Origin of the sequence: Bradyrhizobium sp. 186 (assembly GCF_023101685.1) — a bacterium.
Lineage (GTDB): Bacteria > Pseudomonadota > Alphaproteobacteria > Rhizobiales > Xanthobacteraceae > Bradyrhizobium.
This window is the reverse complement of sequence record NZ_CP082164.1, coordinates 10354503-10409942: the sequence shown is the minus strand read 5'-3', so window position 1 is coordinate 10409942 and position 55440 is coordinate 10354503. Positions and strand designations below refer to the sequence as shown.

57 protein-coding genes (2 of these 57 running past the window's edge) are annotated in these 55440 nt (G+C 64.7%); 30 read left to right on the top strand and 27 right to left on the bottom strand.

Annotation, left to right across the window (positions count from 1 at the left end):
* The 3 genes from mnmE to hemJ form a co-directional block, all read right to left on the bottom strand.
* A protein-coding gene (gene mnmE / locus IVB18_RS49765; RefSeq protein ID WP_247987319.1) for a tRNA uridine-5-carboxymethylaminomethyl(34) synthesis GTPase MnmE crosses the window boundary here: on the bottom strand, positions 1-1177 show its 5' portion. Its footprint begins 149 nt before the window's first position; only the first 1177 of its 1326 coding nucleotides appear in the window; the start codon lies at positions 1175-1177; its stop codon lies off the left edge, out of view.
* 311 nt (positions 1178-1488) lie between these two features.
* Positions 1489-2754 carry a transcription termination factor Rho gene (gene rho, locus IVB18_RS49760; RefSeq protein ID WP_247987318.1) on the bottom strand — a complete coding sequence of 422 codons (1266 nt, stop codon included), beginning with the start codon at positions 2752-2754 and terminating at the stop codon, positions 1489-1491.
* Positions 2755-3001: 247 nt separating this feature from the next.
* A complete protein-coding gene (gene hemJ, locus IVB18_RS49755; protein WP_247987317.1) occupies positions 3002-3424 on the bottom strand; it encodes a protoporphyrinogen oxidase HemJ in 423 nt (140 codons plus the stop codon).
* Positions 3425-3886: 462 nt separating this feature from the next.
* On the opposite strand from hemJ, the gene IVB18_RS49750 reads away from it, so the two are divergent.
* The 4 genes from IVB18_RS49750 to dnaQ are packed head-to-tail and all read left to right on the top strand — an operon-like array spanning position 3887 to position 6711.
* Positions 3887-4726 (top strand): pyruvate, water dikinase regulatory protein, encoded by an 840-nt coding sequence (locus tag IVB18_RS49750; protein WP_247987316.1) that lies wholly within the window; start codon positions 3887-3889, stop codon positions 4724-4726.
* Between the two features lie 8 nt (positions 4727-4734).
* Positions 4735-5343 (top strand): Maf family nucleotide pyrophosphatase, encoded by a 609-nt coding sequence (locus tag IVB18_RS49745; protein WP_247987315.1) that lies wholly within the window; start codon positions 4735-4737, stop codon positions 5341-5343.
* A 23-nt stretch (positions 5344-5366) separates the two neighbouring features.
* Positions 5367-5966, top strand: a complete 600-nt coding sequence (gene coaE, locus IVB18_RS49740) for a dephospho-CoA kinase (RefSeq protein WP_247991922.1) — start codon at positions 5367-5369, stop codon at positions 5964-5966.
* A 28-nt stretch (positions 5967-5994) separates the two neighbouring features.
* Entirely contained in the window at positions 5995-6711 is a 717-nt protein-coding gene (gene dnaQ, locus IVB18_RS49735; RefSeq protein ID WP_247987314.1) for a DNA polymerase III subunit epsilon, read from the top strand.
* On the opposite strand, the gene secB is transcribed toward dnaQ, so the two are convergent.
* Positions 6708-7190, bottom strand: coding sequence for a protein-export chaperone SecB (gene secB, locus IVB18_RS49730; RefSeq protein WP_247987313.1), 483 nt, complete (start codon positions 7188-7190; stop codon positions 6708-6710). The genes dnaQ and secB overlap by 4 nt on opposite strands.
* A 416-nt stretch (positions 7191-7606) precedes the next feature.
* Here secB and IVB18_RS49725 point away from each other — a divergent pair, with 416 nt between their 5' ends.
* Genes IVB18_RS49725 through IVB18_RS49715 form a run of 3 tightly spaced genes read left to right on the top strand, consistent with a single transcriptional unit; the run spans position 7607 to position 10420 of the window.
* The gene (locus IVB18_RS49725; RefSeq protein ID WP_247987312.1) at positions 7607-8311 is read left to right on the top strand and encodes a Tim44/TimA family putative adaptor protein; all 705 of its coding nucleotides are present in this window, start codon (positions 7607-7609) and stop codon (positions 8309-8311) included.
* Complete coding sequence (locus tag IVB18_RS49720) at positions 8289-9833, top strand: MltA domain-containing protein (protein ID WP_247987311.1); 1545 nt, start codon at positions 8289-8291, stop codon at positions 9831-9833. Before IVB18_RS49725 ends, IVB18_RS49720 begins: the two co-directional genes overlap by 23 nt.
* Entirely contained in the window at positions 9830-10420 is a 591-nt protein-coding gene (locus IVB18_RS49715) for a Smr/MutS family protein (RefSeq protein WP_247987310.1), read from the top strand. The genes IVB18_RS49720 and IVB18_RS49715 overlap by 4 nt, the downstream gene beginning before the upstream one ends.
* A 186-nt stretch (positions 10421-10606) precedes the next feature.
* Here IVB18_RS49715 and IVB18_RS49710 read toward each other — a convergent pair whose 3' ends face one another.
* The 5 genes from IVB18_RS49710 to hslV all read right to left on the bottom strand — a co-directional run bounded on the left by IVB18_RS49710 (position 10607) and on the right by hslV (position 15151).
* A complete protein-coding gene (locus tag IVB18_RS49710) occupies positions 10607-11749 on the bottom strand; it encodes a hypothetical protein (RefSeq protein WP_247987309.1) in 1143 nt (380 codons plus the stop codon).
* A gap of 200 nt (positions 11750-11949) precedes the next feature.
* A complete protein-coding gene (gene hslU / locus IVB18_RS49705; protein WP_247987308.1) occupies positions 11950-13254 on the bottom strand; it encodes an ATP-dependent protease ATPase subunit HslU in 1305 nt (434 codons plus the stop codon).
* 53 nt (positions 13255-13307) lie between these two features.
* Positions 13308-13919: a DUF2585 domain-containing protein gene (locus tag IVB18_RS49700; RefSeq protein WP_256477136.1), complete on the bottom strand. Its 612-nt coding sequence runs from the start codon at positions 13917-13919 to the stop codon at positions 13308-13310.
* A gap of 2 nt (positions 13920-13921) precedes the next feature.
* Positions 13922-14407: a GNAT family N-acetyltransferase gene (locus tag IVB18_RS49695; RefSeq protein WP_247987307.1), complete on the bottom strand. Its 486-nt coding sequence runs from the start codon at positions 14405-14407 to the stop codon at positions 13922-13924.
* Between the two features lie 183 nt (positions 14408-14590).
* Positions 14591-15151: an ATP-dependent protease subunit HslV gene (hslV, locus tag IVB18_RS49690; RefSeq protein ID WP_247987306.1), complete on the bottom strand. Its 561-nt coding sequence runs from the start codon at positions 15149-15151 to the stop codon at positions 14591-14593.
* A 192-nt stretch (positions 15152-15343) separates the two neighbouring features.
* Between hslV and hisB the strand changes: the two genes are divergently transcribed.
* From hisB to coaA, 7 genes are all read left to right on the top strand, one after another.
* Positions 15344-15937, top strand: coding sequence for an imidazoleglycerol-phosphate dehydratase HisB (hisB, locus tag IVB18_RS49685; protein WP_045004645.1), 594 nt, complete (start codon positions 15344-15346; stop codon positions 15935-15937).
* A gap of 64 nt (positions 15938-16001) precedes the next feature.
* On the top strand, positions 16002-16532 hold the full coding sequence (locus IVB18_RS49680) for a DUF2628 domain-containing protein (RefSeq protein WP_247987305.1): 531 nt from the start codon (positions 16002-16004) through the stop codon (positions 16530-16532).
* Positions 16529-17179 carry an imidazole glycerol phosphate synthase subunit HisH gene (hisH, locus tag IVB18_RS49675; RefSeq protein WP_247987304.1) on the top strand — a complete coding sequence of 217 codons (651 nt, stop codon included), beginning with the start codon at positions 16529-16531 and terminating at the stop codon, positions 17177-17179. Before IVB18_RS49680 ends, hisH begins: the two co-directional genes overlap by 4 nt.
* Before the next feature lie 172 nt (positions 17180-17351).
* A complete protein-coding gene (hisA, locus tag IVB18_RS49670; RefSeq protein WP_247987303.1) occupies positions 17352-18086 on the top strand; it encodes a 1-(5-phosphoribosyl)-5-[(5-phosphoribosylamino)methylideneamino]imidazole-4-carboxamide isomerase in 735 nt (244 codons plus the stop codon).
* Positions 18087-18096: 10 nt separating this feature from the next.
* Positions 18097-18873: an imidazole glycerol phosphate synthase subunit HisF gene (gene hisF / locus IVB18_RS49665; protein WP_247987302.1), complete on the top strand. Its 777-nt coding sequence runs from the start codon at positions 18097-18099 to the stop codon at positions 18871-18873.
* Between the two features lie 77 nt (positions 18874-18950).
* Positions 18951-19277, top strand: a complete 327-nt coding sequence (locus IVB18_RS49660; protein ID WP_247987301.1) for a phosphoribosyl-ATP diphosphatase — start codon at positions 18951-18953, stop codon at positions 19275-19277.
* An 82-nt stretch (positions 19278-19359) separates the two neighbouring features.
* Positions 19360-20316 (top strand): type I pantothenate kinase, encoded by a 957-nt coding sequence (gene coaA / locus IVB18_RS49655; protein WP_247987300.1) that lies wholly within the window; start codon positions 19360-19362, stop codon positions 20314-20316.
* A 179-nt stretch (positions 20317-20495) separates the two neighbouring features.
* On the opposite strand, the gene IVB18_RS49650 is transcribed toward coaA, so the two are convergent.
* The 3 genes from IVB18_RS49650 to IVB18_RS49640 form a co-directional block, all read right to left on the bottom strand.
* Positions 20496-22721, bottom strand: a complete 2226-nt coding sequence (locus IVB18_RS49650) for an ATP-binding protein (protein ID WP_247987299.1) — start codon at positions 22719-22721, stop codon at positions 20496-20498.
* 125 nt (positions 22722-22846) lie between these two features.
* Positions 22847-23314, bottom strand: coding sequence for a hypothetical protein (locus IVB18_RS49645; RefSeq protein ID WP_247987298.1), 468 nt, complete (start codon positions 23312-23314; stop codon positions 22847-22849).
* Between the two features lie 110 nt (positions 23315-23424).
* On the bottom strand, positions 23425-24963 hold the full coding sequence (locus tag IVB18_RS49640; protein ID WP_247987297.1) for a YifB family Mg chelatase-like AAA ATPase: 1539 nt from the start codon (positions 24961-24963) through the stop codon (positions 23425-23427).
* A 226-nt stretch (positions 24964-25189) separates the two neighbouring features.
* Here IVB18_RS49640 and IVB18_RS49635 point away from each other — a divergent pair, with 226 nt between their 5' ends.
* Together IVB18_RS49635 and IVB18_RS49630 are read left to right on the top strand one after the other, a co-directional pair.
* Positions 25190-25435, top strand: coding sequence for a PilZ domain-containing protein (locus IVB18_RS49635; RefSeq protein ID WP_247987296.1), 246 nt, complete (start codon positions 25190-25192; stop codon positions 25433-25435).
* A 136-nt stretch (positions 25436-25571) separates the two neighbouring features.
* Entirely contained in the window at positions 25572-26348 is a 777-nt protein-coding gene (locus tag IVB18_RS49630; protein WP_247987295.1) for a tetratricopeptide repeat protein, read from the top strand.
* A 141-nt stretch (positions 26349-26489) separates the two neighbouring features.
* Here the strand turns inward: IVB18_RS49630 and IVB18_RS49625 are convergent, their stop codons facing one another.
* From IVB18_RS49625 to rsmI, 7 genes are all read right to left on the bottom strand, one after another.
* Positions 26490-27779, bottom strand: coding sequence for an AAA family ATPase (locus IVB18_RS49625; protein ID WP_247987294.1), 1290 nt, complete (start codon positions 27777-27779; stop codon positions 26490-26492).
* Entirely contained in the window at positions 27776-28510 is a 735-nt protein-coding gene (locus IVB18_RS49620; protein WP_247987293.1) for a CpaD family pilus assembly protein, read from the bottom strand. Before IVB18_RS49620 ends, IVB18_RS49625 begins: the two co-directional genes overlap by 4 nt.
* A gap of 56 nt (positions 28511-28566) precedes the next feature.
* The gene (locus tag IVB18_RS49615; protein WP_247987292.1) at positions 28567-30081 is read right to left on the bottom strand and encodes a type II and III secretion system protein family protein; all 1515 of its coding nucleotides are present in this window, start codon (positions 30079-30081) and stop codon (positions 28567-28569) included.
* Positions 30082-30095: 14 nt separating this feature from the next.
* Positions 30096-30911 (bottom strand): Flp pilus assembly protein CpaB, encoded by an 816-nt coding sequence (gene cpaB / locus IVB18_RS49610; RefSeq protein WP_247987291.1) that lies wholly within the window; start codon positions 30909-30911, stop codon positions 30096-30098.
* Positions 30912-31275: 364 nt separating this feature from the next.
* The gene (gshB, locus tag IVB18_RS49605; RefSeq protein ID WP_247987290.1) at positions 31276-32220 is read right to left on the bottom strand and encodes a glutathione synthase; all 945 of its coding nucleotides are present in this window, start codon (positions 32218-32220) and stop codon (positions 31276-31278) included.
* Positions 32221-32230: 10 nt separating this feature from the next.
* Complete coding sequence (locus IVB18_RS49600; RefSeq protein WP_247987289.1) at positions 32231-32638, bottom strand: YraN family protein; 408 nt, start codon at positions 32636-32638, stop codon at positions 32231-32233.
* Positions 32625-33575, bottom strand: coding sequence for a 16S rRNA (cytidine(1402)-2'-O)-methyltransferase (rsmI, locus tag IVB18_RS49595; protein WP_247987288.1), 951 nt, complete (start codon positions 33573-33575; stop codon positions 32625-32627). Before rsmI ends, IVB18_RS49600 begins: the two co-directional genes overlap by 14 nt.
* Before the next feature lie 353 nt (positions 33576-33928).
* On the opposite strand from rsmI, the gene IVB18_RS49590 reads away from it, so the two are divergent.
* Positions 33929-35179: a penicillin-binding protein activator gene (locus IVB18_RS49590; RefSeq protein ID WP_247987287.1), complete on the top strand. Its 1251-nt coding sequence runs from the start codon at positions 33929-33931 to the stop codon at positions 35177-35179.
* A 150-nt stretch (positions 35180-35329) separates the two neighbouring features.
* Here IVB18_RS49590 and hemW read toward each other — a convergent pair whose 3' ends face one another.
* From hemW to rph, 3 genes are read right to left on the bottom strand one after another with little or no spacing between them, the layout of a single operon-like run.
* Positions 35330-36484 carry a radical SAM family heme chaperone HemW gene (gene hemW, locus IVB18_RS49585; RefSeq protein WP_247987286.1) on the bottom strand — a complete coding sequence of 385 codons (1155 nt, stop codon included), beginning with the start codon at positions 36482-36484 and terminating at the stop codon, positions 35330-35332.
* The gene (gene rdgB / locus IVB18_RS49580; protein WP_247987285.1) at positions 36471-37106 is read right to left on the bottom strand and encodes an RdgB/HAM1 family non-canonical purine NTP pyrophosphatase; all 636 of its coding nucleotides are present in this window, start codon (positions 37104-37106) and stop codon (positions 36471-36473) included. Before rdgB ends, hemW begins: the two co-directional genes overlap by 14 nt.
* Positions 37107-37116: 10 nt before the next feature.
* Positions 37117-37830: a ribonuclease PH gene (rph, locus tag IVB18_RS49575; RefSeq protein ID WP_247987284.1), complete on the bottom strand. Its 714-nt coding sequence runs from the start codon at positions 37828-37830 to the stop codon at positions 37117-37119.
* Positions 37831-38003: 173 nt separating this feature from the next.
* On the opposite strand from rph, the gene hrcA reads away from it, so the two are divergent.
* Positions 38004-39092 (top strand): heat-inducible transcriptional repressor HrcA, encoded by a 1089-nt coding sequence (gene hrcA / locus IVB18_RS49570; RefSeq protein ID WP_247987283.1) that lies wholly within the window; start codon positions 38004-38006, stop codon positions 39090-39092.
* A gap of 93 nt (positions 39093-39185) precedes the next feature.
* Positions 39186-39791 (top strand): nucleotide exchange factor GrpE, encoded by a 606-nt coding sequence (grpE, locus tag IVB18_RS49565; RefSeq protein WP_247987282.1) that lies wholly within the window; start codon positions 39186-39188, stop codon positions 39789-39791.
* A gap of 121 nt (positions 39792-39912) precedes the next feature.
* On the opposite strand, the gene pncA is transcribed toward grpE, so the two are convergent.
* Complete coding sequence (gene pncA, locus IVB18_RS49560) at positions 39913-40635, bottom strand: bifunctional nicotinamidase/pyrazinamidase (RefSeq protein WP_247987281.1); 723 nt, start codon at positions 40633-40635, stop codon at positions 39913-39915.
* A 265-nt stretch (positions 40636-40900) separates the two neighbouring features.
* A complete protein-coding gene (locus tag IVB18_RS49555) occupies positions 40901-41842 on the bottom strand; it encodes a hypothetical protein (RefSeq protein ID WP_247987280.1) in 942 nt (313 codons plus the stop codon).
* 387 nt (positions 41843-42229) lie between these two features.
* Here IVB18_RS49555 and dnaK point away from each other — a divergent pair, with 387 nt between their 5' ends.
* The 8 genes from dnaK (at position 42230) to IVB18_RS49515 (ending at position 49496) form a co-directional block, all read left to right on the top strand.
* Positions 42230-44131 carry a molecular chaperone DnaK gene (dnaK, locus tag IVB18_RS49550; protein WP_247987279.1) on the top strand — a complete coding sequence of 634 codons (1902 nt, stop codon included), beginning with the start codon at positions 42230-42232 and terminating at the stop codon, positions 44129-44131.
* Between the two features lie 244 nt (positions 44132-44375).
* Positions 44376-45503 (top strand): molecular chaperone DnaJ, encoded by a 1128-nt coding sequence (gene dnaJ / locus IVB18_RS49545; protein WP_247987278.1) that lies wholly within the window; start codon positions 44376-44378, stop codon positions 45501-45503.
* A gap of 88 nt (positions 45504-45591) precedes the next feature.
* A complete protein-coding gene (locus IVB18_RS49540; RefSeq protein ID WP_007598495.1) occupies positions 45592-46191 on the top strand; it encodes an rRNA adenine N-6-methyltransferase family protein in 600 nt (199 codons plus the stop codon).
* A 57-nt stretch (positions 46192-46248) separates the two neighbouring features.
* Positions 46249-46827, top strand: coding sequence for an NAD(P)H-dependent oxidoreductase (locus IVB18_RS49535; RefSeq protein WP_247987277.1), 579 nt, complete (start codon positions 46249-46251; stop codon positions 46825-46827).
* 6 nt (positions 46828-46833) lie between these two features.
* The gene (pyrF, locus tag IVB18_RS49530) at positions 46834-47544 is read left to right on the top strand and encodes an orotidine-5'-phosphate decarboxylase (protein ID WP_247987276.1); all 711 of its coding nucleotides are present in this window, start codon (positions 46834-46836) and stop codon (positions 47542-47544) included.
* Between the two features lie 18 nt (positions 47545-47562).
* Positions 47563-47862, top strand: a complete 300-nt coding sequence (locus tag IVB18_RS49525) for a DUF1330 domain-containing protein (protein WP_247987275.1) — start codon at positions 47563-47565, stop codon at positions 47860-47862.
* Positions 47863-48037: 175 nt separating this feature from the next.
* Positions 48038-48853 (top strand): 4-hydroxy-tetrahydrodipicolinate reductase, encoded by an 816-nt coding sequence (gene dapB, locus IVB18_RS49520; RefSeq protein ID WP_247987274.1) that lies wholly within the window; start codon positions 48038-48040, stop codon positions 48851-48853.
* A 19-nt stretch (positions 48854-48872) separates the two neighbouring features.
* Positions 48873-49496, top strand: coding sequence for a 2,3-bisphosphoglycerate-dependent phosphoglycerate mutase (locus IVB18_RS49515; RefSeq protein WP_247987273.1), 624 nt, complete (start codon positions 48873-48875; stop codon positions 49494-49496).
* A 170-nt stretch (positions 49497-49666) separates the two neighbouring features.
* On the opposite strand, the gene IVB18_RS49510 is transcribed toward IVB18_RS49515, so the two are convergent.
* Together IVB18_RS49510 and IVB18_RS49505 are read right to left on the bottom strand one after the other, a co-directional pair.
* Positions 49667-50563: a bifunctional helix-turn-helix domain-containing protein/methylated-DNA--[protein]-cysteine S-methyltransferase gene (locus tag IVB18_RS49510; RefSeq protein ID WP_247987272.1), complete on the bottom strand. Its 897-nt coding sequence runs from the start codon at positions 50561-50563 to the stop codon at positions 49667-49669.
* 55 nt (positions 50564-50618) lie between these two features.
* Complete coding sequence (locus tag IVB18_RS49505) at positions 50619-51152, bottom strand: DUF2244 domain-containing protein (RefSeq protein WP_247987271.1); 534 nt, start codon at positions 51150-51152, stop codon at positions 50619-50621.
* A 22-nt stretch (positions 51153-51174) separates the two neighbouring features.
* On the opposite strand from IVB18_RS49505, the gene nth reads away from it, so the two are divergent.
* From nth to IVB18_RS49490, 3 genes are all read left to right on the top strand, one after another.
* Positions 51175-51927, top strand: a complete 753-nt coding sequence (nth, locus tag IVB18_RS49500; protein ID WP_247987270.1) for an endonuclease III — start codon at positions 51175-51177, stop codon at positions 51925-51927.
* Between the two features lie 102 nt (positions 51928-52029).
* Positions 52030-53175, top strand: coding sequence for an HlyD family secretion protein (locus tag IVB18_RS49495; protein ID WP_247987269.1), 1146 nt, complete (start codon positions 52030-52032; stop codon positions 53173-53175).
* The gene (locus IVB18_RS49490; RefSeq protein WP_247987268.1) at positions 53162-54790 is read left to right on the top strand and encodes an MFS transporter; all 1629 of its coding nucleotides are present in this window, start codon (positions 53162-53164) and stop codon (positions 54788-54790) included. The genes IVB18_RS49495 and IVB18_RS49490 overlap by 14 nt, the downstream gene beginning before the upstream one ends.
* 6 nt (positions 54791-54796) lie before the next feature.
* Here IVB18_RS49490 and IVB18_RS49485 read toward each other — a convergent pair whose 3' ends face one another.
* On the bottom strand, positions 54797-55440 hold the 3' portion of the coding sequence (locus IVB18_RS49485; protein ID WP_247987267.1) for a sulfate transporter family protein. It continues 97 nt past the right edge of the window; 644 of the gene's 741 nt are visible here — the last part of the coding sequence; its start codon lies beyond the right edge, outside the window; the stop codon is at positions 54797-54799.

Sequence of the window (55440 nt, the reverse complement as noted above, 5' to 3'; positions counted from 1 at the left end):
GCAAGCTGTCTGAGGCCCGAACTAGCAGATCCCGTTGGCGCGCCCGGGTGACCAATACACCCTCGCTGGTCCCGAAGAACTCCGCGGCAAATCCAACCAGCGCATTGATCAGCTCCGGCAGCCCGTCGCCCCGCCGCGCCGAAATGGCGAAAGCCGTGTCGGCCGCGGCGATCGCGACACCTGCCTCGAGGTCGATCTTGTTGCGGAGCGTCCAGACCGGTGCGGTCCCCGGCAGCCGCTCTTCCGTCCCCGCATCGGGACCCGTCAGCCAAAGCACGAGGTCCGCGTCCGCGGCGCGCGCTTTGGCCCGGCGCACGCCCTCCTGCTCGACTGGATCATGCGTCTCGCGAATGCCGGCGGTGTCGATCACCGTGACGGGATAGCCATCGAGATCGAGCTGCACCTCGATCACATCGCGCGTGGTGCCGGCATGTGGCGAGACGATCGCGACGTCGCGCCGCGCGAGCTGATTCATCAGTGTCGACTTGCCGACGTTCGGCGGTCCGGCGATTGCGACGATCAGGCCATCGCGCAGGCGTTCAGCATGCCCCTGTGCCGCAAGCACTTCTGCGATTTCGCCATGCAGCGCATTGATCGCCTTCACCGCCGGCACCATCAGCTCGGCCGGCACGTCGCCTTCATCAGAAAAATCGATGCCCGCCTCGATCAGCGCGGAAGCCTCAATGATCCGCTCGCGCCAGTCGCGCGCGCGGTTGCCCAGCAGGCCCTGCAACTGGCGCAGTGCCTGACGGCGCTGGCGGTCGGTGTCGGCATGGATGAGATCGTCCAGGCCCTCGGCCTCGGTGAGATCGAGCTTGCCGTTCTCGAAGGCGCGCCGCGTGAACTCGCCGGGCTCCGCCGCCCGCGTATTCGGAATCACGGAAATCGCGTCGAGGAGTGCCGACAGCACCGCGCGGCCGCCGTGGACGTGAAATTCGGCGACGTCCTCGCCGGTCGCGCTGGCCGGCCCTGGAAACCAGAGCACGACCGCATCATCGATCGGCTGGCCGGTCGCGTCACGGAGCAGCCGCCGGCTCGCCAGCCTTGGCGCCGGCAGCTTGCCAGCAAGTGTCGTCAGTGCCGGCCCGGCTTGCGGTCCGGAGACCCGCACCACGGCAATCGCGCTCGGCGGCCGGCCGGACGACAGCGCAAAGATGGTCTGGTCTCGCGGATGCATGGCTTATTTGTCCGGCTGCTCGGGAAAAGGCAAACATCCGTTTTGAGTAATGTACGGCTCGCCTTGCAGCACCGTGGTTCGCAATAAATGTCCTATATTGCGACGCAACATAGACCGCAGCGTCGTGCTGCAAGAATTCCCTGCCTCAGCCTGCGGTGCTTGGCCATTTTCTTATATTCCATTGCTAAATCAATGGTTTATCTAGACACGACCCCGATTCTCAGGCCCGTTAATGCTGCACTTTCACTCGCAGCAAAGCCGCACAAAAAAGGGCGCCCGAAGGCGCCCTTTGATCCCTTGCTGCACCACACTTAGGTGTTCATCGAGTCGAAGAACTCGGAATTGCTCTTGGTCGAGCGCAGCTTGTCGAGCAGGAAGTCGATTCCGTCCATCGTACCCATCGGGTTCAGGATGCGGCGGAGCACGTACATCTTCTTCAGGACCAGCGTGTCGGTGATCAGCTCCTCCTTGCGGGTGCCGGAGCGCGAAATGTCGATCGCCGGGAAGGTCCGCTTGTCCGAAACCTTGCGGTCCAGGATCAGCTCGGAGTTACCGGTGCCCTTGAACTCTTCGAAGATGACTTCGTCCATACGGCTGCCGGTATCGACCAGCGCGGTCGCGATGATGGTCAGCGAGCCGCCCTCCTCGATGTTGCGGGCGGCGCCGAAGAAGCGCTTCGGGCGCTGGAGTGCGTTGGCGTCGACACCGCCGGTCAAGACCTTGCCGGATGACGGCACCACGGTGTTGTAAGCGCGGCCGAGGCGCGTGATCGAATCGAGCAGGATGACGACGTCGCGGCCATGCTCGACCAGGCGCTTGGCCTTCTCGATCACCATCTCCGCGACCTGGACGTGGCGCACCGCCGGCTCGTCGAAGGTCGAGGAGACAACCTCGCCCTTCACCGAGCGCTGCATGTCCGTGACTTCTTCCGGACGTTCGTCGATCAAGAGCACGATCAGATAGCACTCGGGATGATTATGCGCGATCGAATGCGCGATGTTCTGCATCAGCACCGTTTTACCGGTGCGCGGCGGCGCGACGATCAGTGCGCGCTGGCCCTTGCCGATCGGCGCGACGATGTCGATCACCCGTGCAGAAAGGTCTTTCCGCGTCGGGTCGTCGATTTCCATGCGGAAACGCTGATTCGGAAACAGCGGCGTGAGGTTGTCGAAATTGACCTTGTGCTTGGCCTTTTCCGGGTCCTCGAAATTGAGCGTGTTGACCTTCAGCAGCGCAAAATAGCGCTCGCCCTCTTTCGGGCTGCGGATATGGCCTTCGATGGTGTCGCCAGTGCGCAGGCCGAAGCGGCGGATCTGCGAGGGCGAAACGTAGATATCGTCCGGGCCCGGCAGATAATTGGCGTCCGGCGAGCGCAGGAAGCCGAAGCCGTCGGAGAGCACCTCGACGACGCCCTCGCCGACGATATCGGTTTCCGCGAGCGCAAGCTGCTTGAGGATGGCGAACAGCAGCTCCTGCTTGCGCATGGTGCTGGCATTCTCGACCCCGTTCTCTTCCGCGAACGAGACGAGCTCGGCCGGAGTGTTCGACTTGAGGTCCTGGAGTTTAATTTCCCGCATTGGGGTGGTCCTGTGGGGTAACCTTGGGAGGGGGTGCGAGGAGGCTCTGAGATGCGGACGCGAGAAGGTAAGGTCCGCAGGTCTGGCAAGGTGAGTGCCGGTGAGGCTTCAAACCTGATGCGGTGTCCGGCCTCTGGAAAGCTCAGACACAACCACATCCGCCTGCGTTGGGTGGGATAGGGCTAATATAGAAAATCGCTCCTCACTCCGCAAGCCGAAGCGCTGAGCGATCAATCACGAACGCTGCCTAGAACGGCTTCACGATCACCATGATCACGATAAAAATCATCAGGACAGTCGGCACCTCATTGATAAGACGATAGAATTTCTGGCTCCGCGGACGCCGGTCGGCAGCGAAATCTTTCAGCCAGCGCGAAAAAAAGCCGTGGACCGCGGACAGCGCCAGGACCAGTGCCAGTTTTACGTGCAGCCAGCCGGACGCAAACCAATGGCCGGACCAGGCGAGATAGAGCCCGGCGAGCCAGGTGACGATCATCGCCGGGTTGATGATGGTCTTGAGCAGCCGGCGTTCCATGACCTTGAACGTCTCCGACTGCTTCGAACCGACCTCCGCCTCGCAGTGATAGACGAACAATCGCGGCAGATAGAGCATGCCCGCCATCCAGGAGATGACGGCGATCACGTGCAGCGCCTTGATCCATTCGTACATGCCGGAAACCCTTCGGTCTCACCAATCGGTGGATAGAGCGCAATCGGTAAGAATTCATTCATAGATGCGGGCGCACACACATATCCTTGCGATGGGCTCTTCTAAACCTAAAACTTTTAGAATCTTAAGGTTTGAGTCTGTGTGACCGTGAATTGGACTCACACAATGCCGTCCGCCACTTCACACGCGCTTGTTCACATCCATCAACATATCCCGCTCGAGTCCAGCGTGCCCGGATAAGTTACCGGGCTTCAAGGGCTTGCGCCGTTCTGTCGGCAGCTTATCAAGGGGCTTGTCCGCGCAATCCCGCTTACGTCTTACCCGGGCGTCAGAGTTGTTCTCATGGGCAGTGGTGTGAAGAAAATTGGCCGTTGTCCCGCCCCTGGTGTCGCGCAACCCTTTCCGAGGGGTTAAGGTCCACAGAAATCCACAAACCACACCGCCTTCATACAAAGAGTTTTTGTGCCGACCTCGAACAATTATTTCCATCTGCACCTCGTCTCCGACTCCACCGGCGAGACGCTGATCACCGTGGCCCGCGCGGTTGCCGCGCAATACGCCAACGTGACGCCGGTCGAGCATGTCTATCCGTTGGTACGGAGCCAGAAGCAGCTCGATCGCGTGCTCGACGAGATCGAGGAAGCCCCGGGGATCGTGCTGTTCACGCTCCTGGAGAAGGATCTGGTCTCGCGGCTCGAGGGCAAGTGCAAGGACATCAACGTTCCCAGCCTGTCGATCATCGGGCCGGTGATGCAGATGTTCGAGGCCTATCTCGGTGCCGCGACCACCGGCCGGGTCGGCGCCCAGCACGTGCTCAACGCCGAATATTTCAAGCGCATCGACGCGCTGAACTACACGATGATCCATGACGACGGTCAGCATGTCGAAGGGCTTAACGACGCGGACGTTGTGCTCGTCGGTGTCTCCCGTACCTCGAAGACGCCGACGTCGATCTACCTTGCCAATCGGGGCATCCGCACCGCCAACGTGCCGCTCGTGCCCGGCATCCCGGTGCCGGCCCAACTGGAAACGCTGACCCGGCCGCTGGTGGTGAGCCTGCACGCGACACCGGAACGCCTGATCCAGGTCCGGCAGAACCGACTGCTGTCCATGGGGGCCGATTCCGGCAGCGACACCTATACCGACAGGCAGGCAGTCGCCGAGGAGGTCGCGTTCGCGCGCAAGCTGAGCGCGAAGCACGACTGGCCGCTGCTCGACGTCACGCGGCGGTCGATCGAGGAAACCGCAGCGGCGATCATGAAGCTCTACAGTGATCGGCAGCGTAACCGGCCCTCGGAATAGTTTCGGCGATGTCTCTTTGGCGCGGCAAATCTCCGTTGATCCTGGCCTCGCAAAGCGGCGCGCGCAAATTGCTGCTGGCCAATGCCGGGCTGGAGTTCAAGGCGATTACGGCTGATATCGACGAGCGCGGCATTCAGCGCACGTCAAAACTTTCAAGTCCGCGCGAGATTGCTCTGTTGCTAGCACGTGAAAAGGCTAAAGCCGTCTCGGCGCATCATCCCGGGAGCTACGTGATCGGCGCTGACCAGACGCTGGCTCTCGGCGATCGTCTTTTCAACAAGCCCTCAGGCCGCGCTCAGGCCATGGCGCAATTGCACGAACTCGTCGGCAAGAGCCACGAGCTGAATTCGGCCGCGGCCGTGGCGCGCGACGGAAAGATTATTTTCGAGGACGTCTCGGTGGCCCGCATGACCATGCGGCAGATGACCGAGGCGGAGCTTTCGGCCTATCTCGATGCGGCCGGCGACGCCGTGACGTCAAGCGTCGGCGCCTATCAACTCGAGAGCCTGGGAATCCACCTGTTCGAGCGAATCGAGGGCGATCATTTCACCATTCTCGGCTTGCCGCTGCTGCCGCTGCTTGCGTTCCTGCGGCGCGAACGGCTAGTTGCGGTGTGAATGACAGAGATGGCTGTGCGGTGATGCGGATTTTGGGACTGACCGGCTCGATCGGGATGGGCAAATCCACCACCGCGAAATTGTTCGCGGAGGCCGGCGTCCCCGTCTACGACGCCGATGCCGCCGTCCATCAACTCTACGAGGGTGAGGCCGCTCCCGCGATCGAGGCCGCCTTCCCCGGCACCACCGTCAACGGCAAGGTCGATCGGCAAAAACTGTCCGCGCGCGTGGTGCACGATCCCGCCGCCATCAAGCAGCTGGAGCAGATCGTCCATCCGATGCTCGGCGCCTCCCGCCAGAAATTCTTCGCCGACGCGGAAGCGGCTCAAGCGCCGGTCGTGGTTCTGGATATCCCGCTGCTGTTCGAGACCGGCGGTGAAAAGCGCGTCGACGCCGTGGTCGTGGTGTCGACCTCGCCGGAACTACAGCGCGAGCGCGTGCTGGCGCGGGGCACGATGGACGAAGCAAAGCTCGACGCCATCATCGCCAAACAGACGCCCGATGCCGAGAAGCGCAAGCGCGCCGATTTCGTGGTGGATACGTCACACGGACTTGAACCGGTGCGCGCTCAAATCAAGGACATTCTGGCCGAGGTCGTTAAGATGCCGCAGCGGCGAGCCTGATTCGCCGCCTCAAACGGCCTCTCAGATCATGCGCGAAATCGTTCTCGACACCGAAACCACCGGCCTCGATCCTCTGCGCGGCGATCGCCTGGTCGAAGTCGGCTGCGTCGAGATTTACAACCGCATGCCGACGGGGCAGACGTTCCACCGCTACATCAATCCTGAAAGGGACATGCCGGCGGAAGCCTTTGCGGTGCACGGGCTGTCGGCCGAATTTCTGACGACGAAACCGCTGTTCCACGAGGTCGTCGACGAGTTTATCGAGTTCATCGGCGATGCGCCGCTGGTGATCCACAACGCCTCGTTCGACATCAGCTTCATCAACGCCGAGCTCGACCGCATCAAGCGAGCGGCAATTCCGCGCGAGCGCCTGGTCGATACGCTGTTGCTGGCGCGGCGCAAGCATCCCGGCGTGTCCAACCGGCTCGACGATCTCTGCTCACGCTATGCGATCGACAATTCGCACCGCACCAAGCACGGCGCGCTGCTCGACGCCGAACTGTTGGCTGAAGTCTATGTCGACCTGATTGGGGCCCGGCAGTCGCAACTGATCCTGGCCTCGGAGAACGAGGAGATTCGCGTCGGTGCGACGGGCGAGGTCACGCGGCGGCAGCGGCCGATGCCGCTTGCGCCGCGGATTTCGGACGCCGAGCGCGAGGCCCACCGGGCCTTCATTGCCACGCTCGGCGACAAGGCGATCTGGAACGAGTTCCTGCCCGTCCCGACGGTCAATCCGGCCGGTTAGGCCTGACCGCTCGGCTGAGCGGCCATTTGCCGCTCCATGTTCTGGCGGTACAGCCCGACGAAATCGACCGGATCCAGCATCAGGGGCGGGAACCCGCCGTCGCGGACCGCGGTCGCGATGATCTCACGCGCGAACGGGAACAACAGCCGCGGGCACTCGATCATGACCAGCGGATGCAAATTTTCCTTCGGCACGTTGGCAATCCGGAACACGCCGGCATAAGCGAGCTCGAACGAGAACATCACCTTGCCCGCGGTCTCGGCCTTGCCTTCAACCGACAGCGTCACCTCGAACTCCTGTTCGCTGAGGTTATTGGCGCTGACGTTGATCTGGATGTTGATCTGGGGCGGCTGGCCCTGCTGTTGGAGTGAGCTCGGCGCATTCGGATTCTCGAACGAGAGGTCCTTGGTATATTGCGCCAGCACGTTGAGCTGGGGAGCCTGGGCCGCCTCGGGAGGGGTGCCATTGCCGTTGGTCATAAGAGTCTCTCCTTACCCGAATGGGGCTGAATTTCGCGGCGGTTGGCTAACATAAGGCCACCTCGTTCCACAAGGACGAACGGCCCCGGAGGGGGAATCCTGGCCGTGCCCACAACTGTGACGTTCCACCCGGCCTGCTTACGAAATTGCGGCTTAAACGATTGAAGATGCGCGATTTCCGGGCAGGATCGGGTTTCCCCTTAAGCATAAAACGCGCTACACTTGGCGCTGTGCCAAAAGGCGCCATTGGCCTGGCAAGATTTCGTGCCTACATCCGGCGGACGTGACGCTGGGCCTAAAATGGCAATGTAGACCTGAATGGCGATGTAGACTTGCCGTTTCCGTATGGAACGGTCTACTGGCCGGATTGATTTTCCCGGCGAAGACCTCTGAAAAGACCAGAAAGCGAATACGACGTGGACATCTACACCATCATCTTCCTAGCGCTGGCGGTCTTTATTTTCCTGCGGCTGCGCAGCGTGCTGGGGCAGCGGACGGGCAATGAGAGGCCGCCGTTCGACCGCACCGCCCGCAATGCGCTAGGGGGTGCCCAGGACAAGAACGTCATCACCATGCCAGGCAAGGTGATCGATCAGGCTCCGCTGGCGCCGACGGCCGAGCCCGCCCCGCCTTCCGACCGCTGGAAGGATTTGACCGAGCCGGGCACCGCGCTGGCGCAGGGCCTGGATGCCATCGTCGAGAAGGACTCTGCCTTCGATCCGCGCCACTTCCTGTCCGGCGCCCGCGGCGCTTATGAGATGATCGTGCTGGCATTCGCCAATGGCGACCGTCGTGCGCTGCGCGACCTGCTGTCGTCGGAGGTCTATGAGAGCTTCGATGCGGCGATCAAGGAGCGCGAGAAGAACGAGCAGAAGACCGAGACACGCTTCGTCTCGATCGACAAGGCTGAGCTGGTCGGCGCCGAGCTGCGCGACCGTACCGCGCAGCTCACCGTACGCTTCGTCTCGCAGATGATCTCGGCCACCCGCGATAAGACCGGCAACATCGTCGACGGCAGCGCCGACACGGTCGCCGACATCACCGACATCTGGACTTTCGCCCGCGACATCTCCTCTCGCGATCCGAACTGGAAGCTGGTTGGCACCGGAAGCGCGAATTAAGGCATTCCTGAAAAACAGCGCGACGGCGCTTTGCGCAGGTGTCGTCGCGCTGTCGTCGTTTTCGCTCGGCGCCGAGGCGGCGCGGCGCCACTACCGCAGCCATCATCACCATCTTCCCGAATTGGCTGCCGCTCCTGCGCGGGCCTTGCCCTATCCCCCACTGCCGCTTCCGTTCGAAATCCCTGGCACGCAATATCTGCCGCTGGCCTGGGCCGACGTGAAAGGCTGGAGCGACGACGATCATCTCGCCGCCTACAAGACGTTCCGCGCGAGCTGCCGCTCGATCAATGCGCAGACCGCCGCGGCTGAACCCAAGGTCGAAGCTAAGGCTTTGGCCGCCTCGCTGAGCGAACCTTGCCGGATCGTCAAATCGCTCGAACTCACCGACGACGCCAAGGCGAAAACCTTCTTCGAGGAGAACTTTGCGCCGCTGCGCATCTCGCGCCTCGGCGAGCCCGACGGTTTTGTCACCGGCTATTACGAGCCGGTGCTGGACGGCTCGCGCACCCAGACCGATGTCTTCAACGTTCCGGTCTATCGCCGGCCTTCGAACCTGTTCGTGCGCGGCTACAAGCAGGATTCGGTCAACCTGCCCAACAAGGGTCCGGTCTACCGCAAGATCGGCCGCCGCAAGCTGGTGCCCTATTACGATCGCGGCGAGATCGAGGATGGCAAGATCGCCGGTCGCGGACTCGAGATCGCCTGGCTCAAGGACCCGACCGATCTGCTGTTCGCGCAGATCCAGGGCTCGGCGCGGATCAAGCTGGACGACGGCAGCACGGTCCGGCTCAACTACGACGCCTATAACGGCTTTCCCTACACCGCCGTCGGGCGCATCCTGATCGAGCGCGGCATCATCCCGAAGGAGGAGATGTCGATGCAGAAGATCAGGGAGTGGATGGCGCAAAACTCTGAAGGCGCCAAGGAGTTGCGGCGCCAGAACCGCTCCTACATCTTCTTCCGCGAGGTCAACCTGTCCGACAAGGACGAGGCGGTGGGCGCGCAAGGTATTCCGTTGACGGCCGGCCGTTCGATCGCGGTGGACAAATCGCTGCATGTCTACGGCACGCCGTTCTTCATCGAAGGCGAGCTGCCGATCGATTCCGAGCGATCCAAGACGCCGTTCCATCGCCTGATGATCGCGCAGGACACCGGCTCGGCCATCATCGGCCCGGCCCGCGCCGATCTCTATTTTGGCGCGGGCCAGGACGCCGGCCGTGTCTCCGGGCGGCTCCGGCACGCCATGCATTTCGTCATGCTGGTGCCGAAGGGCGTTGATCCCGTCGCCCGCGGCTCGAGGCTGCCCGTGCCGGATCCGCGGCCGTCGGAGAAGATCGCAAAACTGTTTCCGCAAACCGATCCGGCGAAGGATTCGGCCAAGCCGGTGGCTCCCGCCGCGACCGCCGCGCTAGCCAAGAGCGACACGGTTGCCGCTGCGAGCCCGGTCCCACTGCCGGTGCCGCGTCCCGTGATAGAGCCTGAACCGCGCCGACCCGTGAAAAGTCGTCCCCATCGACAATGAAGCGATCGTCCCGCCCGCCCGTGCTGGAGCCTCGTCCCTCGCCGCGCCGTCGCGGGCTGAGCCAGGAAGACCGCGAGCTGTGGGATCTCGTCGCAAAGCAGGTCAAGCCGCTGAGGAAGCATCGCGTGGCGAAGGCGCATGCCGCATCGCGCGCCGAACCCTCGCCTGCAACGCCGGTCGTCAGGTCCCCAACGCCGACGAAGCCGATGGCCGCGGCGCCAGCGCCACGTCCATCAAAGCCTGCCGTGCCGCCGCTGGCCCCGCTCGGCAAGCGCGAGCGCACAAAACTGTCGCGCGGGCGCAGCGAGATCGAGGCACGGCTCGATCTGCACGGCATGACCCAGATGCGCGCCCATCGCGCTTTGGCCGGTTTCCTGCAGCGCGCCCATCACGACGGCCTGACCTTCGTGCTCGTCATCACCGGCAAGGGCCGCAGCGGTGGTGAAAGCGGCGTGCTCCGCCGCCAGGTGCCGGAATGGCTGAGCCTGCCGGAATTCCGCGCCTTCGTGGTGGGCTTCGAGGAGGCCGGCGTCGGCCATGGCGGCGAGGGCGCGCTTTACGTCCGGATTCGTCGGGCGAGATTCTAACCGCGCGCTCGGTTCACCTCTCCCGCTTGCGGGAGAGGTCGACGCGCTCGAAGAGCGCGGCGGGTGAGGGTTCTTTCGTCTTGGGGAATCCCTCTGCGGAGACACCCCCTCCCCAACCCTCCCCCGCAAGCGGGAGAGGGAGCGCACCTCCACTGCGGCTGCAAGCAAACGTATCTCAACAGCCTCCTAGAATGGCCGGACGATTCCGACGCGTGGGATCAGCGTGACGATCAGGCCGAAGATATTTGTGTCGCGGTCTTCCGCCGGAACCGGCGGTGTCTCGCGCGTCGCCGGCAGCATCTTCACCGCATGCAGGATCAGGAACATGCAGACCGCCCAGTTCGAGATCCAGCGCGAATAGTCGAATACCATCGCGAACATCACGACATAGGCAAGGCTGACGCCGACCAGCGCGGTGGCGACAAGACGGCGATGCGCTCCGCTTTCGAGTGCGCCGATCAGGCCTACAAAATAGCGCCACAGCGGCGTGTGCAGCCAGATCAGCAACGCGAACACGGGCACGCCGAGGATGTTGTGCGGCAGGCGTCCCCAGGTGTCCGAAATCTCCGTCGCCAACGGCTGATACCAGATGTAGCTGAATTGCAGCAGCTCGGTACGCGAGGGATCGGCCATGCGTCCCTTCAGGTACACCACGAAATCCGCTTCCGGAACCGGCATCGCCCCCAGAAACTGCGCGGCGAAGAACAGCGCGGAGACGATGAGCAAGGAAACGATACCGAACGTGACGTTGGTACGATTGAGGCCGTAAGTCAGGTAGTGCCTGATCACGACGATGGTGATGATCGTCGGCACATACATCAGCAGATGGATGTGATGGATCAACACCAGAATGATCGAGAACAGCGCGGCCGTTGCCACGAACAGAACTGATCCCGCGGGCAGCAGCAGCAGGATGATCGCCAGCGCGCAGCCATAGATGTCGAAATGGCCGAGCGTGTGCATGAAGTTCTTGAGAAAGAACGGCGAGCCCGCGATGAAGACGAACAGCGGCAGCGTCTTTGCGGTGAAGCCAAACGTCTTCCGGAACAGCTTTGCGTATAGCCCGAGCGTCACCAGCCAGGTCGCGCCGCCGAGCGCGAACACCAGCCAGACCGGCACCTTCGCCGTGAACAGCGCGACCACCGCCCCGATCAGCGCCCGCTTGATGAAGCCGAAATGATAGTCGACCAGGAGATGGACGTAGGGAACGTAGGGCGGCAGCTGGATCTTATGGATGAACACGCCGACGATGATTGCGGCGTTGATCGCGAGCAGCAGCCGCCAGGGGGTTTGCCAAGTGCTAACGCGCACGTGGCACCCGCCGTGCATAAAACTCCACTGTCGTCCCGGACAAGCGAACGACGTGAGCGCTGATCCGGGACCCATAACCACAGCAGGTCGTTTGAGCCGAGATCGGAGCCGCCATCTGTTTCAACAAGGACCGCTGGTGGGTACTGGTCCCGGCCCCCCGTGCGCAACTGCGCACTAGGCCAGGACGACGGCTCGATCAATAGCGCGGCAGCCCAAAATTACAAAATGAACCGGCTCAGATCGGCGTTCTTGGCGAGGTCGCCGACGTGCTTCTGCACATAGTCGGCGTCGACCCTGATGGTCTCGCCGTTGCGGTCGGGCGCGCTGAAGGAGATTTCGTCCAGGACGCGCTCCATCACGGTCTGGAGCCGGCGCGCGCCGATGTTCTCGACCGTCGAATTGACGGCGACCGCGACGTCGGCGAGCGCATCGATGGCGCTGTCGGTGATGTCGAGCGCAACACCCTCGGTTTGCAGCAGCGCGACATATTGCTTGATCAGCGAGGCCTCGGGCTCGGTCAGGATGCGCCGCATGTCGTCGCGGGTCAGCGGCTGCAATTCGACCCGGATCGGCAGGCGGCCTTGCAATTCCGGCAGCAGGTCCGACGGCTTGGCGACGTGGAAGGCGCCCGACGCAATAAACAGGATGTGGTCGGTCTTCACCGCGCCGTGCTTGGTCGACACCGTGGTGCCCTCGATCAGCGGCAGCAGATCGCGCTGCACGCCTTCGCGTGAGACGTCGCCACCGACGCGGCCCTCGCGGGCGCAGATCTTGTCGATCTCGTCCAAAAATACGATGCCGTTGTTCTCGACCGCGCTGATCGCCTCCAGGGTCAACTGATCGTTGTCCAGCAGCTTGTCGGATTCCTCGTTGACGAGGATCTCGTGCGAGCTTTCCACCGTCAGCCGCCGCGTCTTGCTGCGGCCGCCGAGCTTGCCGAAGATGTCGCCGATCGAGACCGCGCCCATCTGCGCGCCCGGCATGCCCGGAATCTCGAACATCGGGAAACCGCTGCCGGAGGACTGCGTCTCGATCTCGATTTCCTTGTCATTCAATTCGCCCGCGCGCAGCTTCTTGCGGAAGGAATCCCGCGTCGCTGCGCTGGAATTGGCGCCGACCAGAGCGTCGAGCACGCGCTCTTCGGCGGCGAGCTGGGCGCGCGCATGCACGTCCTTGCGCTTGCGCTCGCGCACCTGGGCGATCGCGACCTCGACGAGATCGCGCACGATCTGCTCGACGTCGCGACCGACATAGCCGACCTCGGTGAACTTCGTCGCCTCGACCTTCAGGAACGGCGCATTCGCAAGCTTGGCGAGCCGCCGCGCAATCTCCGTCTTACCGACGCCAGTCGGGCCGATCATCAAGATGTTCTTCGGCAGCACTTCCTCGCGCAAGGAACCTTCGAGCTGCTGCCGGCGCCAGCGGTTGCGTAGCGCGATCGAGACCGCGCGCTTGGCGTCGGCCTGGCCGACAATGAAACGGTCGAGTTCGGAAACGATTTCGCGGGGAGAGAAGTCTGTCATAGGACCTTAGCTAGGGTCAGAGGCCGGCTGGGACAAGCCGCTTTTTTTGGCGATCAGATGATCGGCGGTCTGGATTGCCATTGTTTCACGGCGTCGATCGGATCGATCAGCATCAGGATGTTTAGCGTCAGATTGTCGCGAATGTGGAGCGCCAGCATGATTTCGAAGGCGAGCCCGATTGCGATGGTCGCCGGGACCGGCAGCACGCGCGCGGCGAGGAACCCCAGCACCATGAACAGTGTGTCCGAGATCGAATTGACGATGCTGTCGCCAAAATAATCCAGCGAGATCGTGCCGGCGCGGTAGCGCTCGATGATGAACGGCGAATTCTCGACGATCTCCCAGGCACCTTCGATCAGCATGGCGATGATCAGCCGCGCCGGCCAGGAAAGACGCAGCAACGGCAGCCGCAAGAACAGGATCCAGGTCAATCCATAGAACAGGAAGCCGTGTAGGACATGAGAGAAGCTGTACCAGTCGGCGATGTGCTGGGAATTCTCCGAGCTGTTCACCACGCCATGCCAGAGCTTGACGTAGCCGCAGGTGCAGATCGGCACCCGGCCCATCGCGAACAGGATCGAGGCCTGTAGTGCCAGCAGCAGCAGTGCGATGCCGACCCAGGCAAGCGCCGGAAGCGCGGTTTTGTTTGCGGGGGCGAGCGTCAGTGTCACGGTTCGCGCACCATCAACAGCGCCGAGCCGTCGGGTGTCTCGACCATGCGGTCGCGGACGAATCCCGCCTTCTCATAGGCGCGCACGGCGCGCAGGTTGAGCGCATCAGGGTCGGTGACGATTCGCGGCAGTCCCTGCTGTAGGCGCGCATCGGCGAACTGGCGGATGAACGCCGAACCGTGACCACGTCCGATCATGTCGCTGGCGCCGATGAACTGGTCGATCCCACGCGTGCCCTCCGGTTGCGGCCCGAAGCCCGTATTCCAGGCGGTCAGGTTGTAGCATTGAAGATAGCCGAACGGCCGCTCGCCGGCCAATACGATGAACTGATCCATCGCCGGCTCGTCGAGATCGCCGCTCACCAGCGCAAACTGCTCGTCCGGGTCGCCCCACCATTCCCGCACATGCGCCTCGCCAAGCCATCGCCGGGCCAGCGGCAGATCGGCCGCGGTCATCGGGCGGAAGGTGTAGCTTGAGATCATCCATCGGTCCGGGCGATGCTGCACTCCCTCTCCCGCTTGCGGGAGAGGGTCGGGGAGAGGGTGTTTCCGCATCGGGACACCCCCGACGCGGAGACAGCCCTCACCCGGCGCTCCGCGCCGACCTCTCCCGCAAGCGGGTGAGGTTGCAGCGAGTTTGCGGGTCCAGTGTACGGTCAAATGGCGCTAGCCGGCCGACAGGGCTTCGATGGTCACGTTGCGGTTGGTGTAGACGCAGATGTCGGCGGCGATGTCGAGGGAGCGGCGGACGATGGTCTCAGCGTCCTTGTCGGTGTCGAGCAGCGCCCGCGCGGCGGCCAGCGCGTAGTTGCCGCCGGAGCCGATCGCCATCACGCCGGATTCGGGCTCCAGCACGTCGCCGGTGCCGGTCAGGACCAGGGAGACGTCCTTGTCGGCCACGATCATCATGGCCTCCAGCCGCCGCAAATATCGGTCGGTGCGCCAGTCCTTGGCGAGCTCGACCGCGGCCCGGGTCAATTGCCCCGGATATTGCTCGAGTTTGGCTTCCAAACGCTCAAAGAGCGTGAAGGCGTCGGCGGTGGCGCCTGCAAAGCCGCCGATCACGTCGCCCTTGCCGAGCTTGCGGACCTTTTTGGCGTTGGACTTGATCACGGTCTGGCCGATCGAGACCTGGCCGTCGCCGCCGACCACCACCTTGCCGCCCTTGCGGACGGTCAAAATCGTGGTGCCGTGCCAGACCGGCAGCCTGTTCTGGGAATCCTGCATGAAATACCTCATTGTCCGGCCTGATTTAGGAGGTCGGGGGCGGCGGCACAACGGGGCCGCTCCGGCCCCAAATTCCGCTCACATAGACCGAAGTGCCGCCCTGCCAGGGCGATCCCGCAGTAGCGAAGGCGGCATTTGGCTGTTAAAAGACCGGCGTTTTCGGCCTCAAGCTAGATTGGAAGCCAGCTTTCCATGCGCACCGCGACGATCAAGCGCAAGACCAAGGAGACCGACATCGAGGTGACCGTGAACCTCGATGGATCCGGCGTGTCCAAAATCGCGACCGGCATCGGCTTTTTCGACCATATGCTCGATCTCCTCGCCCGCCATTCCCGCATCGACCTCACGGTCAAGGCGGTGGGCGACCTGCACATTGATCATCACCATACCACCGAAGACACCGGCATCGCGCTCGGCCAGGCCGTGAAGCAGGCGCTCGGCACCATGGCGGGCATCACCCGCTATGCCGACGTCCACATGCCCATGGACGAGACGCTGTCGCGCGTCGTCATCGACATCTCGGGCCGCCCGGTCCTGGTGTTCAAGGTCGATTTCCCGCGCGACAAGATCGGCGAGTTCGACACCGAGCTGGTGCGCGAATGGTTCCAGGCCTTCGCCATGAATGCCGGCGTGACTCTCCACGTCGAGACCCTATATGGCGATAACAGCCACCATATAGCCGAATCCTGCTTCAAGGGTCTGGCGCGGGCGCTGCGGGCCGCGGTCACGATCGATCCGAGGGCGGCGGGCGAAGTGCCCTCCACCAAGGGCTCGCTCGGCGGCTGACATCTCCGTCTCGCGGCGAACGCCGCCGGCGGCATCACTGAATTCTCGAGAACGGGGCACACCGATGCCTGTGTATACAGTTCATGCTCCCACCCCCAGCGGGGCGGATCTTCGCGCCACGGACAAGTTCGTCTTCGTGCGCGACGGCTTCCATTACCGGGCGATGGTATTCGGCCCGTTCTGGCTGCTCTGGAATCGACTGTGGCTGGCACTGATCGGCTGGGTGGTTTTCGTCGCCGCGTTCAACGCGGGGCTTTCCAGCCTTGGCGTCGGCCGCAGCTCGATCTTCTTTGCCGACATCATCGTCGCGCTGTTGATGGGATTTGAGGCCTCGAGCCTGCGCCGCTGGACGCTGTCACGCCGCAATTGGCGCCAGCTCGATATCGTCGTCGCCGATGACGAGGACAACGCCGAACGGCGCTTCTTCGAGCGCTGGAGCCAGAAGCAGCGCGGCATCGTCAACGATCAATGGGCCGTCGATCGCGGCGGCCCGCCGCCGACCCGCAACGTGCCGGGTCAGCAATTCTCCAGCCCGCCGCCGGTGCCGGCGGGCGGCATTATCGGATTGTTTCCAGAACCGGGAGGGTCAAGATGAGCGTCGCCATCATCGATTACGGTTCCGGCAATCTGCATTCCGCCGCCAAGGCTTTCGAGCGCGCTGCGCGCGGCCTGGAAAATCCGCAAAAGGTCTTCGTCACCAGCGATCCGGACCAGGCCTATGGCGCCGACCGTCTGGTGCTGCCGGGCGTCGGCGCCTTCGCCGATTGCCGGCGCGGGCTCGACGCCGTCAACGGCATGGTCGAGGCGATCACCGAAGCAGTCCGGGTCAAGGCGCGGCCGATGTTCGGCATTTGCGTCGGCATGCAGCTGTTCGCCACCCGCGGCAAGGAGCACGTCATCACCGAGGGCCTGAACTGGATCGGCGGGGACGTCGAGAAGATCACGCCGCGCGATGAGAGCCTCAAGATCCCGCACATGGGCTGGAATACGCTCGACGTGCTGCGCGAGCACCCGGTGCTGGAGAGGCTGCCGCTCGGCCCCAAGGGCCAGCACGCCTATTTCGTGCACTCCTACCACCTCAACGCAGCCAACGAGGCGGACGTGCTCGCGCGCGCCGATTACGGCGGCCCGGTGACCGCGATCGTCGCGAAGGACACCGCCATCGGCACGCAATTTCACCCCGAGAAGAGCCAGCGCTTTGGCCTGGCCTTGATCTCGAACTTTTTGCGATGGAAGCCGTGATGCAAGCCCAGATCTCTCTTGTTACCTCCCCCCTTGCGGGGGAGGTCGAATGCGAAGCATTCGGGAGGGGGGTAGCTGCAACGGCGGTGCCCGTGGCTACCCCCCTCCCCAGCCCTCCCCCGCAAGGGGGGAGGGAGCGGACCGTGCGCGCGGAAAGGGTAGCTGCTAAATCATGATCCTCTTCCCCGCCATCGACCTCAAGAACGGCCAATGCGTGCGCCTCGAGCAAGGCGACATGGCGCGCGCCACCGTGTTCAACCTCGATCCCGTCGCGCAGGCGCAGAGCTTCGTCACGCAGGGCTTTGAGTATCTCCATGTCGTCGATCTCGACGGTGCCTTTGCCGGCAAGCCGGTGAATGCACAAGCTGTCGAAGGCATGCTGAAGACGGTCAAGATCCCGGTGCAGCTCGGCGGCGGCATTCGCGATCTCGCGACCGTCGAAGCCTGGCTCGCCAAGGGCATCACCCGCGTCATCATCGGCACCGCCGCCGTCCGCGATCCCGAACTGGTGAAGGCTGCTGCGAAGAAATTCCCCGGCCGCGTCGCGGTCGGGCTCGATGCGCGCGACGGCAAGGTCGCCGTCGAAGGCTGGGCCGAGACCTCGCAGGTGACGGTGCTGGAGATCGCGCAGCGTTTCGAGGATGCCGGCGTTGCCGCCATCATCTTCACCGACATCGCCCGTGATGGCCTGCTCAAGGGCCTGAACCTGGATGCGACCATCGCGCTGGCGGATGCCATCTCCATCCCCGTGATTGCTTCAGGCGGCCTCGCCTCGATCGAGGACGTCAAGGCGATGCTGACGCCGCGGGCATCGAGGCTCGCCGGCGCGATCGCCGGCCGCGCGCTTTACGACGGCCGGCTCGATCCCACCGCCGCTCTCACGCTGATCCGCAACGCGCGCGCCTAGGAGACATCAGATGTTCAAGGTGCGCGTGATCCCCTGCCTCGACGTCAAGGACGGCCGGGTGGTCAAGGGCGTCAACTTCGTCGACCTGCGCGATGCCGGCGATCCCGTCGAAGCCGCGATTGCCTATGACGCCGCCGGCGCCGACGAGCTCTGCTTCCTCGACATCACCGCGACCCATGAGAATCGCGGCATCATGCTCGACGTTGTCCGGCGCACCGCGGAAGCCTGCTTCATGCCGGTGACCGTCGGCGGCGGCGTGCGCAAGGTCGACGATATCAGGACGCTGCTGCGCTCCGGCGCCGACAAGGTCTCGATCAACAGCGCTGCGGTGTCACGGCGCGAGTTCGTCAAGGAAGCGGCCGAGAAATTCGGCGGGCAGTGCGTGGTGGTCGCGATCGACGCCAAGCGGGTCAAGCGCGCAGGCGGCTCCGAGCGCTGGGAGATTTTCACCCATGGTGGGCGCAACTCGACCGGCATCGACGCGATCGAATATGCCCAGGAAGTGGTCTCGCTCGGCGCTGGTGAAATTCTGCTCACCTCGATGGACCGTGACGGCACCCGGCAGGGATTTGACATCCCGCTGACCCGGGCGATCGCCGACAGCGTCCCCGTTCCCGTGATCGCATCGGGCGGCGTCGGTAATCTCGATCACCTCGTCGATGGTATCCGCGACGGGCACGCCACGGCGGTGTTGGCCGCCTCGATCTTCCATTTCGGGGAATTCACCATCCGCGAAGCCAAGGAGCACATGACCCGGCGCGGCCTGGCCATGCGCCTCGATCCCTGACGACTCCAGTTCCAAAAAATGCTACATCAGCCAGCGGGGACCGGCACATCCAGCCGGGCGTGTTCTGAGTATTCTGTATGCCGCGTTTCACGATCCACGATCTGGCCGCAACCATCGACGCCCGCGCGGCGGCCGGTGGCGAGGGCTCCTATACCCGCAAACTCCTGGACAAGGGCGCCGAACATTGCGCCAAGAAGTTCGGTGAGGAAGCAGTCGAAACCGTAATCGCAGCAGTCGAAAACGATCGCGAGCATCTGATCGCCGAGGGCGCCGACCTGCTCTACCATTTCCTTGTGCTGCTCAAGGCCCGGGGCGTAAAGCTGGAAGAGGTCGAGGCGGCGCTGGACAAGCGTACGACGATGTCCGGGTTGGAAGAGAAGGCGTCGCGCAAGGGCGGCAGCTAGAGGTTATGTTTGAGCGTGATCTTTCCGGAAAACCGCTTCACACTTTTCCGGATCATGCTCTGGGCAACGGAAAGGCGGCGTCATGGATATCCGCGCACCCGAGCAGCAGTATAATCCTTACCGCGTCTATACGCGCGAGGAATGGGCGCGGCTGCGCGACGACACGCCGATGACGCTGGAGCCTGGCGAATTCGATCGCCTGCGCTCGCTGCACGACCGCCTCGACTTGCAGGAGGTCGAGGACATCTACCTGCCGCTGTCGCGATTGCTGTCGATCTATGTCGATGCGATGCAGCGGCTGTATTATGCGGAGCGCCAGTTCCTCAACATCCGCGACCGCAAGGTGCCCTACATCATCGGCGTCGCCGGCTCGGTCGCGGTCGGAAAGTCCACCACGGCCCGCGTGCTCCAGGCGCTGCTGGCGCGCTGGTCGCCGCGCCCAAAGGTCGACCTGATCACGACCGACGGCTTTCTCTATCCGAACGCCGTGCTCGATCGACAGGGCATCATGCAGAAGAAGGGCTTTCCGGAGAGCTACGATCTGCCGCTGCTGCTCGGCTTCCTCTCCGACATCAAGGCCGGCCGCCGCCATGTGCGCGCGCCGGTCTATTCGCATCTGACCTACGACATCGTGCCGAACGAATGGGCCGAGATCGACCAGCCGGACATCCTGATCGTCGAGGGCGTCAACGTGCTGCAAACCGGCAAGCTGCCGCGCGACGGCAAGGCGGTGCCGGTCGTCTCCGACTTCTTCGATTTCTCGGTCTATATCGACGCCGACGAAGCTGCACTGCGGCAGTGGTACATCCGACGGTTCCTGTCGCTACGCGACACTGCGTTCATCAATCCAAAGTCCTACTTCAACCGTTACGCACTGTTGTCGGACGAGGAAGCCACCGCCACCGCGATCGCGATCTGGGAGCGCACCAACCTCGCCAATCTCGAGGACAACATCCTGCCGACCCGCCCCCGCGCGACGCTGATCCTGAAGAAGGGCGCCGACCACACGGTGGCGAGCGTGGCGCTGCGGCGGTTGTGATTTTTAGTCATCCTGGCGAAAGCCAGGATCCATTACTCCAAGCGGTCGTTGGGGTGCGTGCCGGCAACCACGAGTCTTCGCCAAACCTCTCCCTGTGGTAATGGGTCCTGGCTTTCGCCAGGACGACGTGGGGATGCATGGTGTTCCAATATACCCGCAATGACGGCGGACAGAGCCAGCTACACCGCCAGATGCCGGGCCGCCGCGATCCCCGCCAGCGCCTCATCCAGCTTCTCGCGATCGAGCGGCTTGATCAAAAAGCCGTTCATGCCCGCCTCGAAGCAGGCATAGCGATCCTCAACCAGCGTATTGGCGGTGAGCGCCAGGATCGGCGTATGACGGCCGCCTGCGGCGGCCTCATGGGCGCGGATGCGCTTGGTCGCCTCGATGCCGTCGAGCTGCGGCATCTGGATGTCCATCAGCACGAGATCATAGGGCGTGCCGGCCGATGCTGCGGCGAGCCAGGATTCCAGCGCGGCCTCGCCATGGATCGCGATGACGACGCGATGGCCGAGTTTCGTCAGCAGCGATCGCATCAACAGCGCGTTGATCTCGTTGTCCTCGGCGACGAGGATCGAAAGGCCTTTTGCCGGCGTTCTGACCGCGGCGGGTTCGACGGGCTCCGGTGCGAGATCGGGCGAGGCGACTTCCGGCGCCAGCGCCAGGCGCGCGGCGAGCGAGGCTGCACGCAACGGCTTCACCAGAAAGCCGGTGAAAGCCGCCGAGAGCTTTTCATGACGTGAGCTCGGCGTCAGCAGCACCAGCCGCTGCGTTGCATGCGCGCGGGCCGTTTCGCCCAGGCGGTCAACGACAGTCGGGCCGAGTGCACGATCGATCAGCAACGCGTGCCACGAGCGTTCCGGCAGCAGCGCTTCCGCTACCGCCGCGTCCGAGACCATGCAGGTCTGGCCGCCCCAGCGTTCCAGCCGCCGCGCGATCAACGAGGCCTCGATGCCGTCGGCCATCAAGAGGATCGACTTGCCGGTGAGGTCGGGACTCCGGAACGCGGTTTGCTCCGCGCCGGCTTGCGATGGCGCCAGTGAAATCGCGACCTCGAAGGTCGAGCCCTTGCCTCGCTCGCTCGTGAGCGTGATGCGGCCACCCATGCGCTTGACGATGCGCTCGCTGATGGCAAGGCCAAGCCCGGTGCCACCATAGGTACGCGCCACGCGATCGTCGGCCTGCTCGAATTCGCGGAAGATGCGCGACTGCGCTTCGGGCGCGATGCCGATGCCGGTGTCGCGCACCAGAAAACTGATCTCGTTCGGCCAGATGCCCGGCTCGACGATCAGCGCGACGCCACCGCTCGCGGTGAACTTGATGGCGTTGCCGGCGAGGTTGAGCAGCACCTGGCGCAGCCGCGCCGCATCGCCCACGACTTCCAGCGGCAGCCGCTCGTCGACATAGGCGGCGATCTCGAGATTCTTGGCCTGCGCGCGCGGCGCCAGCAGCTCGGTGATCTCCTCGATCAAGGTCGAGAGCGCGAAGGGGCGCTGCTCGAGGTCGAGCTTGCCGGCCTCGATCTTGGAATAGTCGAGCAGTTCCTCGATCAGCGCCATCAGCGCCTCGCCCGAGGTTTTCACAGCCTTCGCGTAGGTCGTCTGCTCCGGCGTCAGCGTGGTGTCGAGCAACAGCCCGCCCATGCCGATGATGCCGTTGAGGGGGGTGCGGATCTCGTGCGAGGCCATCGCGAGGAAGCGCGATTTGGCGCGGTTGGCGGCGTCGGCCTGGTCGCGCGCGTCCGACAACGCCCGCTCGGTCTCGGTGCGGTCGGTGACGTCGCGCCCGACGCTCTGCAATTCGGCGGGCTGGCCGGCATCGAGCCGTACAAGACCCTCGCGCCAGGCGATCCAGCGTCCGCCGACGGGCGTCGCGATCTTCTGGTCGTGGATGCGCGTTCCGTTGCTTTCGCGAGCGCTGTCGCCCTGCTCCACCACGTCGAAATCAAATCGCGTGCCGACCAATGCGCTGCGCGCCCGTCCTGCCAGCGCGCAATAGGCGTCGTTGGCGAAAGTGATGCAGCCCTGATGATCGCGCAGCACGATGAGATCGCCCTGCTGTTCGAACAGGCTGCGTGCACGTTCTTCCGCTTCCTTGAGCTCCCAATTGCGATCGATCAGCGCCTCGTTGTGGGCGGCGAGCGTGCGCAGCCGCTTGTTGACGAAGCGCAGCCGCATGCTCAGCGTCGCCAGCCCGAGGCAGGCGAGCGCGAACAGGAAGCTCGCGCCAACCGCAAATGTGTTGGGATCATAGCCGGAATTCTCGGACCGGCTGCCGGCGATGAAACCGTAGGCGCCGCCGAACGTCGCCGAGAAGATCATGAACGAGCGGATCGCGAAGGCGATTTTTGGATAGCGGCGCCTGAAGCGGCGCATGCGCACCTTGATCCGGAACGTCCGACCCATCGTCACCGACTCCGACTCTTTTCCGAAACCCTGTCACCGCCCGCCCAGACGATGGCCGGCCGACCTTGCGAACAGTTTGAGGTCTTGGGGCCGCCTCCAAACAGGGTTGACGAGGCGTTAACGCCTCAGAGCGAGGCGGCCTGGAGGGGGCGGTGTCCACCATGGGCGCCGACGATCAATGCCGCGGCGTCGCGCTGGGAGAGCGTCTTCGAGCGCACATAGATGCGGTAATCCGCCGGTCCTTCGGTGGAGAGATAGATCACCGGCCCGCCGTCGACGGGCTGCGCGGCGATCGTGATCAGGCGTGTCGACGGGTTGGCCTGGCAGGAATCCGGCTCCGAACCGACGCCGTCGTCCACCACCGCAAAATCCGCAGCGCCGGCATCGTCGGTGATCTGAACCCGTACCGTGGCCCGTTCCGGATCTTCGGTGAAGGCGACATGCACGCCGGCCGTCCAGAACAGCGACGTGAGCTCGACCGTGGTTTCGCCGAGCGCGATGCAGGGATGCGAGACCGATCCGATCTCTGCGCGGGCGAACACCGCAGCCGCCAACAGGGGAACAACCGAGGCCAGGATCTTGAAACGCAACATGACACGCTACTCGCCAGGCCCCTTGGGAACTCGTGCAGGCAACTGTTGGGCCTTATGGTTTGCAGAGCGTAAAGGAAACTCGTTACCGCCGGGTTGATGCGCGCGGCGCATCACGCCATCTGGCGCACATCCTCCGCGAGTGCGCGGTAGGACAGCGCTTCGGCCAGATGCAGTCGGCCGATCTTGTCCGCGCCGTCGAGGTCGGCGAGCGTGCGCGCCACGCGCAGCACGCGGTGATAGCCGCGCGCCGACAGCCGCATGGTTTCGGCGGCGTCGCGCAGCAGCTTCTGGCCCTGGGCGTCGGGCTTGGCGATTTGCTCCAGCACCGAGGCCGGCGCCTCGGCATTGGTGCGGACATGCGGCAGGCCCGCATCCGCGTAGCGCGCGAGCTGGATGTCGCGCGCCGCTGCCACGCGCGCGGCAACTTCCGCCGATCCCTCCGCCGGCGGTGGCAGGATCAAATCCGCCGCGGTCACCGCCGGCACCTCGATGCGCAGATCGATCCGGTCCATCAGCGGACCGGAGATGCGGGCCTGATAGTCGCCCGTACAGCGGTCGATGCGGCCGCGCTTGCAGGCATAGCCGGGCTCGAACGCATTGCCGCAGCGGCAGGGATTCATCGCGGCGACCAGCATGAAGCGCGCAGGATAGGTGACGCGGTGATTGGCACGGGACACCGCGACCTCGCCGTTCTCGAGCGGCTGGCGCAGCGAATCCAGCACGCGCGGATCGAACTCCGGAAGCTCGTCGAGGAACAGCACGCCCTGATGCGCAAGCGAGATCTCGCCCGGCTTTGCGCGCGCGCCGCCGCCGGTGAGGGCGGCCATGCTGGCGGAATGATGCGGCGAGCGGAATGGCCGCCGCGCCGTCAGCGCGCCGCCTTCGATCTCACCGGCGACAGAAGCGATCATCGAGACTTCGAGCAGCTCGCCGGGCGACAGCGGCGGCAGGATCGAGGGCAGGCGCGCGGCCAGCATCGATTTGCCGGCGCCGGGCGCGCCGATCATCAGGAGGTGATGGCCGCCCGACGCCGCGATCTCTAGCGCCCGCTTGGCGCTCTCCTGGCCCTTGATGTCGCGCAGGTCGAGCGAAGAGGCCGCGGCCTCATGCACCTTCGGCGTGGGCCGCGACAGCAGCTGCGTCCCTTTGAAGTGATTGGCGATCTGAATGAGTGAGTGTGCGGCGATGATCTGGATATCCGGGCTTGCCCACGCCGCCTCCGAGCCGCAAGCCGCCGGACAGATCAATCCTTCCTCGCGCGTATTGGCGCCGATCGCGGCGGGGAGAACGCCGGCGACGGGTGCGATCGAGCCGTCGAGGCCGAGCTCGCCAAGAACCGTAAAGCCCGTCAGCGCATCCGGCGGGATCGCACCGATCGCCGCCATCAGCCCGAGCGCAATCGGCAGGTCGTAATGGCTGCCTTCCTTGGGCAGATCGGCAGGCGCCAGGTTGACGATGATCCGCCGCGCCGGCAGCGCCAGGCCCGAGGCGATCAACGCCGAGCGGACCCGCTCGCGCGCCTCCGACACCGCCTTGTCCGGAAGACCGACGATGGCAAAGGCCGGCAGGCCCGGCGCGACCTGCACCTGCACGTCGACCGCGCGAGCCTCGATCCCCTCAAAGGCGACGGTAGAAACCCGCTGAACCATGCCCGAACCAGCCTGCCCTCTTGCGCAATCAAGGGTAGCAGAGGCGACTAGTCATGGCAAGAACAATACGGGAACGGGCTGCGGGCTGTCGAAGCCCTAACCGGTCGTAAACGCGGCGCCGACACTACGCCTCGAATGCGACGGGCTCTGCTCAGCACATTCCAACGAATGTTCGGTACTCGTAGAGGTGCGGGATGGGCCGTGATCTAACAAGTGAACAATCAAAATGCTTGCAAATCGCCGCAGAAGCGAACGTCGCGTGTGCACTCGGCTCGCCAAGATCCACTTTGGCGCCGGCTCGCTGCCGAGGGACTGCACGATCACGGACATCTCTGCTGGCGGCGTGAAAGTGGTGGCGGAATTTCTCGAATTGCCGCCGCAGTTCACGATCATTTTCGCGCCCGACTATTCCCGTCAGTGCCGCCTGCGCTGGCGCATCGGCTGCGAATTCGGCGCTGAATTCACGGACTAGAGGAGCATGATCCGGAGAAGTGCGTAGCGGTTTTCCGAATGGATCATGCAACAATAGAGTTGACGCGCGCGCTTCCTTAACGGGAATTTAGCGTTAATCGGTAAGCATCTCTGATCAGTCGCCGAGTGATCAGAGTATGTCCAAGCGTTCGTCCCGCGCCTCTCCCCCGGCGAGATTTCTGCTTCCCGCACTCCTGGTGCTCGTCCTCGGCGGTTGCCAGACCACGAGCCTGGAGGACGTGACCGGTGCGCTCGGCGGCAAGTCGGAAGCGGCGAGCAAGCCGGATGCGAAGCCGGACATGGACGGCCTGCGCGAGCGCTATCGCGCCAAGCCGAGCGATCCCAACGTCGCACTCGAATACGGCAAGGCGCTGCGTGACACTGGCCAGCGTGCGCAGGCGGTCGCGGTGCTGGAGCAAGCCGTGCTCGGCCATCCCAGCAACAAGGCGCTGCTCGCCGGCTATGGCCGCGCGCTCGCCGACAGCGGCAATTTCCAGCAGGCTTTCGATGTCTTGAGCCGCGCGCACACCCCGGAGGATCCCGACTGGCACATCCTGTCGGCGCAGGGCGCGGCGCTCGACCAGCTCGGCCGCAACGAGGAAGCGCAGCAATATTACGCCACCGCGCTCAAGATCGTGCCCGACGAGCCGTCGGTGCTGTCCAACCTCGGCCTGTCCTACATGCTCCAGAACAATCTGCCCAGGGCCGAGGAGACGCTGCGCCGCGCGCATGAACGCAACCCTGCCGCTCCGCGCGTCCGGGCCAATCTGGCCCTTGTCCTGGGATTGGAAGGAAAACAGGCCGAGGCCGAGACCGTCGCGAAGGGCGATCTGTCGCCGGCCGAGGCGGCGGCGAAGGTCACGGCGCTGCGCCAATTGCTGGCGAAGAAGCAGCAGCAGCGGGCGGACAAGTAGCCCGCTAAAGCGCGATGAGATCGGGATGAATCGTCATCGCGCTTTAGGTTGTTGTTTGAGCATGATCTCCGCGCAAACGCGTTCCGCATTTGTCGCGAGGGAAAACCGCTGCGCACCTTTCCGGATCATGCTTTAGCGCGCTTACGAGGCCTTGCGATGCGGGGCCGACCCGCGTCCTGTCCTGCCCTTCAGCTTCTTCAAGAGCGGTCCGAGCAGCGAGCGCTTCGGCTTCTTCACATCGCCGCGTCCGGCGAGGCGGTTCGCCATGTTCTGGAACAGCTCTGTGGTACGGTGGCTCTTCGAGACTTCCGCGATCATCTGGCCGTTGTTGGCCGCGGTAGAGAACAGTTTCGAATCGAACGGGATCACCGCGATCGGCTGGCTCTCCATCGTCTTGATGAACGCCTTGACCTCGATCTCCGCCCGCTTGTGCATACCGACCTGGTTGATGCAGTAGAGCGGCGGCCGATCGTTCGGCCGCGCCGCCTTCAGGACGGTGAGCATGTTCTTGGTGTTGCGCAAATTGGCGAGATCGGGCTCGGCCACGATCACGATGTCGTCGGCATTGACCAGCGCGCGCCGTGTCCATCCCGACCATTGGTGGGGGACGTCGAGCACGATGCAGGGCGTGGTCATGCGCAGCGTGTCGAACACCGCGTCGAATGCTTCGGCGCCGAAATCATAGACACGGTCGAGCGTCGCGGGCGCCGCCAGCAGGCTGAGGCGTTCGGTGCATTTGGCCAGCAGGCGCTCCATCAGCGCGGTGTCCGGCCGGTCCTGCGACAGCACCGCGTTGGCGATGCCTTGCACCGGATCCTGGTTGTAGTCGAGGCTCGCGGTGCCGAACGCGAGGTCGAGATCGATCACGACGGAGTCGAGTGCGAGGTCGCGTGCGATCGTCCAGGCCACGTTGTGCGCGACGGTGGAGGCGCCGACGCCGCCCTTGGCGCCGACCACCGCGATGACGCGGCCGGTGATGATGGCTTCGGAGGCCGAGAACAGGCTGCAGATCGAGCGGACCACGTCGAGGGTTTCGACCGGTCCCACCACGTAGTCGTTGACGCCGCGGCGGACCAGCTCGCGATAGGGCGCGGTGTCGCTGGGATTGCCGATCACGACCACGCGGGTGCCGGGATCGCAGACGCCGGCAAGATCGTCGAGGCCCTCGAGGATGTCGCGGGTGCCGTCGGATTCGATCACGATCACGTTCGGCGTCGGCATCGTGTCATAGACTTCGATCGCCGCGGCGAGGCCGCCGCTCTTGGCGGTGAGATGCGCCTTGGCGAGCCGGCGATCCTGCCCGGCCGCGGTCATCGCGGCGAGCGTCTGCTCGGTCTCGCAAAATGCCTGAACCGAGATGCGCGGAACCGGCGCAATGTGTTCCTCGGGGTGCTGCGGATCGTCCGCTTCTTCGTCGTGGACGCTTGTCATTTGCCGGTGTCGCTGAGTTTGGCCTTGTCAGCCTCGGGATAGGTGGTCGCGGTCGTCGTGCCCTTGCGGTAGCGCTCGAAGGCGACGTCGCGCCGCGCGGTATAGGCGGGCGTCTCGGATCGGGGCTGCTCGAGGTCGGCAGGATTGTCGATCATTGCCGCGAGATTGCGCTGGGTGGCGCAGCCCAGATTGAAATACGGACGGTTCTCGTTATAGCCGGGGTCGAGGATCGACGGGCCGATGTCTTCCGGCCACAGCCCGCATGGACCGGCGACCGCCGCGATCCTGGAATAGCTCAGCCGGACGGTGGGCAGCAGCCCCGGATCTTCGGGCCGATAGCGGTGCTGGACGATGGCGCGAGACGGCACGCCGCCGGCCGCGAGCACGGAACGGATCTCCTGATAGGTCGCCGCCGCGGCGCGCGAATTCGCAGTGTCGACGGGGACATCGACGATGACGGAGCCGGTGCCTTCGCGCACCCAGTCCCGGGCAATGCCGGAGACGTCAGAGTGCTGCGCGGCCGAAAGGCCGCCGCGGGCCTTGCCGACAAAGATTACGACCGAGCGCTTGGATTCCTGCACCGCGATCGGGTGGCGCTGGCGATAATCGGTCGGCACGGTCTGCGTGACGATCTCGCCGGTGGTGTTGCACGCGCCTAGCATGACGGATAGCCCCGTCAGTGCAAGCGCGACACGCAGGTTGCGACGTCGATCGGTTAAAGTCTTCGTCATCGCTTCATCCCCTCTTGCCCCGTTTCTCGCCCCATTCCCCAAGCCGCCGTTCGTCGTCAGTCGATGATGAAGCCGAAATCGCCCTCGATGCCGTTGATGGGATCGACGCGGCGCGCGATGCCATAGAGGCGGTTCATGCGGCCGAGCAACGCCGTCTGCGCATCCGAGGCCGGCGCGAACCCGTCGTCGGGCCGCGACAATTCCTTCTGGGCAACCGCACGCACCACATAGGGCGACACGATCACCATCAGCTCGGTCTCGTTGTTGACGAAGTCCTGGCTCCGGAACAGCGCGCCAAGAATAGGAACCTGGTCGACGCCGGGAAGGCCGTTGATCGCCTGCTTGGTCTGCTGCTGAATCAGACCGGCCATCGCCATCGAGCCGCCGGAGGGAATTTCCAGCGTCGTCTCGGCGCGGCGGGTCTGGATCGAGGGGATGGTGATCGAATTGGTCGAGCTCGAGGACAGTGCCTGCGTCACCGTGATCGAGCTCTGGTTCGACAGCTCCGAGACCTCGGTCATCACCCGCAGGCTGATGCGTCCTTCGCTGAGCACGACCGGCGTGAAGTTCAGGGAGATGCCGAACTTCTTGTAGGTGATCTGGGTGGTACAGACGTGGGTAACCGGATCGCAGGAATAGCCCGCCGGGATCGGAAACTCGCCGCCGGCGATGAAGGTGGCGTTCTCGCCCGAGATCGCCGTCAGGCTCGGTTCGGCCAGCGTCCGCATGACACCGGCGCTTTCCATCGCGCGCATCGTGGCGTTGACCGTGGCGACACCCTTGGCAAGGCCGGTAATGCCAAGCCCGTTGCTGCCGACGATCGGCCCGCCGCTGACCGCGAAGGGGTTGGAATTATTGAAATTCACGACCGCCGTGCCGGCGTTCAGGCTGGCGCTGAGGTCGACGCCCAACTGCTTGACGATGTCGCGGCGCACTTCACCGACGACGACCTTGAGCATCACCTGGTCGCGGCCGCGCACGACGATGTTGTTGACGACCTTGTCCGCGCTGCCGACGAGCTTCGCCGCGACGTCGCCGGCCTGCTGGGCCTCGACCGGGCTCGTCACCGAGCCGGTCAGCATCACGCTGTCGCCGACGCCTTCGATCTGCACGCCCGGCAGCGACTGGCGCAGTGCCGTGCGCATGCCGTTGAGGTCGCGCTTCACCGCGATGTCGTAGGAGGCGACCTGCTGGCCGTCGGCTGTGAAGAACACGACGTTGGTCTGGCCGACCTGACCGCCGATGATGTAGGCGCGCTGCGCCGAGCGGATCACCGCATTTGCGATCTTGGGATCGGCCACCAGCACGTCCTTGACCTCGCGCGGCAGGTCGATGACGACCGACTTGCCGACGCCGAGCGACAGGGAGCGCGTCCGGGCGGGCGCGATGGTCGCGACCGGCGCCACGCCGAGATCCGCCTGCATCGGCGCCTGGTCGCCGACCGGCGCATCCGCAGCGTTCGCCATGTCCGGTGCTGCGACCAGCCCCAGCATCATCATGACCCCTGCCCAGAACGTGCGCGCGCCATTCCCGCGAATGCGCAGCACCGTCCGATAGTCCCCATGTCTCATCTTGGGTGTCCCCATCACTTCTGTGACGTTAGTTGCCGCGCCGGCACGCCGTAGCGGATCACGCTGACGCCGCCGGGACGCTTGACCGCCTGGTCCTCGGACGCGCCGTCCGATGCGTTGGCATCGACGATGCTCCGCAGCGCCAGTTGCAGCGTGCCGCCCTGGCGCGCGGCTGCGAGGGTTGCGACCTGGTCGGGCTTGAGCTCGAGCGTGACGGTCTTGCCGAGCACGGCAGTCTGGCCGTCCTTTTCCTTCGGTGCCTGGTCGATCGCGAGCACGCGGATGTTGGTCAGGATGGTCTCGGAAAGGATGAGGTCATTGCCGGCGGTCGGGCCGTTGTTGCCGTCGGGATTCTTCAAGCGGCGGGTCAGAACGATGTCGACGCGGTCGTTCGGCAGGATGAAGCCGCCGGCGCCGGTCTCTGCTGAAATCTCGGTGGAGACGGCCCGCATGCCGGTCGGCAGGATCGCGGCCATGAAGCCGGAGCCCTCGGCCTTCACCAGCTTCTGCTCGCGGATCGGCTCGCCCTGCATCAACGGCACGCGCGCGATCGAGCCCGCGATCTGGCTCTGTGCTTCCGGCCGGTTGTCACGGCGGATGAAGGCGCTGCTCGCGGTCGCCGCCGGCCAGACCTGCCATTGCAGGTCTTCGGCCTTCACATACTGGCCGAGCCCGATGTCGGTCTTGGCGACGAGAACCTCGACCGTCGGCAGCTTCTCGGCCACGGGTGCGGCGGGAGCCGGCTTGTTGTCATAGCCGCTCGCCAGATACGCAGCGACGCCGCCGGCGCTCAGCGCAATGACGAGAACGACAATGCGTGCGGTGTTCATACGCCTCTACTCTTACGCGGGGCACTCGAACCGCACCTGGCGGGTTCCCCGTGTCGATGAGTAGGCAGTAAAAGTGTAGGGGGTGTTGCGAGGCCGAATGTGATCGCCGGTCACGATGGGAGTTCTGGCCGGATGGTGAATGCCGCGTTATTCGGTAGCCCGCGGCTCCGTAGTTTCACGCAAGGCGACAGGCACTCGCAGACGCTGCGCGAACCGTCATGGTGAATGGGTGGTTAGTGATGGGCAGGTGTGCCGCGCGTGCAGTGCGTGGCCCGGATGGAGCGAAGCGCAATCCGGGGCCGCTGAGTATGTTGCGAAATCCCGGATTTCGCTGCGCTCCATCCGGGCTACGCGGTGAGAGGCGCTACCTCGCCCGCTTCTGCTCGATCGCGTCCCAGACCTTGGCTGCCACGTCCGGCCCGCCGAGCTTTGCAATTGCGCGGATGCCGGTCGGAGAGGTCACGTTGATCTCGGTGAGGCTGCCGTTGATGACGTCGATGCCGACGAACAGGAGGCCGCACTCGCGCAGCGCCGGTCCGACCGTCGCGCAGATTTCGCGCTCGCGGGGGGTCAGCTCGGTCTCCTGCGCCGCGCCGCCGCGCACCATGTTGGAGCGGAGATCGTCCACGGCCGGCACGCGGTTGACGGCGCCGGCGAACTCGCCGTTGACCAGGATGATGCGCTTGTCGCCCTGCTTCACCTCGGGGATGAATTGCTGGATCACCCAGGGCTCCTTGAACGTCACCGAGAACATGTCGAACAGCGAGCCGAAATTCATGTCCTGCTGCATCACGCGGAACACCGCCGCGCCGCCATGGCCGTGCAGCGGCTTCATCACCACGGCGCCGTGCTGCTCGCGGAAGGCGTTGATCTCATCCAGATCACGCGAGATCAGCGTCGGCGGCATCAGCTGCGGAAAGTTCATCACGAACAGTTTTTCCGGCGCGTTGCGCACCGAGGCCGGATCGTTGACGACCAGCGTCTTCGGGTGGATGCGCTCCAGAAAATGCGTCGAGGTGATGTAGGCGAGATCGAACGGTGGGTCCTGGCGCAGCAGCACCACGTCAAAACCGTTCAGTGCCTCGCGGTGGGGTTCACCAAGAGTGAAGTGATTGCCGGGCTCGTCGCGCACGGTCAGGAGCTGGACCGGAGCGACCAGCTCCTCGCCGACCAGCGACAGCTTGTCGGGCGTGTAGTAGGACAGGCCGTGGCCGCGCTTCTGCGCCTCCAGCAGCAGCGCGAAGGTGGAATCGCCGCTAATGTTGATGCGGGCGATGGGATCCATCTGGACGGCGACGTTCAGTTTCATGTTCTGCCTTTCAGGTCGAGGCGTCGAATGCCGCCAACACATGGCGCGGAAGTGACCGCGGCGCAATCAGCATGGCATCGAATCGCATTTCAAATTCCGCATGCTCGGGATGCGCGGCGAGCCAGCCCTGCGCGGCATCGATGATGCGCAGCTGCTGGCGCGGCGTCACGGCAAAGGCGGCGTCATCCAGCGTCGCACGTGCCTTGACCTCGACGAAAGCGATCAGGTTGCGGCGCCGCGCCACGATATCGATCTCGCCATGCGGCGTGCGGTAGCGTTTTGCCAGGATGCGGTAGCCCTTCGCCATGAGGAAGGCTGCGGCGCGGCTCTCGGCGGAGATACCGGTGCGGAAGGCGGCGACGCGTTCGGGCGAGGCGACTTTTGGTTCCATCGGCGTGGCGCCGTCAGTCTTCGCCATCGCCGCCCCGCAAAAGTTTTGCGAGCTCGAGCGCGCGGGCATAGACCTCGCGGCGCGGCCGCCCGGACAGCTCGACCGCATGTGCCACCGCGTCCTTGACGCTTTGCGTCTTGAGCTGGTCGCGCAGGAGGTCGTCGAGTGCATCCGCCGTCATCACCTCCGCGTCAGCCGCGGGCGGAGCGATCACCAGCACGAATTCGCCGCGCGTCTCCAGCGTGTCCGTCTCGCGGGCCAACTCGCTGAGTGGCGCGCGCGAAATCTCTTCATGCAGCTTGGTCAGCTCGCGGCAGATCGCGGCTTCGCGCGTCCCCATGATGTCGGCGAGCTCGGCGAGCGTATCCTGCACGCGGTTGCCGGATTCGAACATCACCAGCGTCGCGTCGATGCGGGCGAGCTCTGTGAGGCGCGTCCGGCGCGCGGCCGATTTGGCCGGCAGAAAGCCTTCGAAGAAGAAGCGGTCGGTCGGCAGCGCCGCAACCGACAGCGCCGCCAGCACCGAGGACGGGCCGGGCAGCGCGTAGACTGCGTGTCCGGCGGCGCAGACCTCGCGGACCAGCTTGAAGCCGGGATCGGAGATCAGCGGCGTGCCGGCATCCGATACCAGCGCGACCGAGCCGCCCTGCGCCAGCGCCTCCAGGATTTTTGGACGCGCGGCCTCGGCATTGTGCTCGTGATAGGGCTTGAGCTGCGCGGAGATGGCGTAGCGCTCGGTCAGGCGCCGCGAAATGCGGGTGTCCTCGCAGGCGATCACGTCGACGCCGGCGAGCGTCTGGAGCGCGCGCAGCGTGATGTCGCCGAGATTGCCGATGGGGGTTGCGACCAGATGGAGGCCCGGCGCCGCCTTCGGCGCCGCAAAGCGGTGGGCATCGATGGAGAAACCGCGCAAGGCGGTGTCCGTATCTTCAGGCGTATTTATCGGGGCCGGCTTTGCGCGCATAATGAAACGAACTTAGGCATGATCCGGAGGGCTGGGAACCGCTCCTCTGAAAAAGATCGTACCGACGCAAGATATTAAGTCATGGGGCAGGAAGGACGGGAATGTGATCCATCCGGCATCACATTCGAGAGGGAGTGGAGGCCCAGCGCCATATTCGCGGCGGAAACCCCGCCTTGATGCTGCGTGACGGACGGCGAACAGCTAGCCAGGACTTGAGATAGGGCCGCGTTAAGCGGTTATTATCCTTTTGTTTTAGTTAACTATTTGCCGACAATATGCCTGAATCCCCGGCTTCTGTCGCGGAAGAATCGTTGTGACCGGTCCGAACAGGGCCGATCAGAAGAAGAGCTGCCATGGTGGGCCCGCGTTATCCCAGATCTTCCTCTTCGGAAGAGTCTCCCTCTCCGGGGCCCCGATCGTCGGGGGCGACCCGGCGGAGCGCGCTTGGCCTGCTGCTCGGCGCGCCGCTGCTGTCGGCCTGCGCCGGCGTGCAGCAGAGCCTCAGCCAGTTCTCCAACCCGTTCAGCAGCTCTTCGCCCCCGGCCCAACCCGCGGGGCCGCCGCAACAGGCCACGACCGCCGGCACCGGCGGGGTGAAAGTCGCCGTGATCCTGCCGCTCTCGGCCGCCGGCAATGCCGGTTTGGCCGCGCAATCCATGCGCAACGCTGCCGAGATGGCGCTGGCCGAGTTCCAGAATCCCAACATCCAGCTCCTGATCAAGGACGACAACGGCAGTCCACAAGGTGCCCAGCAGGGTGCGCAGCAGGCGGTCGACGAAGGCGCCGAGATCATTCTGGGGCCGCTGTTTGCGCAGTCGGTGCCTGCGGTGGCGCAGGTCGCGCGCACCCGCGGCATCCCGGTGATGGCGTTCTCGACCGACTCCAGCATCGCCGGCCGCGGCGTCTATCTGCTCTCCTTCCTGCCGGAGTCCGACGTCAACCGCATCGTCGAATACTCCGCCAGCGTCGGAAAGCGTTCCGTCGCCGTCCTCGTGCCCGACAATGCCTATGGCAATGTCGTCGAAGCCGCGGTGAAGGCGGCGGTGCCGCGGCGCGGCGGCCGCATTGTCGCGTTCGAGAAATACGGCGCCGATCGCGCCACGCCGGCGCGGACGGTGGCGCAGCAGCTCGGCAGCGCAGATGCGCTGTTCATTGCCGATGACGGCGATGCCGTCGTCGCGGTGGCGGATGCGATGACCGCGGCGGGCGCGAATTTGCGCAACATCCAGTTGCTCGGCACCGGCCTCTGGGACAATCCGCGCGTCTATGCCAGCTCTGCGCTGCAAGGCGGCCTCTATGCCGCGCCCGACCCGGCCGGCTTTCGCGCATTCTCCGGCCGCTATCGCACCAAATATGGCGGCGAGCCGGTGCGCACCGCAACGCTCGCCTACGACGCAGTGGCTCTCGTCGCCGCGCTCGCGCGCACGCAAGGCCCCACGCGCTTCTCGTCCGACGTGCTCACCAACCCCTCCGGCTTCGCCGGCATCGACGGCCTGTTCCGCTTCCGCGCGGATGGAACGAACGAGCGCGGCCTCGCGGTGATGAAGGTGACGACCGGCGGTGGTGTGGCGGTCGCGGGTTCGCCGAAGAGTTTTGGGGCTTGATGATTCACCCCTCCCGCTTGCGGGAGAGGTCGGCGCGTAGCGCCGGGTGAGGGCTCTCTCCGCTTGGGGATTGTCCCGTTGCGGAGACACCCTCTCCCCAACCCTCTCCCGCAAGCGGGAGAGGGAGCGCACCGCCGATTTGGTTGAGACTTACGCCGCCAGATCCGCGACTACCGCGTCCAGCACCGGAAAACCGCTGCTCGTCACGCGCAGCCGTCCCGTTGCATCCACCGTGATCGCACCTTCTTCGCGCAACAGCGCGATGCGCTTGGGGTCGAGCGGGCGGCCGGACAGGGCAGTGTAACGCTTCGGATCGATACCTTCCGCAAGGCGCAATCCCATCAGCAGGAATTCGTCGGCGCGCTCCTCGCTGTTGAGGAGATCGTCGGTGACGACGCCATGGCCGTTGGTTTCGACCCGCATCAGCCAGGCTTCGGGGCGCTTCTCGGTGGCGATTGCGTGCCTGATGCCGTCGATATCGAGTCTTCCGTGTGCGCCAGGGCCGACGCCGGCATATTCCTCGCCGCGCCAGTAGACCAGATTGTGCCGGCACTCGGCGCCGCGCCGCGCGTGATTGGAGATCTCGTAAGCAGGCAGCCCGAGCTTGTCGCAGGTTTCCTGCGTGACGTCGTAGAGCGCGCGCGCGACCGCTTCGTCCGGTATCTTCAGCTTGCCGGCCTGGTGCAGGCCGAAAAACGGCGTGCCTTCCTCGATGGTGAGCTGATAGAGCGACAGATGCTCGGCGGCCTCGTCGATGGCGTGACGTAGTTCATCGGCCCACATCGCCGGGGTCTGGTCGGGGCGGGCGTAGATCAGATCGAAGGAGTAACGGTCGAACGAACGGCGCGCGATCGCGACCGCATCGAGTGCCTCGCGGGCGCTATGCAGGCGGCCCAGCGCTTTCAGCGAGGCGTCGTCGAGCGCCTGCACTCCGAGCGAGACGCGGTTGACGCCGGCGGCGCGATAGCCTGCGAAGCGCGTGGCTTCGACGCTGGTCGGATTCGCCTCGAGCGTGACCTCGACGTCGCCGGCGACCTTCCAGTGCTTGCCGATGGCATCGAGAACCGCGCCGACGGTCGCAGGCTGCATCAAAGACGGTGTGCCGCCGCCGAGGAAGATCGAGGTGACCTCGCGGCCCGGCGCGCGCTGCGCAGTCGTTTCGATCTCGCGCGTAAAGGCAGAGGCAAAGCGCGCCTCGTCGATCGGGGCGTGGCGGACGTGACTGTTGAAGTCGCAATAGGGGCACTTCGACAGGCAGAACGGCCAGTGCACGTAGACGCCGAAAGCTTCGTTAGCGCGGCTCAAGGCAGATCTCCGCCAGTTTCACGAAGGCGCGGGCACGGTGCGAGAGTCCGAGGCCCAACGGCGGCAGGCCGTGCTTCTCGATGCTGGTCATCTCGCCGAACGTACGTGTGTGGCCGTCGGGCAAAAACATCGGGTCGTAGCCGAAGCCGGCCGTGCCGCGCGGCGGCCAGACCAGCGTGCCGTCGACGCGCGCCTCGACTTCTTCGAGATGATGGTCGGGCCAGGCGACGCAGAGCGCGGAGACGAAATGCGCGGTGCGCTTGTCCGGTGTGGTGGCGCCGCGCTCCCGCAACAGGCGCTCGATCCGCGTCATCGCCGCGGTGAAATCCTTGGACGGACCCGCCCAGCGTGCGCTGTGGATGCCGGGCGCGCCGTCGAGCGCGTCGACCACGATGCCGGAATCATCGGCGAAGGAAGGAAGCTTAGTCGCCTGCGCCGCCGCGCTCGCCTTGATCGCGGCGTTGCTGCGGAAATCGTGGCCGGTCTCTTCCGGTTCGGGCAGGCCGAGCTCGCCGGCCGACACCGCCTCGATGCCGTGAGGCGCGAGCAGCTCCTTCATCTCGGCGAGCTTGCCGGGATTGTGGGTCGCGATGACGAGCTTTCCGGTGATTCGGCGGTGCATGGCTTATTGACTATGCCACCGCAAGTTTCTGCAAGTCCACGAGACGCGCGACGCCCTTGCGTGCCAGCGCCATCAGCGCCAGGAACTCGTCCTGCGTGAACGGCTCGCGCTCCGCGGTTCCCTGCACCTCGATGATGCGGCCGTCGCCGGTCATGACGAAATTGGCGTCGGTCTGGGCTTCCGAATCCTCGGCATAGTCGAGATCGAGCACCGGCGTGCCGTTGTAGATGCCGCAGGAGATCGCGGCGACGTTGTCGCGCATCACATTGGCCTTGATCATGTTGCGCGCCTTCATCCAGCTGATGCAATCAGCGAGCGCGACCCAGGCGCCCGTGATCGAGGCCGTACGGGTGCCGCCGTCGGCCTGGATCACGTCGCAATCGACCGTGATCTGACGCTCGCCGAGCGCTTCGAGATCGACGATGGTGCGAAGCGAGCGGCCGATCAGGCGCTGGATTTCCACGGTGCGGCCGCTCTGTTTTCCAGCGGAGGCCTCGCGGCGGGTGCGTTCCAGCGTGGCGCGCGGCAGCATGCCGTATTCGGCGGTGACCCAGCCGCGGCCCTGGCCCTTCAGCCACGGCGGCAGGCGCTCTTCCAAAGTGGCGGTGACCAGCACATGGGTATCGCCGAACTTCACCAGGCAGGAGCCTTCCGCATATTTGACCACGCCGCGCTCCAGCGTCACGGGGCGCAATTCGTCGGGCGCACGGCGGCTTGGCCGCATGGGAAATCCTCCAAAACTCACGGGAATAGGCTGTTCGCGGTGCTTGTAGGTGGGGTGAGGGTAGGCGGCAAGGGGGACGTCTGACTTTTCGGTCCCCAGGCAATCGCAAAACCACGCTTGTCAGCGGCCTCCCGGATAGACAAATTACAAGCATCCGAGAGGAGTTAACGTCCGTGGCCCATCACGATCCGATCCATCTGATCGCGCCGCGCGCAGGCCTCGCCCAGCTCAACGAGCGATCCCGCGATATCTTTCGTCAAATCGTCGAGAGTTATCTCACGACCGGTGAGCCGGTCGGCTCGCGCAATATCTCGCGCCTGATCGCCATGCCGCTGTCGCCGGCATCGGTGCGCAATGTCATGGCCGATCTGGAACAGCTCGGCCTGATCTATGCCCCGCACACCTCCGCCGGCCGGCTGCCGACGGAACTCGGCCTACGCTTCTTCGTCGATGCCTTGATGCAGGTCGGCGATCTCAACGACGCCGAACGGCAGGCGATCCAGAGCCAGCTCACCTCCGTCGGCCAGGCGCAATCGGTCGAGGCCGCTCTGGAGGAGGCGTTGACGCGGCTCTCCGGCCTGACCCGGGCCGCCGCGGTCGTGCTGACGCCGAAATCCAATGCGCGGTTGAAACACATCGAGTTTGTCCGGTTGGAACCGGAGAAGGCGCTGGCGATCCTGGTCGGTGAGGACGGCCAAGTCGAAAACCGGGTGCTGACGCTGCCGCCGGGGGTTCCATCCTCGGCGCTGACGGAGGCCGGCAATTTCCTCAACGCGAGAATCCGCGGCCGAACGCTGGCCGAGGCGCGGCTCGAGCTCGAGACTGCGCTCGGAGAGGCGCGCGCCGAGCTCGATCAGCTGACCCAGAAGGTGATCTCGGCCGGGATCGCAAGCTGGTCCGGCGGCGAGAACGAAGATCGCCAGCTCATCGTCCGCGGCCACGCCAATCTGCTCGAAGACCTGCACGCGCTGGAGGATCTCGAGCGCGTGCGCCTTCTGTTCGACGATCTCGAGACCAAGCGCGGCGTCATCGACCTGCTCGGCCGCGCCGAGACTGCCGAGGGGGTGCGCATCTTCATCGGCTCCGAGAACAAGCTGTTCTCGCTGTCGGGCTCCTCCACCATTATCGCGCCCTATCGGGATGCCGCCGGCCGCATCGTCGGCGTTTTGGGCGTGATCGGGCCGACACGGCTGAATTATGCCCGCGTGATCCCCACCGTGGACTACGCCGCCCGCATCGTCAGTCGCCTTCTGGGCGGCTGACCGGCGTTTCGATCACGGGCGCTTGATTTTCGGCGTCCGAAGCACGATATCCGGACAAGAAAAATCCCTGAGACGAGTTTGAGAAGAGGGCCGATGACCGATCGAGACCGGCAACCCGAAGACACGACTGGCGAGCCCGTGGTGTCAAAGCCGTATGTGATGCCCGACGATCCCGAGCCCGGTTCGGTCGAATTGTTGCAGCAGGAGGTCTCCGAGGCGCGTGACCGCATGCTGCGGACGCTGGCCGAGATGGAGAATCTGCGCAAGCGCACCATCAAGGAGGTCGCCGACGCCAGGCTCTATGGCATCACCGGCTTTGCCCGCGACGTGCTCGACATCGCCGACAATCTCCAGCGCGCGCTTGATGCGGTTCCGGCCGAGGCGCGGGCCGCTGCCGATCCTGGCCTGACATCGCTGATCGAGGGCGTCGAGCTCACCGAGCGTTCGCTGCTCAACGCGCTGGAAAAGCACGGCGTGAAGAAGTTCGATCCGCAGGGCCAGAAGTTCGACCCGAACTTCCAGCAGGCGATGTTCGAAGTGCCCGATCCGTCGGTGCCGTCGGGCACCGTGGTGCAGGTCATGCAGGCCGGCTACACCATCGGCGAGCGCGTGCTTCGTCCGGCTCTCGTTGGTGTCGCCAAGGGCGGCGCAAAGGCCGCACCTGCCGCCAACAACAACGAGCCGAACGGCGCGGTGTAAGCCGCATTCTACGCACTGTTGGTTCAGGCGTCGTTCCGGGGCGGCTCGCAGAGCCGAACCCGGAAACTCGAGCTTCCGGGTTCGATGCTTCGCATCGCCCCGGAATGACGGCTCGCTTCCGTTACGCGCTCACCGCGATATCGCCCGACTGAATCCGCTTCACCCCGGCCTTGGCCATATCGGCCCAGGCCTTGGCCAGCGAGCCCTGCGTGTCGATGCCGCGGCAGGCGTCTTCCACGACATAGACCTCGAAGCCCGCCTTGCGCGCGTCGAGCGCGGTCCAGGCGACGCAGAAATCGGTCGCGAGCCCTGCGACGAAGACGCGCTTGATCTTGCGCCCCTTCAGATAGCCGGCGAGACCGGTCGAAGTCTTGCCGTCGGCTTCGAGGAAGGCCGAGTAGCTGTCGACGTCCTTGTGAAAGCCCTTGCGGATGATGAGCTCGGCGTGCGCGATCGAAAGGTCCTTCGACAACGCCGCGCCGTCGGTGCCTTGCACGCAATGGTCGGGCCACAGCACCTGCTTGCCATAGGGCAGGTCGACGGTCTCGAACGGCTTCTTGCCGGGATGTACCGAGGCGAACGAGACATGGCCGGGCGTGTGCCAGTCCTGCGTCATCACCACGTTCGCGAACGCCTTGGCCAACTTGTTGATGACCGGCACCACCTGGTCGCCTTCCTTCACCGCGAGACTGCCGCCGGGCAGGAAGCAGTTTTGCACGTCGATCACGAGCAGCGCGGATGAATCATCCGGCTTGATCGATGCGGCTGCAAAGAGCGCGGTTGGAGCGAGCGTCGCGAGCGCCGTCGTCCCAAGCGCCGCCAAGATTTGTCGCCGATCCAGCATCGTTCGCCTCCCTCCAGGATGAACCCAACGGAGGAGAAGACTAGTTCCGTTCGTGTACGAACCGAAGCCAAAAAATGCGGCCGGATTTGTCCAGCGCTTGGGCTCTCGCCGCGTGCTCGATGCACCTCTCCCGCCTGCGGGAGAGGTCGGCGCAAGGCGCCGGGGGAGGGCTCTCTCCACTTAGGGAGTGTTGATTGTGGAGACACCCTCTCCCCAGCCCTCCCCCGCAAGCGGGGGAGGGAGCGCATCTCGCTTGTTGATGCGGCTACCCCTTCGGCTGGATACCGTCACGCACGGCGCGGAAGCGGGTGAAGGCAGTCGTCCACTGGTCACGCGGGGCGCTGGCGATGATGCGTAGCGAGGCGCCGCCGCTGCTGAAGCGGATCCACTGCACCACGGTCACTGCGACCTTGTCCTTGCCGCTGACGCCGTCGATCCGGGTCTCAAAACCCTGCTGGCCGTTGATGCGGATCGGCTCGGACATGGTGACGCGCGACTCGCGCACGCCGGGAATCTGGAGCGCCGCCTCCTGGGCGAAGCGGGCGCGGTCGTCGGCCTGCTGCGGGGTCGCGCCGATCAGGCCGAGGATCATGAACGGTTTTGGCTCGAAGCCGGTGCTCTCGTCGCCGTCGGCCAGGATGATGCTGGTGCCGGGCGCAAGCGCGCGCACGTTCTTGAAGTCGGCGAGGTCGGTGACCTTGAACGGCATCCGCGAAAGCTGCTCCTCGACCGGCACCTCCTTGCGCGTCACGGCGCTCGCGAACATCTGCCGCACCGCTTCGTCGGTGTAGATCTTGGTGGCATTCTCCGGGATCTGGACCGCGACATAGCCGGAGAAGCCGGTGCCCTGCACGATCATCGAATAGCGCCTCACCGTGGCATCGCCGGCCTTACCGGTCTCGGTGGTGAAATAGGCAAGGCCCGCGGGCGTCTCGACCTTGTCCGGCTTGACCCCACCGGTGCCGGCCGGGTTGGCCTTGAAGGCATTGGCAACCTCGCCATAGGCGTCCGGCGGCAGCTCGGTGACCAGCACCTTCACATTGCCGTCCTCGCTCTCGAATCCCGGAAAGGTTTTTGCCGCGCTGAGGCCGATCAACGGCACCATGCCGAGGCGCAGCCCCGGCGGATATTCGGGATCGGCCGCAAGGGCCGGAAGTGCGGTGGCGACGAGGAGAGCGAGCGCGGCGAGGGGGCGGATCAGCTTCATGGGCACTCTAGTTGGTTCACATTGAGGCCGTTCGATGGTGGGCCATCGGGCCGCTTTGTCGCGCGGGACAGCCTCAACGAGGAGGCTGTCCGGCCGCCCGCCTTTTAGCGGGTTTGGCCTTGGCGCAACAGGGCGGGACCGGAGGTGCCGGCTAAGGGCGGGATCTGTTAATAATTCCTCACCTGCAAGGCGGTTCAGCCCGGATATGTTCTTCCAAAACCCAATGTTTTCACGGCCGAAACTTGCGTTCGGTCCTTGCGGGCCCCTCCCCCCCTCCTATATGAGCCTCAATCATCGCAATATCGCGGATGTTTGATCTTAGGGGGTTTCGGTTCGGGTGCCTTCTGGGCCCAGCCAGCCTGCCGCAAAAACAAGGATATCAGGACCATGGGAAAGGTCATTGGGATCGACCTCGGCACCACGAATTCGTGCGTCGCCGTAATGGATGGCAAGAACGCCAAAGTCATCGAGAATTCCGAAGGCATGCGCACGACGCCTTCGATCGTCGCCGTCACGGATGATGGCGAGCGCCTCGTCGGCCAGCCGGCCAAGCGCCAGGCCGTCACCAATCCCGAGCGCACCTTCTTCGCAGTGAAGCGCCTCATCGGCCGCCGCTACGACGACCCGATGGTCGAGAAGGACAAGAAGCTCGTTCCGTACAAGATCGTGAAGGCTTCCAACGGCGACGCCTGGGTCGAGGCCGATGGCCAGACCTACTCGCCCTCGCAGGTCTCGGCGTTCATCTTGCAGAAGATGAAGGAGACCGCGGAAGCCCATCTCGGCCAGAAGGTCGACCAGGCCGTCATCACCGTTCCCGCCTACTTCAACGACGCCCAGCGCCAGGCGACCAAGGACGCCGGCAAGATCGCGGGCCTTGAAGTTCTCCGCATCATCAACGAGCCGACCGCGGCTGCGCTCGCCTATGGTCTGGACAAGACCAAGACCGGCACGATCGCCGTGTACGATCTCGGCGGCGGCACCTTCGATATTTCCATTCTCGAAATCGGCGACGGCGTGTTCGAGGTGAAGTCGACCAACGGCGACACCTTCCTCGGCGGCGAAGATTTCGACATGCGCCTCGTGGGCTACCTCGCCGACGAGTTCCAGAAGGAGCAGGGCATCAACCTGCGCAACGACAAGCTCGCTTTGCAGCGCCTGAAGGAAGCCGCTGAAAAGGCCAAGATCGAGCTGTCGTCGACGACGCAGACCGAGATCAACCTGCCCTTCATCACCGCGGACCAGACCGGCCCGAAGCATCTGACGATGAAGCTCACCCGCGCCAAGTTCGAAGCGCTGGTCGATGACCTCGTCCAGAAGACCGTCGAGCCCTGCCGCAAGGCGCTGAAGGACGCTGGCCTCACCGCCGCCGAGATCGGCGAAGTGGTGCTGGTCGGCGGCATGTCGCGCATGCCGAAGGTCCAGGAAGTCGTGAAGCAGCTGTTCGGCAAGGAGCCGCACAAGGGCGTCAACCCGGACGAAGTCGTGGCGATCGGCGCCGCGATCCAGGCCGGCGTGCTCCAGGGCGACGTCAAGGACGTGCTGCTGCTCGACGTGACCCCGCTGTCGCTGGGCATCGAGACGCTGGGCGGCGTGTTCACCCGCATCATCGACCGCAACACCACGATCCCGACCAAGAAGAGCCAGGTGTTCTCGACCGCCGAGGACAGCCAGAACGCGGTCACCATCCGCGTCTTCCAGGGCGAGCGTGAAATGGCGGCCGACAACAAGATGCTCGGCCAGTTCGACCTGATGGGCATTCCGCCGGCCCCGCGCGGCATGCCGCAGATCGAGGTGACCTTCGACATCGACGCCAACGGCATCGTCAACGTCTCGGCCAAGGACAAGGCCACCGGCAAGGAGCAGCAGATCCGCATCCAGGCTTCGGGCGGCCTGTCGGAAGCCGACATCGACAAGATGGTCAAGGACGCCGAGGCCAATGCCGCGGCCGACAAGCAGCGCCGCGAGGCGGTCGATGCCAAGAACCATGCCGACGCGCTGGTGCACTCCACCGAGAAGGCGCTGGCCGAGCACGGTTCGAAGGTTGCCGAGACCGAGCGCCGCGCCATCGAGGATGCCGTCAGCGACCTCAAGGAAGCGCTGAAGGGCAACGATGCCGAGGCGATCAAGGCCAAGACCAACACGCTGGCCCAGACCTCGATGAAGCTCGGCGAGGCCATGTACAAGCAGCAGGCCGAGGCCGACGCGGCCAAGGACGCTGCGAAGGACGACGTCGTCGACGCGGAATTCACCGAAGTCGACGACGACAAGAACAACAAGAAGTCTGCATAAGCCCGCGAGGGTGATGATGCGGACGGCTTGGACCCCATACGCTCGATCGGCCTCCCCCTTCAAGGGGGAGGCGTTGGTGTCGGGTTCGACGGGCCGTGTTCCCGTTACGATCGATCAATTTCCAGCCGTTATTCTCAACTCCGCCGTGCTGCCCCCTGCCGCAAGGCGGAAGGGCGCTTATATCGTCGCGTGGCGACGTTGTTTCGCTCCGACTTGAATCGCGATTGGATAGGCCGAGTCAGACATGTCCACCAAGCGCTGCTATTACGAAACCCTCGAAGTCGAACGCAACGCTGACGATTCCATATTGAAATCGTCCTTCCGCAAGCTTGCGATGAAATTTCACCCCGACCGCAATCCGGGGGATGACACCAGCGAAGTCCGGTTCAAGGAAATCAACGAGGCCTACGAGATCCTGAAGGACAAGGACAAGCGCGCGGCCTATGACCGTTTCGGCCATGCCGCCTTCGAGCAGGGCGGTCCTGGTGGGGGCGCCGGTTTCGGCGCAGGCTTTGCCTCGTCCTTCTCCGACATTTTCGAGGACCTGTTCGGCATGGCCGGACAGCGCGGCCGTGGCGGCCGCGAGCGCGGCGCTGACCTGCGCTACAACATGGAGATCACGCTCGAGGAAGCCTTTGGCGGCAAGACCGCGCAGATCGAGATCCCGGTCTCCGTCACCTGCGAGGCCTGCTCGGGTATCGGCGCCAAGGCCGGCACCAAGCCGAAGACCTGCTCGACCTGCGGCGGTGCCGGACGCGTGCGGCAGTCGCAGGGCTTCTTCACCCTCGAGCGCACCTGCCCTGGCTGCCAAGGCCGTGGCCAGATGATCGAGGACGCCTGCCCGTCCTGCTCGGGACAGGGCCGGGTGACCCGCGAGCGGAATCTGTCGGTCAACATTCCCCCGGGCGTTGAGGACGGCACGAGGATCAGGCTCGCCGGCGAAGGCGAAGCCGGTGTCCGTGGCGGCCCGCCCGGCGACCTCTACATCTTCCTGTCGCTGGCCCAGCACCAGTTCTTCCAGCGCGACGGCGCCGACTTGTATTGCCGTGTGCCGATCTCGATGGTGACGGCGGCGCTCGGCGGCGAATTCGAGGTGCCGACCATCGACAAGGGCAAGACCAAGGTGAAGGTGCCGGCCGGAACCCAGTCCGCCCGCCGATTCCGCATTGCATCAAAAGGCATGCCGGTGCTGCGCTCGCGCCAAATGGGCGACATGTATGTCCAGGTCGTGGTCGAGACCCCGCAGAATCTCACCAAGAAGCAGCAGGAATTGCTGGCCGAGTTCGAAAAGCTCTCCTCCGACAACACCCAGCCGGAATCCGAAGGCTTCTTTACCAAGGTCAAGGATTTCTTCGGTAATCGGGCGAGTTGACTCGTCTTGACCGTTTCGCCTTGGGCCTATACGTCTTTGTGACCATTTTCTGACACGCCGCGGTCACGCGGTCCCGTCCGGTCCTGACATGCCATTGCCATCGTCCGCGCGTGCGTTGAAGAAGCCCCGTCTTGACGACGAGGTGCGCTTTCTAAGGTCGTGGATCGAAAAGCCCCTCCACATGGGCGCGGTAATGCCGTCCGGAAAGCTTTTGGCCCGGACCATGGCCCATTATGTCGATGTCAACTCGGACGCACCGGTGGTCGAGCTCGGGCCCGGCACCGGCGCCATCACCTCAGCCTTGGTCGAGCGCGGCGTCGACCAGAAGCGTCTTGTCCTGGTCGAATACAATCCCGGCTTCTGCGCGCTGCTGCGCGACCGTTATCCGCAAGCCAAGGTGGTGCAGGGCGATGCCTATCGGCTGCGTGACACGCTCTGGAACGTCCTGAGCGCGCCGGCGTCCGCCGTGGTCTCCGGCCTGCCGCTGGTGACCAAACCGATGCTGACGCGGCTGCGGCTCATTCGCGACGCCTTCACGGCGCTCGCACCCGGCGCCCCCTTCGTCCAGTTCACCTACGCGGTGGTGCCGCCGATCCCGAAATCGCTGCCAGGCGTGTCCACAGAGGCCTCGGAACGGATCTGGATGAACCTTCCGCCGGCTCGCGTCTGGGTGTATCGCAAGGACTAATTCCGCCGGCTTCCTCTTTGCGCGGCGGGCTCGTTTCGCCGAACGCAATTGGATTGGATGTCCGCACCCAAAATCCTGGTCATTCCCGGCTCGCTGCGCACCGGCTCGCATAACGCGAAGCTGGCGGCGGTGGCCGCTTATGAATTCGCCCAGGCCGGTGTCGACGTCACCCGCATCTCGCTCGCCGATTTCCCGCTGCCGATCTATGACGGCGATCTTCAGGCCAAGTCCGGCGTGCCCAAGCATGCGGTCAATCTCAAGCGGATGATCGGCGCGCATCATGGCGTGCTCATCGTCACGCCCGAATACAATGCTTCGGTGCCGCCGCTCCTGAAGAACGCGATCGACTGGGTCAGCCGCGTGCAGGATCCGCATGAGGCGCGCGGCGAGGTGTTCCGCAACCGTGTCTTCGCGCTCGCAGGCGCCTCGCAGAATAGGCTCGGCGCTGCCCGCGCGGTTGGGGCGTTGCGGCTGATCCTGACCTCCTGCCACGCCAATGTGATCGCCAGCCAGCTCACGCTCGCCTTTGCCGACCAGGCCTATGACGATATGGACAGGCTCAAGAACCAGGCCGATATCGACGCGCTGAAGGAGATGGTGCGGCAGTTGATCGACATTTCCCAACGCATGATGTGAGGTGACATGACGCCAGCCGAAATCGCCCCAAAAGACCGCCTGATCGCCGCGCTCGATTTGCCGAGTCCGGAGGACGCGGAGGCGATGGTCGCAAGGCTCGGCGACAGCGTCACGTTCTACAAGATCGGCTATCAGCTCGCTTATGCAGGCGGCCTGCCGCTGATCGGCAAGCTCGCCGACAAGGGCAAGAAGGTGTTTGCCGATCTCAAGATGCACGACATCGGCAATACGGTGAGGCGCGGCGTGGAGAGCGTATCCAGGCTGGGCGCGACCTTCGTCACCGTGCACGCCTATCCGCAGACCATGAAGGGCGCCGTGGAAGGCCGCGGCAGCTCCAGCCTGAAGATCCTCGCGGTCACCGTGCTGACTTCCTACAACGATGACGATCTGCATGCCGCCGGCTATCGGCTCGGCGTCTCCGAGCTGGTCGAAGCGCGGGCGCAGCAGGCGCAGGTGCTCGGTATCGACGGCCTGGTCTGCGCGCCGGAGGAAGCAGGCGCCTTGCGCAAGATCGTCGGCCATCAGATGAACCTCGTCACCCCCGGCATCCGGCCGGCGGGCTCGGCGACCGGCGACCAGAAGCGCATCATGACGCCGGGACGCGCGATCGCGGCCGGCGCCGACTATCTCGTCGTCGGGCGGCCGGTGGTGGAAGCCGCCGATCCGAAGGCTGTCGCCGAGGCCATCCAGGCCGAGATCGCGCAGGCATTGGGCTGAACAAACAGGAGAAGAACGATGGCAGCAAAAGGCTACTGGATCGCACGCGTCGACGTTAACAATGACGAGGGCTACAAGCCCTATGTCGCCGCCAATGACGCGATTTTCAAAAAATTCGGCGGCCGCTTCGTCGTCCGTGGCGGCCGTTTCACGACAGTCGAGGGCCAGAGCCGCACCCGCAACGTCGTGATCGAATTCCCCGACTACGAGACCGCGATCACCTGCTACAACTCGCCGGAATACCAGGCCAACATCAAGGTGCGCCAGCCGCACTCCATCGCCGACCTCATCATCATCGAGGGCTATGACGGTCCGTAGCCGTCGTAGGCGCATTGTCATTCCGGGGCGCCGAGGGCGAACCCGGAATCTCGAGATTCCGGGTTCGATGCTCCGCATCGCCCCGGAATGACGCGTGCGTGGCGTGACGACGCTTGTGCCCCTCGGTTGCCGGAACTGCGTCCCGCCGCTACAACGGCCGTGAGAGGATCACACCATGTCCGATATGCGTTTGATTGTTGCTGGAGCCGGCGGCCGGATGGGCCGGGCGTTGACGCGGGCGATTGCCGAGAGCAAAGGCGCGGTGCTGGCCGGCGCGCTGGAGGCGCCGGGCTCCGACCTGCTCGGCAAGGATGCCGGCGTGCTCGCAGGGCTCCCTGCCAACGGCATCATGATCTCCGCCGACCTCTGGGCGATGTCGAAGGATGCCGACGGCATCCTTGATTTCACCGTGCCGGCGGCGACCATCGCCAACGTCGCGATCGCCGCCCAGCGTGGCCTCGTGCACGTGATCGGCACGACCGGTCTTTCGGGCTCCGATGATGCCGTGATCAAGAGCGTCACCAACCGCGCGGTGGTCGTGCAGTCGGGCAATATGAGTCTCGGCGTCAACCTGCTCGCCGCGGTGGTCAAGCGCGTCGCCAAGGCACTCGATCCGAGCTTCGACATCGAGATCGTCGAAACCCATCACCGGATGAAGATCGACGCGCCCTCGGGCACGGCGCTGATGCTGGGCCAGGCCGCCGCCAGCGGCCGCGGCATCGCGCTGGACGAGCATTGCGTGCGCGGCCGCGACGGCATCACCGGCGCGCGCCGCTCCGGCGATATCGGATTTGCCTCCTTGCGGGGCGGCACCGCGGCCGGCGACCACAGCGTGAGCTTTCTCGGTCCGTTCGAGCGCCTGACGCTGTCGCATCACGCCGAGGATCGCATGCTGTTTGCCCACGGCGCGCTGAAGGCGGCGTTGTGGGCGCACGGCAAGAGTCCGGGGCTTTATTCGATGGCCGACGTGCTCGGCCTGACCGACATCTGAACAAAACGGAAAGCAGTTGATGAGCGAACGTCTTCTCGTGCTCGTGCGCCACGGCCAGAGCGATTGGAATTTGAAGAACCTGTTCACGGGCTGGAAGGATCCCGATCTCACCGAGCTCGGCGTGACTGAAGCCAGGGAAGCCGGCCGCAAGCTGAAGGCGCAGGGACTCGTGTTCGACGTCGCCTACACCTCGGTACTGACGCGCGCGCAGCACACACTTGATCTCATTCTCGGCGAGCTCGACCAGAAAGGTCTGCCGACCAGCAAGGACCTCGCGCTGAACGAGCGCGACTATGGCGATCTCTCCGGTCTCAACAAGGACGATGCGCGCAAGAAATGGGGCGAGGACCAGGTGCTGATCTGGCGCCGCTCCTACGACGTGCCGCCCCCCGGCGGCGAAAGCCTGAAGGACACGCTGGCGCGCGCGCTGCCCTATTACGTGCAGGAGATTTTGCCCGCCGTGCTCAACGGCAAGCGCACTTTGGTCGCCGCCCACGGCAACTCGCTGCGCGCGCTGATCATGGTGCTGGAGAAGCTCACGCCCGAAGGTATCTTGAAGCGCGAGCTCGCCACTGGCGTGCCGATCATCTACCGGCTGAATGCGGATTCGACGGTGGCGTCGAAGCTGGATCTGGCATCGTAGCGGCGTACCCAACACTCCGTGTCGTCCCGGCGAAGGCCGGGACCCATAAGCACAGGGAGAGGTTTGGCGAAGACTTGCTGTTATCGTGTCTTCGCGTGGGACTGGCACCACCCACCATCGATAGATCACGCGGTATGGGTCCCGGCCTTCGCCGGGACGACAATGTAAATCTACTGCACCCCCAACTGACCCGCTTCCCAGCCCAGCATCGCCTGCTTGCGGGTGATGCCCCAGTGATAGCCGGTGAGCGCGCCGCTCTTGCCGAGCGCGCGGTGGCAGGGGACGACGAAGGACACGGGGTTCTTGCCGACCGCGGCACCAACGGCGCGCGAGGCCTTCGGGCTTTTGATGTTGCAGGCGATGTCCGAATAGGACACCGCGCGGCCCATCGGGATCTTCAACAGCGTCTCCCATACCCGCACTTCGAAATCGGTGCCGATCATGACCACGCGAAGCGGTTGATCGGGTCGCCAGAGTTTCGTGTCGAAAATGCGCTGGGCGAGCGGGGCGGTGCCTTCGTGATCCTCGACATAGGTTGCGTTCGGCCAGCGTCGCGTCATGTCGGCCAATGCGACCTTCTCCTCACCGTGATCGGCAAAGGCGAGCCCCGACAAGCCGCGATCGGTCGCGATCACGATCGCCGTGCCGAACGGCGAGTGATGGAAACCGTAGCGTAGCGTCAGGCCCGCGCCGCCGTTCTTCCATTCGCCCGGCGACATCGCCTCATGGGTGACGAAGAGATCGTGCAACCGGCCCGGGCCCGAGAGACCGGAGTCGAGCGCCGCATCGAGGATGCTGGCGGAGTCCCGCAACAGGCCCTTGGCGTGATCAAGGGTGAGCGCCTGCATGAACGCCTTTGGCGTGATCGAGGCCCAGCGGCGAAAGAGATGATGCAGCTCATCCGGCGTGACGCCGGCCGCGTCCGCCATCGCCTCGATGGTCGGCTGCGCGCGCCAGTTTTCCGAGATGAAGGCGATCGCCCGGCGCACGGAATCGTAGTCGCGCATCGCGGCGTTCTGGAGGCCCGGCTTGGCCAGGCGCTGGTCATGTATGGCGAGTGTCATCATGACCGGAAATGTAGGGGAGGTGCCTGGCGGAAACCACCCGATTTCCGACCTCCGCTCAGGTCGACGGATTGTAGCTCGGCCCGCGCCGGGCGGCGTTCAGGGCTCCTACCAAGGCTTTGTAAAAACTTGCCTTTTCGTCGGGCCCCAAAAATCCGCCGATCAGGAGCCTGCGGCCGCGCGAGATCAGATAGAGGTGCTCGATGCCGTATTCCTCGTCGACCTCCTGGTCGAGCCGGACCCAGAGCGGGTTGAAGGTCCATTCGGCGACCTGGCCGCGATGGCTGATGCGGCGCACGCGCAACTCGGACGGCGTGACCACAATCTCCTCGCTGGCCCGCGCGGCGCGGAAATTGACCTTGAAGGCCCACCAGATCACCAGCACGTCGAGGCCAAAGAAGCCGAACACCGGCCACGCCCCCATCATCAGGAACGCGATGCCGGTGACGAAGCTGACGACGCTCAAAAACAGCATCACGGCGAGAAAGCCGGTGCGGTTCAGCGAGCGGTGCGGCGTCAGCAGCGCGGAGAAGATCTGCGGCTCGCTCTCGCTTTCAGATCGCTCGCGCTCAATTTCGTTGCCTGTGCTCATGGTCCGTCAGTATATCCCGATCATGGCAAAAATCACCCGCAAGCAGGCCCCGCGCAAAGCGGCCGTGCCGAAGAAAAAGGCGAAGCCCGCCGTAGCAAAGCCGAGGGCAGCCGCGAAGAAAGCGCTCGAGGCCACAAGACCCTGGACGCAGGCCGAGATCCACGAGGCCTTCAGCCGTTTTCGCAAAGCCAACCCGGAGCCGAAGGGCGAGCTCGAGCATCTCAATCCCTATACGCTGCTTGTTGCCGTGGTGCTGTCGGCGCAGGCGACCGACGCCGGCGTCAACAAGGCGACGCGCGAATTGTTTGAGGTCGCCGATACCCCGCAGAAGATGCTCGATCTCGGCGAGGACAGGCTTCGCGACTACATCAAGACCATCGGCCTCTACCGCACCAAGGCCAAGAATGTGATCGGGCTGTCGGCCAAGCTACTCGGCGAGTTCGGCGGCGAGGTGCCGCGCACACGTGCCGAGATCGAGTCATTGCCCGGCGCCGGGCGCAAGACCGCCAATGTGGTGCTCAACATGGCCTTTGGCGAGCACACCATGGCGGTCGACACGCATGTCTTCCGCGTCGGCAACCGCACCGCCCTTGCGCCCGGCAAGACGCCGCTCGAGGTCGAGCTCGGTCTCGAAAAGGTGATCCCGGCCGAGTTCATGCTGCATGCGCATCATTGGCTGATCCTGCACGGCCGTTATACTTGCCTCGCGCGCAAGCCGCGCTGCGAGGTGTGCCTGATCAACGATCTCTGCCGGTGGCCGGAGAAGACGGTCTGAGGCAGTATTCATGCTCCGTCATTCCGGGTCCGGTCCTTCGGACCGTCCCGGAATGACGGTGGTGGGATTTGTGGTTGGACGAAGTTGTTTTGGGGGCATGTCGTGAGTCAACAGGAACAAGTCTCGTCGCCGCCGCCTGCCGCCGCCACACCCGCCGCGCCGCCCAAGCCGGCACAACCGCCGGCCAGCTCGCTCTGGAGCCGGCTCGCGATCCCGTTGTTTGCGGTGATTGTCGCGCTCGCCTTCGTTGCGCTGGCGACGTTGCGCTTCGACGAATGGGTCGGCAATGCGGCGATCCAGACCACCAATGACGCCTATGTGCGCTCCGAGCTGACGCGGCTTGCGAGCCGCGTCTCCGGCGAAGTGTTGACCGTCGCGGTGACCGACTTCCAGCGCGTCAAGGCCGGCGGCCTCCTGATCCAGATTGATCCCGCCGACTACCAGGCGCAGGTCGCGCAATCCGAGGCCGCGGTTGCCGCCGCGCAGGCCGTGCTGGACAATCTCGCCAACCAGGTCGAGCTGCAATATGCGACGATCGCGCAGGCCGAGGCCGCGCGGCTGTCGGCGGAAGCCCTGCAGGTCGAGGCGCGGCAGGAGCAGGAGCGCCAGCAATCGCTGTCGCAAACCGAATCCGGCACGCGGCAACGGTTCGAGCAGGCGGTAGCTAGCTACGCCAAGGCGCAGGCCGACGTGCGCGCGAGCCGTGCGGTGATCGCCGCGCAACAGCATCAGCTCGAAGTCCTGCAAGGCACCAAGAAGCAGCGCGCCGCCGATCTCGAAGCCACCAAGGCGACGCTGGCGAGCGCAAAGCTCAAGCTCGGCTATACGAAGATCGCGGCGCCCTTCGACGGCGTCGTCGGCGAGCGCCAGGTGCAGCCCGGCGACTACGTCAACATCGGCACCAACCTCATCAACGTGGTGCCGTTGCCGAAGGTCTACGTGATCGCGAACTACAAGGAGACCCAGCTCACCCACGTGCAGCCGGGCCAGCCGGTCGAGATCACCATCGACAGTTTTCCGCGCGAAAAGCTCCGCGGCAAGGTCGAGCGCATCGCCCCGGCGACAGGCGCGCAAGTAGCGTTGCTGCCGCCGGACAACGCCACCGGCAACTTCACCAAGGTCGTGCAGCGCATTCCCGTGCGCATCCAGCTCGACGACAGCCAGCCGCTGCTGGCGCGGCTCGTGCCAGGCATGTCGGTCGTCACCAGCATCCACACCGACGGTGCGGGCGCGAATGGCGGAAAATGACGACGCCAGTCGCGGGCCGGTCTCGCGCGGCGATGTCGCGCCACAGCCCTTGTTTGCCGTGGCCGCTGTGCTGCTCGGCTCGTTCCTCGCCAATTTCGACAGCCGGCTGACCACCATTGGCCTGCCTGACTTACGCGGCGCGTTCTCGCTGACGTTTGACGAGGGCGCATGGCTCTCCACCGCCGGCATCGGCTCGCAGATCCTCATCGCGCCGGCGGTGGCGTGGCTTGCGACGGTGTTCGGCCTGCGGCGCGTGCTCGGCATACCGAGCCTGGTCTATGCCGCCGTCTCGCTGATCATTCCCCTCGTGCGCGACTACCCAATACTGATGGCGCTCAGTGTCGTGCACGGCCTGTTGCTCGGGACCTTCGTGCCGGCGACGCTGATGATCGTGCTTCGCAATTTGCCGATCCGCTGGTGGCTGCCGGCGATCTCGCTCTACTCGATCCGAGTCGGCTTCGCACTCGATACCTCGTCCTCGCTGGTCGGCTTCTATGTCGACCATCTCGGCTGGCAATGGCTGTACTGGCAGGGCGTCGTGATCGCACCCTTGATGGGCCTGATGGTCTATCTCGGCACTCCGAGCGAGCCGGTCAATCGTGCGCTGCTGCGCGAGGCCGATTGGGGCGGCATGCTGCTGCTCGGCGCAGCGGTCTCGATGATCTATGCCGGCCTCGACCAGGGCAACCGGCTGAACTGGTTCGGCTCCGGCACGGTGATGGCGCTGCTCGTCGCTGGCGCAGTGCTGTTCGCGGGGTTTCTCGTCAACGAGTCGCTGGTGCGCCAGCCCTGGGCGCACGTGAATGTCTTGTTCTCGCGCAACATCGGCCTGTCGCTGGTCGTGATCCTGCTCTACACGCTGACGAGCCTCTCGAACTCATCGCTGGTGCCGAACTTCCTCGGCAATATCGGCCTGCTCAGGCCCGAGCAGAGCGGCCTGTTGCTGCTCACCTATGGCGCGCTGCCGATGTTTGTGCTGGTGCCGATCTCGATCTGGCTGCTCCGGCATTTCGATGCACGCGTAGTGGTGGTGCTGGGATTTGCCTGTTTTGCCGCCGCCAATCTCTGGGGCACCCAGCTCACCCACGATTGGGCGCGCGAAGACTTCATCGGCATTGTGCTGCTGCAAGCGGTCGGCCAGTCGCTGACGCTGCTGCCGATCATCATCATGGCGCTGTCGAACTCCGATCCCAGTCGCGCGACCTCGTTTGCCGCATATATCCAGATCATGCGGCTCGGCGGCGCCGAGATCGGCGTCGCGCTGATGGGAACGTGGCTGCGCGTCCGCGAGCAGATCCATTCCTTCTATCTTGGCCAGAATCTTGCCGTCGGTGATACCGACGTGGTGCGAATTCTGAAGCAGCTCGCCGATCATTTCGCGGCCCATGGCGCCGGTTCGGCGCCGGCGCGCGCGGTCGGAACGCTCGCAAGCTTCGTCCAGCGCGAGGCCAATGTGCTTGCCTATATCGACGGCTTCTGGCTGTGCTTCTGGCTGGCGATGGTCGCGCTCGGATTCATCGCGCTGATCACCCGCGCGCCGCCGGGCCCGTTCACGCCAGCGCCGTTCGGCTTCGCCAAGATGCTGCTGCGCAAATGCGGGGTGCCGGTGACGTAATTGACGTCACCGCATCGAGCGTGCCGGCTCTATCAGCTCGGGGCGCGATCCGGACAGGCGCTTGTGCATGTGGACCATGAAGGCCATGCCGAAGATCGGCGTCGCCAGATTGACGATCGGGATCGAGACGAAGGCCGCGATGATCAGGCCAGCGGTGAAGATGGTCGCGGCATTGTCGCGCCGCATCGCCTTGGCTTCCTCGGGCGAGCGGAAGCGCATTGCAGCGAGCTCGAAATATTCGCGGCCCAGCAGCCAGGCCGTGGCGAGGAAGAAGATCAGGAAGCCCGCGCCGGCCAGGAACACGAACGGCAGCGCGATCAGATAGACCAGGATCGTCAGCAATGCGGTCTTGACGCCCTCGTAGATCGCCTGGCTGAAAGGCAGCGCAACGCCCGGCTGCTCGGCGGGATAGTATTCGCGCTCGACATGTTCGGCGACATCGTCGACGAACAGGCTCGCCACCAGCGATGTGATCGCCGGCATCAGGAACACCGCGCCGAACACGACGCCCAGGCCCGCCGCGATCGAGACGATCCAGGCCAGAACTTCGAGCGACGAGTGCCAGCCCGGCCCGAGCAGGCCTTCCAGCCAAGTCTCACCATAGGTTGCAAACCAGCTCAACAGCCGCTGCAAACCGATCGCCAGCACGG

Coding starts and splice junctions, on each gene's coding strand:
- rho (WP_247987318.1), bottom strand. CDS start 2,754: ATGCGGGAAATTAAACTCCAGGACCTCAAGTCGAACACTCCGGCCGAG.
- hemJ (WP_247987317.1), bottom strand. CDS start 3,424: ATGTACGAATGGATCAAGGCGCTGCACGTGATCGCCGTCATCTCCTGG.
- IVB18_RS49745 (WP_247987315.1), top strand. CDS start 4,735: ATGTCTCTTTGGCGCGGCAAATCTCCGTTGATCCTGGCCTCGCAAAGC.
- coaE (WP_247991922.1), top strand. CDS start 5,367: ATGCGGATTTTGGGACTGACCGGCTCGATCGGGATGGGCAAATCCACC.
- dnaQ (WP_247987314.1), top strand. CDS start 5,995: ATGCGCGAAATCGTTCTCGACACCGAAACCACCGGCCTCGATCCTCTG.
- secB (WP_247987313.1), bottom strand. CDS start 7,190: ATGACCAACGGCAATGGCACCCCTCCCGAGGCGGCCCAGGCTCCCCAG.
- IVB18_RS49715 (WP_247987310.1), top strand. CDS start 9,830: ATGAAGCGATCGTCCCGCCCGCCCGTGCTGGAGCCTCGTCCCTCGCCG.
- IVB18_RS49710 (WP_247987309.1), bottom strand. CDS start 11,749: ATGCACGGCGGGTGCCACGTGCGCGTTAGCACTTGGCAAACCCCCTGG.
- hslU (WP_247987308.1), bottom strand. CDS start 13,254: ATGACAGACTTCTCTCCCCGCGAAATCGTTTCCGAACTCGACCGTTTC.
- IVB18_RS49695 (WP_247987307.1), bottom strand. CDS start 14,407: ATGATCTCAAGCTACACCTTCCGCCCGATGACCGCGGCCGATCTGCCG.
- hslV (WP_247987306.1), bottom strand. CDS start 15,151: ATGCAGGATTCCCAGAACAGGCTGCCGGTCTGGCACGGCACCACGATT.
- hisB (WP_045004645.1), top strand. CDS start 15,344: ATGCGCACCGCGACGATCAAGCGCAAGACCAAGGAGACCGACATCGAG.
- IVB18_RS49680 (WP_247987305.1), top strand. CDS start 16,002: ATGCCTGTGTATACAGTTCATGCTCCCACCCCCAGCGGGGCGGATCTT.
- hisH (WP_247987304.1), top strand. CDS start 16,529: ATGAGCGTCGCCATCATCGATTACGGTTCCGGCAATCTGCATTCCGCC.
- hisA (WP_247987303.1), top strand. CDS start 17,352: ATGATCCTCTTCCCCGCCATCGACCTCAAGAACGGCCAATGCGTGCGC.
- hisF (WP_247987302.1), top strand. CDS start 18,097: ATGTTCAAGGTGCGCGTGATCCCCTGCCTCGACGTCAAGGACGGCCGG.
- IVB18_RS49660 (WP_247987301.1), top strand. CDS start 18,951: ATGCCGCGTTTCACGATCCACGATCTGGCCGCAACCATCGACGCCCGC.
- coaA (WP_247987300.1), top strand. CDS start 19,360: ATGGATATCCGCGCACCCGAGCAGCAGTATAATCCTTACCGCGTCTAT.
- IVB18_RS49650 (WP_247987299.1), bottom strand. CDS start 22,721: ATGGGTCGGACGTTCCGGATCAAGGTGCGCATGCGCCGCTTCAGGCGC.
- IVB18_RS49645 (WP_247987298.1), bottom strand. CDS start 23,314: ATGTTGCGTTTCAAGATCCTGGCCTCGGTTGTTCCCCTGTTGGCGGCT.
- IVB18_RS49640 (WP_247987297.1), bottom strand. CDS start 24,963: ATGGTTCAGCGGGTTTCTACCGTCGCCTTTGAGGGGATCGAGGCTCGC.
- IVB18_RS49635 (WP_247987296.1), top strand. CDS start 25,190: ATGCTTGCAAATCGCCGCAGAAGCGAACGTCGCGTGTGCACTCGGCTC.
- IVB18_RS49630 (WP_247987295.1), top strand. CDS start 25,572: ATGTCCAAGCGTTCGTCCCGCGCCTCTCCCCCGGCGAGATTTCTGCTT.
- IVB18_RS49625 (WP_247987294.1), bottom strand. CDS start 27,779: ATGACAAGCGTCCACGACGAAGAAGCGGACGATCCGCAGCACCCCGAG.
- IVB18_RS49620 (WP_247987293.1), bottom strand. CDS start 28,510: ATGACGAAGACTTTAACCGATCGACGTCGCAACCTGCGTGTCGCGCTT.
- IVB18_RS49615 (WP_247987292.1), bottom strand. CDS start 30,081: ATGAGACATGGGGACTATCGGACGGTGCTGCGCATTCGCGGGAATGGC.
- cpaB (WP_247987291.1), bottom strand. CDS start 30,911: ATGAACACCGCACGCATTGTCGTTCTCGTCATTGCGCTGAGCGCCGGC.
- gshB (WP_247987290.1), bottom strand. CDS start 32,220: ATGAAACTGAACGTCGCCGTCCAGATGGATCCCATCGCCCGCATCAAC.
- IVB18_RS49600 (WP_247987289.1), bottom strand. CDS start 32,638: ATGGCGAAGACTGACGGCGCCACGCCGATGGAACCAAAAGTCGCCTCG.
- rsmI (WP_247987288.1), bottom strand. CDS start 33,575: ATGCGCGCAAAGCCGGCCCCGATAAATACGCCTGAAGATACGGACACC.
- IVB18_RS49590 (WP_247987287.1), top strand. CDS start 33,929: ATGGTGGGCCCGCGTTATCCCAGATCTTCCTCTTCGGAAGAGTCTCCC.
- rdgB (WP_247987285.1), bottom strand. CDS start 37,106: ATGCACCGCCGAATCACCGGAAAGCTCGTCATCGCGACCCACAATCCC.
- rph (WP_247987284.1), bottom strand. CDS start 37,830: ATGCGGCCAAGCCGCCGTGCGCCCGACGAATTGCGCCCCGTGACGCTG.
- grpE (WP_247987282.1), top strand. CDS start 39,186: ATGACCGATCGAGACCGGCAACCCGAAGACACGACTGGCGAGCCCGTG.
- pncA (WP_247987281.1), bottom strand. CDS start 40,635: ATGCTGGATCGGCGACAAATCTTGGCGGCGCTTGGGACGACGGCGCTC.
- IVB18_RS49555 (WP_247987280.1), bottom strand. CDS start 41,842: ATGAAGCTGATCCGCCCCCTCGCCGCGCTCGCTCTCCTCGTCGCCACC.
- dnaK (WP_247987279.1), top strand. CDS start 42,230: ATGGGAAAGGTCATTGGGATCGACCTCGGCACCACGAATTCGTGCGTC.
- dnaJ (WP_247987278.1), top strand. CDS start 44,376: ATGTCCACCAAGCGCTGCTATTACGAAACCCTCGAAGTCGAACGCAAC.
- IVB18_RS49540 (WP_007598495.1), top strand. CDS start 45,592: ATGCCATTGCCATCGTCCGCGCGTGCGTTGAAGAAGCCCCGTCTTGAC.
- IVB18_RS49535 (WP_247987277.1), top strand. CDS start 46,249: ATGTCCGCACCCAAAATCCTGGTCATTCCCGGCTCGCTGCGCACCGGC.
- pyrF (WP_247987276.1), top strand. CDS start 46,834: ATGACGCCAGCCGAAATCGCCCCAAAAGACCGCCTGATCGCCGCGCTC.
- IVB18_RS49525 (WP_247987275.1), top strand. CDS start 47,563: ATGGCAGCAAAAGGCTACTGGATCGCACGCGTCGACGTTAACAATGAC.
- dapB (WP_247987274.1), top strand. CDS start 48,038: ATGTCCGATATGCGTTTGATTGTTGCTGGAGCCGGCGGCCGGATGGGC.
- IVB18_RS49515 (WP_247987273.1), top strand. CDS start 48,873: ATGAGCGAACGTCTTCTCGTGCTCGTGCGCCACGGCCAGAGCGATTGG.
- IVB18_RS49510 (WP_247987272.1), bottom strand. CDS start 50,563: ATGATGACACTCGCCATACATGACCAGCGCCTGGCCAAGCCGGGCCTC.
- IVB18_RS49505 (WP_247987271.1), bottom strand. CDS start 51,152: ATGAGCACAGGCAACGAAATTGAGCGCGAGCGATCTGAAAGCGAGAGC.
- nth (WP_247987270.1), top strand. CDS start 51,175: ATGGCAAAAATCACCCGCAAGCAGGCCCCGCGCAAAGCGGCCGTGCCG.
- IVB18_RS49490 (WP_247987268.1), top strand. CDS start 53,162: ATGGCGGAAAATGACGACGCCAGTCGCGGGCCGGTCTCGCGCGGCGAT.